At 62.0% G+C, this 53969-nt stretch carries 48 protein-coding genes; 20 read left to right on the plus strand and 28 right to left on the minus strand.

The genetic code is table 11. The features are described 5' to 3' along the window. The 5 genes from ABN482_RS00130 to ABN482_RS00150 form a co-directional block, all read left to right on the plus strand. The coding region (locus ABN482_RS00130) for a hypothetical protein (RefSeq protein WP_349502081.1) at positions 1–218 on the plus strand (218 nt) is incomplete at its 5' end. Then, a complete protein-coding gene (locus ABN482_RS00135; protein ID WP_349502082.1) occupies positions 211–468 on the plus strand; it encodes a hypothetical protein in 258 nt (85 codons plus the stop codon). The genes ABN482_RS00130 and ABN482_RS00135, both read left to right, overlap by 8 nt. A gap of 62 nt (positions 469–530) precedes the next feature. Continuing rightward, positions 531–3296, plus strand: coding sequence for a DUF1963 domain-containing protein (locus ABN482_RS00140; protein WP_349502083.1), 2766 nt, complete (start codon positions 531–533; stop codon positions 3294–3296). A 22-nt stretch (positions 3297–3318) separates the two neighbouring features. Continuing rightward, a complete protein-coding gene (locus ABN482_RS00145) occupies positions 3319–4083 on the plus strand; it encodes a DUF2262 domain-containing protein (protein WP_349502084.1) in 765 nt (254 codons plus the stop codon). A 2-nt stretch (positions 4084–4085) separates the two neighbouring features. Beyond that, positions 4086–4757, plus strand: a complete 672-nt coding sequence (locus ABN482_RS00150) for a hypothetical protein (RefSeq protein WP_349502085.1) — start codon at positions 4086–4088, stop codon at positions 4755–4757. Here the strand turns inward: ABN482_RS00150 and ABN482_RS00155 are convergent. Further along, a complete protein-coding gene (locus tag ABN482_RS00155) occupies positions 4727–6526 on the minus strand; it encodes a SulP family inorganic anion transporter (RefSeq protein ID WP_349502086.1) in 1800 nt (599 codons plus the stop codon). The two genes, ABN482_RS00150 and ABN482_RS00155, sit on opposite strands and share 31 nt — an antisense overlap. A gap of 67 nt (positions 6527–6593) precedes the next feature. Between ABN482_RS00155 and mobA the strand changes: the two genes are divergently transcribed. Both mobA and ABN482_RS00165 read left to right on the plus strand, forming a co-directional pair. Further along, positions 6594–7247 (plus strand): molybdenum cofactor guanylyltransferase MobA, encoded by a 654-nt coding sequence (mobA, locus tag ABN482_RS00160; RefSeq protein WP_349502087.1) that lies wholly within the window; start codon positions 6594–6596, stop codon positions 7245–7247. After that, positions 7244–7714, plus strand: coding sequence for an NUDIX domain-containing protein (locus ABN482_RS00165; RefSeq protein WP_349502088.1), 471 nt, complete (start codon positions 7244–7246; stop codon positions 7712–7714). The genes mobA and ABN482_RS00165 overlap by 4 nt, the downstream gene beginning before the upstream one ends. Positions 7715–7737: 23 nt before the next feature. Here ABN482_RS00165 and ABN482_RS00170 read toward each other — a convergent pair whose 3' ends face one another. From ABN482_RS00170 to moaC, 4 genes are all read right to left on the minus strand, one after another. Continuing rightward, positions 7738–8943, minus strand: coding sequence for a molybdopterin molybdotransferase MoeA (locus ABN482_RS00170; protein WP_349502089.1), 1206 nt, complete (start codon positions 8941–8943; stop codon positions 7738–7740). 94 nt (positions 8944–9037) lie between these two features. Further along, positions 9038–9532 (minus strand): molybdenum cofactor biosynthesis protein MoaE, encoded by a 495-nt coding sequence (locus ABN482_RS00175; RefSeq protein WP_349502090.1) that lies wholly within the window; start codon positions 9530–9532, stop codon positions 9038–9040. Positions 9533–9536: 4 nt separating this feature from the next. Continuing rightward, positions 9537–9794, minus strand: a complete 258-nt coding sequence (locus tag ABN482_RS00180; RefSeq protein WP_143857858.1) for a MoaD/ThiS family protein — start codon at positions 9792–9794, stop codon at positions 9537–9539. Continuing rightward, positions 9775–10269, minus strand: coding sequence for a cyclic pyranopterin monophosphate synthase MoaC (gene moaC / locus ABN482_RS00185; RefSeq protein ID WP_349502091.1), 495 nt, complete (start codon positions 10267–10269; stop codon positions 9775–9777). The genes ABN482_RS00180 and moaC overlap by 20 nt, the downstream gene beginning before the upstream one ends. A 137-nt stretch (positions 10270–10406) precedes the next feature. Here moaC and ABN482_RS00190 point away from each other — a divergent pair, with 137 nt between their 5' ends. Further along, complete coding sequence (locus ABN482_RS00190) at positions 10407–11753, plus strand: MFS transporter (RefSeq protein ID WP_349502092.1); 1347 nt, start codon at positions 10407–10409, stop codon at positions 11751–11753. Here ABN482_RS00190 and ABN482_RS00195 read toward each other — a convergent pair. Then, on the minus strand, positions 11703–12605 hold the full coding sequence (locus tag ABN482_RS00195) for an EamA/RhaT family transporter (RefSeq protein ID WP_349502093.1): 903 nt from the start codon (positions 12603–12605) through the stop codon (positions 11703–11705). The two genes, ABN482_RS00190 and ABN482_RS00195, sit on opposite strands and share 51 nt — an antisense overlap. Continuing rightward, a complete protein-coding gene (gene bioB, locus ABN482_RS00200; protein WP_349502094.1) occupies positions 12587–13609 on the minus strand; it encodes a biotin synthase BioB in 1023 nt (340 codons plus the stop codon). Before bioB ends, ABN482_RS00195 begins: the two co-directional genes overlap by 19 nt. A gap of 353 nt (positions 13610–13962) precedes the next feature. Between bioB and ABN482_RS00205 the strand changes: the two genes are divergently transcribed. The 4 genes from ABN482_RS00205 (at position 13963) to ABN482_RS00220 (ending at position 16811) form a co-directional block, all read left to right on the plus strand. Then, positions 13963–14388, plus strand: a complete 426-nt coding sequence (locus tag ABN482_RS00205) for an OsmC family protein (RefSeq protein WP_349502095.1) — start codon at positions 13963–13965, stop codon at positions 14386–14388. Positions 14389–14550: 162 nt separating this feature from the next. Beyond that, positions 14551–15228, plus strand: a complete 678-nt coding sequence (gene modB, locus ABN482_RS00210; RefSeq protein WP_349502096.1) for a molybdate ABC transporter permease subunit — start codon at positions 14551–14553, stop codon at positions 15226–15228. A gap of 36 nt (positions 15229–15264) precedes the next feature. Continuing rightward, positions 15265–16026, plus strand: a complete 762-nt coding sequence (gene modA / locus ABN482_RS00215) for a molybdate ABC transporter substrate-binding protein (protein ID WP_349502124.1) — start codon at positions 15265–15267, stop codon at positions 16024–16026. Beyond that, positions 16023–16811: an ABC transporter ATP-binding protein gene (locus tag ABN482_RS00220; protein WP_349502097.1), complete on the plus strand. Its 789-nt coding sequence runs from the start codon at positions 16023–16025 to the stop codon at positions 16809–16811. Before modA ends, ABN482_RS00220 begins: the two co-directional genes overlap by 4 nt. Here the strand turns inward: ABN482_RS00220 and ABN482_RS00225 are convergent. From ABN482_RS00225 to uvrA, 4 genes are read right to left on the minus strand one after another with little or no spacing between them, the layout of a single operon-like run. Beyond that, positions 16802–17188 carry a winged helix-turn-helix domain-containing protein gene (locus ABN482_RS00225; RefSeq protein WP_349502098.1) on the minus strand — a complete coding sequence of 129 codons (387 nt, stop codon included), beginning with the start codon at positions 17186–17188 and terminating at the stop codon, positions 16802–16804. The genes ABN482_RS00220 and ABN482_RS00225 overlap by 10 nt on opposite strands. 22 nt (positions 17189–17210) lie before the next feature. Then, positions 17211–17900, minus strand: coding sequence for an aminotransferase class IV (locus ABN482_RS00230; protein ID WP_349502099.1), 690 nt, complete (start codon positions 17898–17900; stop codon positions 17211–17213). Beyond that, the gene (locus ABN482_RS00235) at positions 17852–19042 is read right to left on the minus strand and encodes an aminodeoxychorismate synthase component I (protein ID WP_349502100.1); all 1191 of its coding nucleotides are present in this window, start codon (positions 19040–19042) and stop codon (positions 17852–17854) included. Before ABN482_RS00235 ends, ABN482_RS00230 begins: the two co-directional genes overlap by 49 nt. Continuing rightward, positions 19039–24759 carry an excinuclease ABC subunit UvrA gene (gene uvrA, locus ABN482_RS00240; protein ID WP_349502101.1) on the minus strand — a complete coding sequence of 1907 codons (5721 nt, stop codon included), beginning with the start codon at positions 24757–24759 and terminating at the stop codon, positions 19039–19041. Before uvrA ends, ABN482_RS00235 begins: the two co-directional genes overlap by 4 nt. Before the next feature lie 266 nt (positions 24760–25025). Here uvrA and ABN482_RS00245 point away from each other — a divergent pair, with 266 nt between their 5' ends. Further along, on the plus strand, positions 25026–26585 hold the full coding sequence (locus ABN482_RS00245) for a helicase HerA-like domain-containing protein (protein WP_349502102.1): 1560 nt from the start codon (positions 25026–25028) through the stop codon (positions 26583–26585). Here ABN482_RS00245 and ABN482_RS00250 read toward each other — a convergent pair whose 3' ends face one another. Then, positions 26586–27440 (minus strand): DMT family transporter, encoded by an 855-nt coding sequence (locus tag ABN482_RS00250; RefSeq protein ID WP_349502125.1) that lies wholly within the window; start codon positions 27438–27440, stop codon positions 26586–26588. A 75-nt stretch (positions 27441–27515) separates the two neighbouring features. Between ABN482_RS00250 and ABN482_RS00255 the strand changes: the two genes are divergently transcribed. Both ABN482_RS00255 and ABN482_RS00260 read left to right on the plus strand, forming a co-directional pair. Beyond that, complete coding sequence (locus ABN482_RS00255) at positions 27516–28457, plus strand: DMT family transporter (RefSeq protein WP_349502103.1); 942 nt, start codon at positions 27516–27518, stop codon at positions 28455–28457. Further along, positions 28454–29440 carry a quinone oxidoreductase family protein gene (locus ABN482_RS00260; protein ID WP_349502104.1) on the plus strand — a complete coding sequence of 329 codons (987 nt, stop codon included), beginning with the start codon at positions 28454–28456 and terminating at the stop codon, positions 29438–29440. The genes ABN482_RS00255 and ABN482_RS00260 overlap by 4 nt, the downstream gene beginning before the upstream one ends. A 55-nt stretch (positions 29441–29495) precedes the next feature. Here ABN482_RS00260 and ABN482_RS00265 read toward each other — a convergent pair whose 3' ends face one another. Then, entirely contained in the window at positions 29496–30503 is a 1008-nt protein-coding gene (locus ABN482_RS00265; RefSeq protein ID WP_349502105.1) for a class 1 fructose-bisphosphatase, read from the minus strand. Next, the gene (pepN, locus tag ABN482_RS00270; protein WP_349502106.1) at positions 30500–33271 is read right to left on the minus strand and encodes an aminopeptidase N; all 2772 of its coding nucleotides are present in this window, start codon (positions 33269–33271) and stop codon (positions 30500–30502) included. The genes ABN482_RS00265 and pepN overlap by 4 nt, the downstream gene beginning before the upstream one ends. A 320-nt stretch (positions 33272–33591) precedes the next feature. Here pepN and ABN482_RS00275 point away from each other — a divergent pair, with 320 nt between their 5' ends. Beyond that, positions 33592–34179 carry a DUF4136 domain-containing protein gene (locus ABN482_RS00275; RefSeq protein ID WP_349502107.1) on the plus strand — a complete coding sequence of 196 codons (588 nt, stop codon included), beginning with the start codon at positions 33592–33594 and terminating at the stop codon, positions 34177–34179. Between the two features lie 12 nt (positions 34180–34191). Here the strand turns inward: ABN482_RS00275 and ABN482_RS00280 are convergent, their stop codons facing one another. Continuing rightward, a complete protein-coding gene (locus ABN482_RS00280) occupies positions 34192–34578 on the minus strand; it encodes an H-NS histone family protein (RefSeq protein WP_349502108.1) in 387 nt (128 codons plus the stop codon). Between the two features lie 260 nt (positions 34579–34838). Between ABN482_RS00280 and tldD the strand changes: the two genes are divergently transcribed. Then, the gene (tldD, locus tag ABN482_RS00285; RefSeq protein ID WP_502877204.1) at positions 34839–36293 is read left to right on the plus strand and encodes a metalloprotease TldD; all 1455 of its coding nucleotides are present in this window, start codon (positions 34839–34841) and stop codon (positions 36291–36293) included. A gap of 208 nt (positions 36294–36501) precedes the next feature. On the opposite strand, the gene lysS is transcribed toward tldD, so the two are convergent. From lysS to prfB, 3 genes are all read right to left on the minus strand, one after another. Then, complete coding sequence (lysS, locus tag ABN482_RS00290; RefSeq protein ID WP_349502110.1) at positions 36502–38028, minus strand: lysine--tRNA ligase; 1527 nt, start codon at positions 38026–38028, stop codon at positions 36502–36504. Positions 38029–38085: 57 nt separating this feature from the next. Then, on the minus strand, positions 38086–38895 hold the full coding sequence (locus tag ABN482_RS00295; RefSeq protein ID WP_349502111.1) for an SDR family NAD(P)-dependent oxidoreductase: 810 nt from the start codon (positions 38893–38895) through the stop codon (positions 38086–38088). 1 nt (position 38896) lies between these two features. Continuing rightward, positions 38897–40001, minus strand: a protein-coding gene (gene prfB / locus ABN482_RS00300; RefSeq protein ID WP_349502112.1) for a peptide chain release factor 2 whose coding sequence is annotated in 2 segments (ribosomal slippage) — positions 38897–39919 and positions 39921–40001 — 1104 coding nt in all. Because the reading frame shifts where the segments join, the coding sequence is not laid out codon by codon here. 141 nt (positions 40002–40142) lie between these two features. Here prfB and ABN482_RS00305 point away from each other — a divergent pair. Further along, positions 40143–41087, plus strand: coding sequence for an alpha/beta fold hydrolase (locus tag ABN482_RS00305; RefSeq protein ID WP_349502113.1), 945 nt, complete (start codon positions 40143–40145; stop codon positions 41085–41087). Here the strand turns inward: ABN482_RS00305 and ybeY are convergent. From ybeY to queA, 8 genes are all read right to left on the minus strand, one after another. Next, positions 41075–41599 (minus strand): rRNA maturation RNase YbeY, encoded by a 525-nt coding sequence (gene ybeY / locus ABN482_RS00310; protein ID WP_502877205.1) that lies wholly within the window; start codon positions 41597–41599, stop codon positions 41075–41077. The genes ABN482_RS00305 and ybeY overlap by 13 nt on opposite strands. Then, a complete protein-coding gene (locus tag ABN482_RS00315) occupies positions 41592–42662 on the minus strand; it encodes a PhoH family protein (protein WP_349502114.1) in 1071 nt (356 codons plus the stop codon). Before ABN482_RS00315 ends, ybeY begins: the two co-directional genes overlap by 8 nt. Beyond that, the gene (gene miaB / locus ABN482_RS00320) at positions 42659–44113 is read right to left on the minus strand and encodes a tRNA (N6-isopentenyl adenosine(37)-C2)-methylthiotransferase MiaB (protein ID WP_349502115.1); all 1455 of its coding nucleotides are present in this window, start codon (positions 44111–44113) and stop codon (positions 42659–42661) included. The genes ABN482_RS00315 and miaB overlap by 4 nt, the downstream gene beginning before the upstream one ends. Before the next feature lie 155 nt (positions 44114–44268). Then, the gene (secF, locus tag ABN482_RS00325) at positions 44269–45210 is read right to left on the minus strand and encodes a protein translocase subunit SecF (RefSeq protein ID WP_349502116.1); all 942 of its coding nucleotides are present in this window, start codon (positions 45208–45210) and stop codon (positions 44269–44271) included. 39 nt (positions 45211–45249) lie between these two features. Then, the gene (secD, locus tag ABN482_RS00330) at positions 45250–47115 is read right to left on the minus strand and encodes a protein translocase subunit SecD (protein WP_349502117.1); all 1866 of its coding nucleotides are present in this window, start codon (positions 47113–47115) and stop codon (positions 45250–45252) included. A gap of 12 nt (positions 47116–47127) precedes the next feature. Beyond that, positions 47128–47472: a preprotein translocase subunit YajC gene (gene yajC / locus ABN482_RS00335; protein WP_349502118.1), complete on the minus strand. Its 345-nt coding sequence runs from the start codon at positions 47470–47472 to the stop codon at positions 47128–47130. Between the two features lie 47 nt (positions 47473–47519). After that, positions 47520–48653: a tRNA guanosine(34) transglycosylase Tgt gene (gene tgt, locus ABN482_RS00340; protein WP_109060363.1), complete on the minus strand. Its 1134-nt coding sequence runs from the start codon at positions 48651–48653 to the stop codon at positions 47520–47522. Positions 48654–48706: 53 nt separating this feature from the next. Continuing rightward, on the minus strand, positions 48707–49822 hold the full coding sequence (queA, locus tag ABN482_RS00345) for a tRNA preQ1(34) S-adenosylmethionine ribosyltransferase-isomerase QueA (protein ID WP_502877206.1): 1116 nt from the start codon (positions 49820–49822) through the stop codon (positions 48707–48709). Positions 49823–49855: 33 nt separating this feature from the next. Here queA and dacB point away from each other — a divergent pair, with 33 nt between their 5' ends. Further along, the gene (gene dacB / locus ABN482_RS00350; RefSeq protein ID WP_502877207.1) at positions 49856–51304 is read left to right on the plus strand and encodes a D-alanyl-D-alanine carboxypeptidase/D-alanyl-D-alanine endopeptidase; all 1449 of its coding nucleotides are present in this window, start codon (positions 49856–49858) and stop codon (positions 51302–51304) included. A 3-nt stretch (positions 51305–51307) separates the two neighbouring features. Here the strand turns inward: dacB and ABN482_RS00355 are convergent, their stop codons facing one another. Next, positions 51308–52099: a CPBP family intramembrane glutamic endopeptidase gene (locus ABN482_RS00355; protein ID WP_349502121.1), complete on the minus strand. Its 792-nt coding sequence runs from the start codon at positions 52097–52099 to the stop codon at positions 51308–51310. Positions 52100–52137: 38 nt separating this feature from the next. Continuing rightward, positions 52138–53571: a siroheme synthase CysG gene (cysG, locus tag ABN482_RS00360; protein WP_349502122.1), complete on the minus strand. Its 1434-nt coding sequence runs from the start codon at positions 53569–53571 to the stop codon at positions 52138–52140. 182 nt (positions 53572–53753) lie between these two features. On the opposite strand from cysG, the gene ABN482_RS00365 reads away from it, so the two are divergent. After that, on the plus strand, positions 53754–53969 hold a 216-nt coding region (locus ABN482_RS00365), incomplete at its 3' end, for an ElaB/YgaM/YqjD family protein (RefSeq protein WP_349502123.1).

A 53969-nucleotide genomic window follows, 5' to 3' on the forward strand; every position in this document is an offset into this window, starting at 1 on the left:
CCTTGCTGGAATCTGAGGCAATGGCGGAATACGACCGGGTGCTGACCGAGTCGATGATCGACAACGACAGGCTCAGCCTGACGCACCTGGCGATGGGCTATCGGGGAACCTGGCTCTGGCATCCTGTGCGTGGTGCCCAAAAAGGCTGGCAGTCGATTCTCGGCGGCATCATCGTGCAGACATCCCAGGATGGGCCAGTCAGGAAGCCGCATGCCTGAGCCATGTCGTTCGGATCTCTATGGCACAGGCCTGCAGGAGGCTGACTGGCGCATCCTGAAAGAGGCTGTGCTGGCGGCTGCCTTTGGGGCAGAAACCCCGGTGTTGCCTCCCAGGCTGCAACAGCATCCGGTGGGCGTCTTATTGGCCAGCTATCGGCAGGAGGCCCGGCGGTCTGTGCTGGACAAGGCTGCGCGGCTGCTTACAGGGCAGCAGCAGGAGAGTTGGCTGCTTCTGATGAAAAGTGGCTAGCGCGACTGCCGTGGGTGATGGTGGCGCGTATTTAATGATCAAGAATTGCAGGAAAAATCTCGATGTCGATTATATGTACGGATATTCTGTCCATCGCGTTCCCGGACAGCTTCATATCCAGCGAAGTATATGGACAAGGTGTGCTGGGCCAGTATGCTGCGGATGAGGGCCTGGTGGTCCTGAACATCTACCCGGTCGATCGGCCGCTGCTGCACAGGGTCGAGACCGGACAGATCGAGAATTACCGGATATTTTGCAGCAAGGTCTATGGCAAACTGACCTGGCTCGAAGAAAAGACCCTGGATCTGGATGGACGTGCCGCATTGCTGATGACAGCAGAAGGGGTCTACGGTTACGTCTATCTGTTCGCATTTATCCGGCTCACGGATACCATTTGCCTGTTTGCCGGTGGGTATTGTCCGCAGGATGCACCCCAGGATCATTTGCAGGCCATGGAGGCAGCGGTGCGCAGCCTGCGTATCGTGGCTTCGGAGCCCGGCAGGGTCATGGAACAGCATCTGGCGGCCCTGGAGCAGCAGGCTGCCGAGCAGGAAGAAGCAAAGCAGCAAGAACAGGCATTGCGTGAGCAGTCTGCCAGTGCCGCTGTCGATGAGGCTCAGGTGCCGGTATTCGAGATGCCTGCTGATGGCAAAAGCCTGCTGCTGATCGATGGTGAAGCGTTCGATATTTCGGATCAGTCAAAAACGTCCATTCCGTTGTATGGCAACCAGGGGATGTGTTTTTGTGCCGATATCGTGGCGACGCCTTGCCGCACTCTTGACCTGCCGCCCATTCTGGATCGGGAAGGAGATGGCAACGTCTGCATCAGGTTCGGCGCGAGTGGGATCTATCAGGCATCAGGGGTTCCACAGGGTGAGTTTGTGTTTGAAACGGAAGATGACCGTGACACGACACGCCACGCGACGATCGAGCACGAGGGCTTTCGGCCTTCGCTGAAAATTGCGGGCCGGCTCACGCTGCAGGACGGCTGGCTGGGCTTCAGCGGTTATTTCGACGATGGGTATTACCACTGTCGCCGAAATATCCATCTGTTGTGGAAACTGCCCGAGGCATCGCTGTGCTGGGAGCGCTATCTGTTCAGGTCCATGGAAGAACTGCTTCGCGCGCCGCCCGAGTTGCCGCGCCGGCTGTCGCTGGTCGATCAGCCATCCTCACGGCTCGGCGATGCGCTGTGGCGTTATACCCGGCTCGAGTCGCTGTATATCTCTTATCTTGAGTCTGCCGGGCAGGAGGAGGATGTCGAGGGTATCCCGGAAGGTATTGTCCAACTGACGCAGTTGCAGCGTCTGGAATTCAATACGGCAAGACATTTTCGGGAGATTCCATCCTTTCTCGGACAACTGCGTGACTTGGACGATCTGCGTATCAGTGGCAGTCAGGCTGTGACCGTGCCTGTCGAGGTTCTGACACTCCCCAAGCTCTCATATTGTGCCTTGTGCCGAAACCGGCTGACGAGCCTGCCGGAGGCGTTTTCTCCTGCATTGCGCACACTGGACCTGAGTGGCAACCAGCTTGAGACCGTGCCGGAGGCCTATGCGACTGAGCCTCGGCTGGGCCTGGATCTTGAAAAAAATCCCCTGGTGTTCTTGCACGAGGCGTTTTTTGAAATGCCGAGGCTGAGGATAGAGCCGGACAAGCGGCGTGCGCTCTTTCCCGCGCACTATCCCTTTGATGCGCGAGTGCCGGACCGGCTTGCCTCCGATCTGGCGGGTCGGCTGCCCTTGCTGGCCGAACATTCGCCGTTGCGCAAGCCCTTGCTGGCGGCGTTGCTGCCGAACGAGGCGGTGGCACCACTGGTGCATGCCGTTGCCGGTACCCTGCGCGCCAGCGTCGATTTCTATCATGGTGCGGAAGAGGACTACGCCACGCTGGGCAATCATCGCCTGGGGGGCTTGCCCGACCTGCCCGATGGCATGCCTTATCCCAGCGTCGGTGTATCCGAGGACACACTGCTGGATGATGAGGATTGTTGGCGGGACGACGAAGAGGGCGATGAAGTGTGCATCTTTCCCTGGGATGCAGAAACACAGACCTATCAGGTGCCGCTGGAGTTCATCGCACAGCTCGATTGCCAGGCCCTGGCACCGCTGCAGGACTATTTGCCGCGCACAGGGACGCTGTTCTTTTTCCTGGCGTGTGGCAGCAGCCCGCTGGCGACGCAGGGGCGTGTGTTGTACGTGGAGGATCGTGCCAGCCTGGGCAGCGGCCAGCGTTTTGCAGACCTGGCGTTCAACGAAGAAAAGACCCTGGGCCAAAAGCCTTCCTTCATCCTGCATCCACGCGCCAGCGTGGCGGTGCCGAGTTTCTATGCGCTGGGGGAAAACCCACATCTCGATGTGCAGTTGCGTGCGGGCATGACACCCGAGCAGGAGCAGGATTGGCAGACACTGGCGTCGCGCGGGGAAAACCGGGATGCGTTGCCACGCCTGGGCGGGACGACGTGTTATGCGTGGCAATTGCGGCAGTTGGGTGCCTGGGGACTGCAGCCAGGGAGTCAACCCTCTGGTGCGCAGCGAGACTGGCTGATCGAGAAAGAGATACTGCCGGTCGATTGTGCGTCGGATGCCCTTGTGCCCGAGTATCAGGGTATTGCCAGGGTCAACGGCTGTGGCTTCAGCCAGCATGCGTTGCCCGAATTGCAGGCAGCCCATCGATACGGGGGGGATGCGCAGGATTGGCTGGTGCTGTTTCAGGTGGATCTGGCGGGGCAGTTCCAGTGGGACGATGGCACACTGAACTTCATTATCCACCGTGATGACCTGGCCGCGCGACGTTTTGATCGCGTGTTCATGGTTTGCGACTACTGATGGGCGAAACTGGAAAATCAAGATGACTGAAACAGGTGAAAAAATCACGGGTCTGGTCGGCGCGCTGCTGGCTGGCGCAGGGCGAAGCGGGCGGTCAGAGAACTGCACTCTGGTGTTTTATTTCTGTGCCTGGCGCACGCAGGATGGTCGGTTGTTCCAGGGTAAACAGCGTTGCGAATGGCAAGGGCTGGACGAGACCCAGGCTGCTGCGTGGATGCAGCGGATCACCTCGTGGCAGCAATTGGAGTTGGTCGTGGCGGGCAGGACCGCCACGGGCGCGTTGCTGGTGCAGCAGATCGGTTTTCCTGAGCAGCCGGATGATGACCTGACACGCCTCGGCGAAATCTGGCAACAGCCAGTGGTGTTGGAGACGGCGCTGTTTGGCGGGCTGGAACTGGACCGTGGCCTGGATATGTATGACGGTGTGGCCGATTGGGGCGGCACCGAAATCAGCCTGAGCCTGAGTTGCGAGGATGCTGCCATGCCCGAAAGCGCGCTGGCAACGGCGACGGCCCTGTTCGAGCAGCAGGCGCACTGGCAGCGGCAGATCGTTGCGTGCGCAGTCGAAAAACTATTGCCGCTCAAGAATGAAAACTGGCTTGCAGAGGACCAGTCACCCTTGACCGAAGAGGCGTTTCGCAGCCACCTTGAGGTGCAGAGTATCGTGGCCGAGGATGAGGGGGTATTTACTTTCTACTTTGATGACGGTGACCTGTTCTGGGGGCACGCCATCGTGGTCAGCGGCAGTCTGGCGCAAGGCGCAACCGATGCCGACATCGCGGGCTGAGCATGGTCAGGCGTTATTTCTTTGAGGCTGGGGCGCGTGGTCGCAATCGTCTGAGTGCAACCTGGGACCCTCCTGGCGCTGCGCAGATCGCACTGGCCTTTACTCCGACGTCATTGGCCGTCTTGCTGGAGGCTGCGGTCCGTGAGAACAGCCAGTACAGTCATCATGCAATTACAACCTGGTGTGACCAGTATCTACAGGGTCTGCTGCATGATGAAACAGATGATCTGCTGCTGCCTGTCCAGAAGATTGTCGAGGATATCAGCGTGCAGTGGGATCTTTACCTGCTCAATACCTATACGGTGGATCAACTGTCAGGTATGGCGTTGGCTGACGTAAGGTTGCCGGAGGACTGGTTTCCAGACTGGCTGGGTCAACTGGAGTGCTGGCAGGAAAATGTGCTGGCGCAGTCTGTACAGATCCTGAAGGCACACTATGGCGACCGCTATCGAGCCTATGGCGGTGGTACGGTCGCAGGTGCGACGGCATTCCGGATCCGTGATCTGGTGGCTGTGTTCTCTGTCATCCTGGATGTGGAAACGGGGCCTGTCCTGTATGAGGTGCAGGTGGAGTCCGATCCGCCGGGCGACTATATCCGCGATGTGCGCATCGAGCCCGGGCAGTTGCTGGCGTTGGTGCAGGATTATGAGCGTGCGCCGGCCGACTGGCCTTGAGTCTCGCTGTCACGGCATTCGAAAAAACAGCGTGCCCGGCATCCTGCGCAGATCTGCGGATCCATTCTGTCGTAGATGGCGCGGATGGCGCTGCCCTTGTCGGGGAAGACATGGTCTTCGCCCAGGCGTTCCAGGAAGCCCGTGCGTTGCCACAGTTCAATGACTTGCGGACGGGGCCGATGGAAGTACAGATCACCGCCCATGGCACGCCGCTGGGTCAATTCCCGTTCCCACAGTTCCAGGCCTGAAGCGTCGATGAAGTTCATGCTCTTGGCCATGATCAGCAGGTGCGGCTGGGCGTCCGGCAAGGTGCGCAGGTATTCCAGCCTGCCGGCCACGTGAGGCACGGCGGCAAAGTAGATCGAGCCTTCCATGCGCAGCAACTGGAGTTGCGGGCATTCGGGCAAGGCCCCGTGGGTGGCATCGCTGGCAGGCACCATCTGGCGATCAGGAGACCAGTCGGCAAATACCATGGTGCGCATGGCCGGGCGCGAGGTGCGATACAGATAGCCGGCCAGCGACAGCAGCGTGCCAAGCAGGATTGCCACCTCCATGCGCAGGATCACGGTGGCGGCTGCAGTGATCAGGGCTACCACGAAATCGCCCCGGTGCTGTCGCGCCATTTGTCGCCAGTGCGGCAGGTCGAGCAGATTCCAGGCAACCAGCAACAGCAGGCCGGCAATGGCGGCATAGGCGATGTGTGCCAGCAGCGGGGCGCTGACGGCCACCAGCACGATCAGCAGCAGTGCCGAGCAGACGGCAGCCAGCGGCGTGCGGGCACCGCCCATCAGGTTGGGCATTGAGCGGTTGAGCGAGCCGCACGAGACGTAGCAGGAGAAGAAACTGCCCACGATATTGGACAGGCCCTGGCCGACGAATTCGCGGTCGGCCTGGATGAACTGGCCTGAGCGGGCAGCAACGGCCTGGGCGATGGAGATGGATTGCGCCAGGGTGATGATGGTCAGCGCCAGCGCCAGGCCGACCAGTTCGGGCAATTCGCGCCAGGTTGCGCCCGGCAGGCTGAAGACAGGAATGGGCGTCTGGATCGTGCCCACGGTGGGTATGCCGCCCAGCGTGCCAGTTGCAAAAATACTGTTCAGTGCCCAGGCCAGCAGTGTGCCGCCGGCCAGCCCCAGCAGCATGCCGGGCCAGCGCGGGTGCCAGCGGCGCACCAGCAATGTCAGCAGCAGGGTACAGGTACCGGCGAGCAGGGTACCGACATGCAGGTCCGGCAATTGGCGCAGCAGGCTGTAGAGTGTCTGCAATGCGCCGCGTGCACCGGTGGTGTCGATCTTGAGCCAGTCGCGGCAGGCATAGATGGCAATCATCAGCGCGGCTCCGGTCGTGAAGCCGTGCAGCGCTGCCGGTGAAACGAAGCTGGCCAGCCTGCCCATGCGCAATGCCCCCAGCAACAGTTGCAGCGCACCGACCATCAGTGTCAGCGTGAGCGCCAGCTGGATATAGTGCTGGCTGCCGACCAGGGCCAGCGGTGACAGCATGGCGAACAGTGCCAGCGAACTGGCATTGGTGGGACCTGACATGACATGCCGGCTCGAACCGAAGAGGGCTGCCACGATGCAGGGCACGATGGCGGTGTACAGGCCGTACTGAGGTGGCAAGCCTGCCAGCGTGGCGAAGGCGATCCCTTGTGGCAGCACGAGTACGGCACCCAGCAGGCCTGCCAGCAGGTCGGCTTGCAATGCGCCCGGTTGGCGTACCTGTTCCAGCCAGGGAAACAGGCGCAGCAGACGGGAGGAAGAGACGGGCATGACGGGGCGGCTAGAATGGAAGAAAACGCCATGCTCGATGGCGTCGATGGATATTCTATATTTATATATGCTTATACATGAAATGACTGATGCCGGCACGGCAGGGCAAACCGGTGCCGACGGTGTCCGGCCATTGCTGAGCGGCGTGATCCTGGCCGGGGGTCAGGCACGGCGCATGGGCGGGCAGGACAAAGGCCTTTTGCCCTGGCGTGGCCTGCCCCTGGCCGAGCATGTGGCCCGTCGCTTGCGAGGGCAGGTGGATCAATTGCTGGTGAGTGCCAACCGGCACCCGGTCGAATATGCCGCATGGGGGGAGGTGCTGGCCGATGATCCCGGGCTGGAAGCCTGGTCGGGTCCGCTGGCCGGCGTACTGACCGCATTGCTGGCGGCACGCCATGAGTGGCTGCTGGCCGTGCCGTGCGACACCCCCCGGTTGCCGCATGATCTCGCCATGCGGTTGTGGCAGGGGGCGCAGGCAGCCCAGGCACCACTGGCCGTGGCCAGGGCGGGTGGCAGGCGTCATTCCGTCTGCATGCTGTTGCATCGCAGCCTGGCCCCAGCCCTGCGCAATGGATTGCTGGCCGGTGAACGCAAGGTGGGGATGTGGCAGGACAGTGTCGGTGCGGTCGAGGTCGATTTCGGTGCAGATGATTCGGCGTTCGCCAACATCAATACGCCCGATGAACTGGCGGCAGCCGATGATCCAGATCAGGGAGCATGACGATGGTGAACTATGTCACAGGCTTCATGCTGTCGAACGATGGTCACCGGGTGGTCCTGATCCGCAAGCGCCAGCCCAGTTGGCAGCAGGGGCGGTTGAATGGTGTCGGCGGCAAGATCGAGCCGGGCGAAACGCCGGCCCAGGCCATGGCGCGCGAGTTTCTCGAGGAAACCGGGGTACAGACCGATCCGGCTTCCTGGCAGTTGTTCGTCGAACTGGACGAGTCCGGGCTGGCCTGCGTGTATTTCTTTTTCTGCCGTGACGATGCGGCGGTGATGGCAGCACGTACCATGGAGGCCGAGCCCGTCGAGATCCATGCCGTACAGCCTTTGCCGGACGATGTATTGCACAACCTGCGCTGGCTGATACCGATGGCGCTGGATCCGCAACTGGTGTTCAGCCAGCCTGCCAGGCTGGTGGAGCGGGTGCGTGTCGCACCTGGCCCTGCCGCAGCAGGCAGGGCATGACGCCGACCCGGCTGGGCAGGTGGTCAGGGCTGCAGCCAGTGTGCAAAATCGTAATAGCGCACATACGCTCCATCTCCCGTACCGCTGGCGGGCGGGATCTGGGCCAGCCCTGATGCCCAGGGCAGGGCGCGCAACATGCCTGAGCCTTGGTGCGCGTAGGGATGCAGGGCGGGTCCGCCTTCATCCGGGCGGTATTGCACGCGCAGGAACTCCTCTCGGCTGTCGTTGTAGGGCTGGTTGGCCCGCAACGGATACAGGCCGGTGACCGGAAACAGTGTGGCATTGCCCTGCATGCGGCGCAGCAGCGGCGTGACCAGCACGGTAAAGACAGCAAAGGCCGATACCGGATTGCCGGGCAGGCCGATTACCGGCTTGCCGTCCACGTTGGCGAGCGCCACCGGCTTGCCGGGTTTCATTTTGACTTTCCACAGCTCCAGGCTGCCGCCCAACTTTTCCAGCGTGGGTTTGACCAGATCGCGCTCGCCGACCGATACGCCGCCCACGCTCAGCACCAGGTCACTGTCGCGCAGCAAGGTACGGAATGCATCCGTCAGCGCATCCTCGCGGTCGATGGCGTGCAGCACATGGGAAATCTCGGCGTTCATGCCGGCGGCCAATGCGGCCAGCATGGCTCCGTTGGAGTTGTAGATCTGGCTGGGCTGGCGCGGCTGGCCGGGGGGCACCAGCTCATCGCCGGTCGTCAGGATGCCGATGCGCACGCGGGGAAAGACGGCTGCGTCGGTATAGCCCTGGGATGCCAGCAAGCCGATGTGGGCTGCGTTGAGTACGGTACCGGCTTCGATCAGGACGCTGCCGACGGCGCTGTCCTCACCCTGGCGGCGGATATGCGAACCTGCAACGGGTGCTTCGAGGAATTCGACGCCGGCCTCGGTCTCACGGCAGTACTCCTGCATCATGACGGTATCGGCACCTGCGGGAATCAGGCTGCCGGTGAATAGTCGCGTGGCTTGTCCGGGCTGCAGCGGTGCGGGCTGATGGCCCGCGTAGCAGCGTTCCTGCACCGGCAGGATGCGGCCGGGTACGTAGTCCTGGAGGCGTAATGCATAGCCGTCCATGGCGCTGTTGTCGGCCGGAGGCGCATCCTGTCGCGCCACGATATCCTGTGCCAGGATACGGCCTGCCAGCTCGGCCAGCGGCTGCTGTTCGTGGCGGGAGGGAGCGGGGCCGGCCTCTGACAGGCGGCGTTGGGCTTCTTGAAAATCCAGCATGTCGGTCTCTTGGGTACGAAATCGGAAGGGTTGTTCAGGATGATGTGGCCGTGCCTGGAAGCAATGCCGCTCAGGATCAGGCCGGATGCGGGGATCAGTCTGCTGGTGGCCTGGCTGCGTCCCATTGCTGCGCCTGTACCTGGTCGCTGTCGCGGGCCTCGACCCAGAGGCGTTCGCCGCTGCGCAGGGTTTCACGCTTCCAGAATGGGGCACGGGTTTTGAGTGCGTCCATGATGAACTGGGCTGCCTGGAAGGCATCGCCGCGGTGTGCACTGGCGACACCTGCGAACACGATCTGGTCGCCCCGTGCCAGCTCGCCGACCCGGTGCACGATGTGGCTGGCCTGGACTGCCCAGCGTTGTGAGGCCTCGTCGGCGATTGCCCGCAACTCGCGTTCGCACATACCGGGATAATGCTCCAGGTACAGCGAGTCAGTATCCTGGCCGGGCGCGAAGTCGCGTACCAGGCCGCTAAAGCAGACAATGGCACCGGCCTGTCCTGCGCAACTGCGGCGCAACTCGTCGTACAGTGCGCCGTAATCGAAATCGTGGGTCTGCACGGCAATGACGCAGGTTGGCAGTTCGGGCATGGGGTCAGCCTCCAGTCACAGGGTCGAACAGTGCAACCTCATCGCCTGCCTTGATGGCCTGGTCGTGGCGGACATGGTACTGGTTGACGGCCAGCTTGAGTCGATCGGTGGGAGCCAGTCCAGGATAGCGCTGCTGGAGCTGGGCGAGCAATTGTGTGCCGGTGATCGGATTGCCATCGGCCAGCGACCAGGATTCACTGCGCGTGCCGGTCAGTTCGGCCACCCTGGCAAAGTAGAGGATATCAATCGTTGCGCCATTCACCGCTCTTACCTCCGGATTTGTAGACGAGACGCACGGCATCGATGCGGATGCCCTTGTCTGCGGCCTTGCACATGTCGTAGATGGTGAGGGCGGCCACGCTGCAGGCGGTCATGGCTTCCATCTCGACGCCGGTCTTGTAGTCACTGCGGCAGGTGGAACTGATATCGATGGCACAGCCGGCATCGTCGAGAGAGAAATCGACGCCCACGAAACTCAGGGGCAGCGAGTGGCACAGCGGGATCAGTTCGGCGCAGCGCTTGGCGGCCAGGATGCCGGCCACGCGCGCGGTGTTGAGCACTTCGCCCTTGCCCTTGGCATGCCCCGTGACCAGGCCGTATGCTGCGGCATTGAGCGTGACCCGTGCACGGGCAATGGCGGTGCGCGTCGTGGCGACCTTGTCGCCGACGTCGACCATGCGGATCTGGCCGGACTCATCCAGGTGGCTCAAAGTGGGTTCGGAAACGGGTATGGTCATGTTGCCGTCCGGTATGGGAACGTAAAGTGTTGGAAAGATGTCTGTCAATATCGTATCGAACAGCCTTATATAGATATGATAGTCGATAGTCGCCGCCGGGCATGTTGCCCGGATGGCCCCTTCTTTGCGCCAGGCCTATGATTTCAACACTGCGATCCTTCTCCGCGCTCTATCTCGCCACGTTGCTGATGCTGATCGGCACAGGCCTGTTCAATACCTATATGGCGTTGCGCCTGACGGCCGAGTCTGTCAGCCAGTTGTGGGTGGGGGCCCTGATCGCGGCCTATTACCTTGGCCTGGTGGGCGGCGCACGGATCGGGCACCGGATTCTGATCAAAGTGGGGCACATCCGTGCCTATGCAGCCTGTGCTGCACTGACCACGGTCATGGTGCTGGCCCAGACTCTGGTGGACAACCTGACGCTGTGGCTCGGGTTCCGGTTGATCGTGGGCATGGCCATGGTGACCCAGTTCATGGTGCTGGAAAGCTGGCTCAACGAGCAGACCGAAAACCACCTGCGTGGACGTGTGTTCTCCTTCTACATGCTGGTGTCCGGCCTGGGTACCGTGCTGGGGCAACTGGTGCTCACGGTCTATCCGGTCCTGGACCTGCGCATGCTGACGATGGTGGCGATCTGTCATGCGCTGTGCCTCATGCCGATCGCACTCACGGCCCGCATGCACCCGGCCACGCCGGTGCCGGCACCGCTGGAGATCATGTTCTTCCTCAAGCGCGTGCCGCTGTCGTTGACGGCCCTGTTCCTGGCAGGCAACCTGACGGGAGCCTTCTATGGCCTGGCACCGGTCTTTGCGGTCAAGCAGGGACTGGATACGGCCGAAGTCGCCATCTTCGTGGCCGCCGCCGTGATGGCGGGGCTGTGCGCACAGTGGCCCATCGGCTGGCTGTCGGACCGGATCAACCGGGTCTGGCTGATCCGCCTCAATGCCATCGTGCTGGCAGCGGTTGTCGTGCCGATGTGGGGCCTGCTGGACCTGCCTTTCTGGCTGATGGTGGGGCTGTCCTGTGTCGTGGGCATTCTGCTGTTCACGCTCTATCCCCTGGGCGCGGCCTTTGCCAATGACCATGTCGAGGCAGACCGCCGCGTCAGCCTGAGCGCCGTGCTGTTGATGGTATACGGTATCGGTGCCTGCCTGGGTCCGCTGGTCACGGGGGCGCTCATGGACATGGCAGGTCCCGGCATGTTCTTCGTTTTCTTCTCGGTATGCGCGGCCTTGCTGGCATGGCGCATGCGGCCCGAGCATGTGTCGGGCGAGCACCAGGTCGATGAGGCCCCCGTACAGTTCGTGCCGATGCCGGTCAGCGGACAGGCTTCTCCGGCCGCCGCTGCCCTGGATCCGCGCATCGACGCCGAGCAGGCCGCTACCACCATGAGCCTTGATGACATGGAAGAAGCCATGAAGCGGGCCGAGGCTTCAGCGGGGCAGCAGCAACAGGATGGCGGGCAGGGTCAGAGCCAGCCCTGACAGGTGCCGTCGCTCCAGCCTTTCCCTGAAAATGCCGGCACCGATCAGTACGCCAAGCGCCACGACCCCGATGTTCATGGCCGAGAAGACCAGTGCGGGATGGTCACGAAACGTCTGGTGTGCCCGGATATAGAAAAAGATATTGCCGAAATTGAGACTGCCCAACAGCAGGCCGGCCAGGGCGTGTCGCTGCCAGTGGTGCGGACCGCGTATCGCTGTCGGCACATGCCGTCTGGCAGTCCATAGCCGGCGGCACAGCAGGTAAAGCGCCATGACGATGCCTGTCAGCATGAAGCAGGCCAGCAGGATGCTGGAGAAGGCGGCACCGGTACGCGACATCTGCTTGAACAGGATATCGATCAGTCCGTAGCCGAGCCAGACCGTAAAGAGTAATAAGCCAGCCGTACGCGGTGAGGGCTGGGTGCCTGTGGGGGCGTGATGCTGGGGCGCACGCCCCGACAGCAGGTACAGCGCCAACAATGCCAGTCCGATACCGGCCAGGGCTTGCCCTGATGCGGGCTGGCCGAACAGGGTAAAAGCGGCGATCAGCGGCAGGGCCAGCGAGATACGCTGCGCGGCATCGCTGCGTGCAATCCCTGCATGCCGCACGCAGGCGGCCATGGCCAGGAAAATGCCGGGCAGCAACAGTCCCAGCGACGCCAGGATGAAGCCGTTTTTCGCGAGCAGCGTGTAGGGCAACCACTCTGGCTGCAGTGTCAGCAGGCTCCATGCGATGGCCGTCACGTAGTTCAGCGCGATGACGATCGGCAAATCAATGCGCCACGTACGTGCCAGTTTCAGCAGGACGGATACGGCGACGCTGAGGGTGATGCTCAGGACGAGATAGAACATGCGCATTCTCCTGCATGCTGGTGTGCGGCTGGCTGGGGCGTAGCGTGCAGGCCCAGTCTTGCAAAGAGAGCCTGGTCGGCATCGAAGGCCGGATTGCCGGTGGTCAGCAGGTGGTCGCCATAGAAAATCGAATTGGCACCGGCCATGAAGCAAAGCGCCTGCGCTGCGTCGCCCAGTTCCTGACGTCCTGCCGACAGCCTGATCATGGCGCGTGGCATGGCCAGCCGTGCCACGGCAATGGTGCGGATGAATTCGAACGGATCAAGTGGATCGACATGCGCCAGTGGTGTGCCTTCGATCCGCACCAGGTTGTTGATGGGAACCGATTCGGGGGGCGGATCGAGCTGGGCCAACTGGGCGATCAGGCTGGCACGGTGTGCGCGTGTTTCTCCCATGCCGACGATGCCGCCGCAGCAGACCTTGATGCCGGCGTCGCGTACGCGGTCAAGGGTATCCAGGCGATCCTGATAGGTGCGGGTGGTGATGACACTGCCGTAGTACTCAGGCGCAGTATCGAGATTGTGGTTGTAGTAATCAAGGCCGGCCTCGCGCAGTTGCTGGGCCTGGCCTTCGCGCAGCATGCCCAGCGTGACACAGGTTTCCAGACCGAGATTCCTGACTGCGCCGATCATCTCGGCAATGGCATCGAGCTGGTGTGGCTTGGGGCTGCGCCAGGCTGCGCCCATGCAAAAGCGCTGGGCTCCGGCATCACGGGCGGTGCGTGCTGCGGCCAGCACTTCGTCGAGCGGCATCAGCTTTTCGCGTTCCAGGTCTGTCTGGTGGCGTGCCGATTGCGAGCAATAGCCGCAATCTTCCGAACAGCCTCCGGTCTTGATGGACAGAAGGCTCGATAACTGGATGGCATTGGGGTCGAAATGGGTACGATGTACCGTGTTTGCCTGGTGCAGCAGATCCAGGAAAGGCAGTTCGAACAGATCGATCAACTGTGTGGTGAGCGATGAGTTGGGTTGAGTTTTGTTGATAAAAGAGACTTTATTTTCCATCTTTATGCCTTGAATTGTCCGTATCGTGCTGGTTTTCATTATTTGTTCTATTTTTGGAAAATATAGACTTTTATTTGTTGATTCTTCAATGCTTTGTTTTGATCTTGTTTTTGTTTAAAAATTATAGTTTTTAATGGTTTTTAGTTGTTTTTGATGGGGTTTTGGTATCCATGCGACTTAACGTGACGGCAAAATTTGCTTCATGACAGTCTGGATAATTTGAAACCATTTGTGAGTTTCGCGGTGGGGGCAGGTGATCTTCATGTGCAATAGCTCGGCTGGCAATCGATCAGTCGCCGGTGCATGCATCATGATGCCCCGGCAAGTTTCTGGCATGGCAAAGGAGAACAGGCATGAAAAAATTCGCAACCGCCGTCTGGCAAGGCAATCTGAAGGCAGGCAAGGGCTCGATTTCAACAGAGAGCGGCGCACTGGCCGATGCTCCCTATGGATTCAACACGCGCTTCGAGGGCGAACCCGGCACCAACCCCGAAGAGCTGATCGGTGCGGCCCATGCCGGCTGCTTCTCGATGGCGCTGTCCAACATCCTGGGTGAAAGCGGCCTGGTGGCCGACAGGATCCAGACCCGCGCCGATGTCACACTGGAACGGCTCGAACCTGGATTTACCATTACCGCCGTGCACCTGACGCTGGAAGCGCGCATTCCTGGTGCCAGCGAGGAAGCTTTCCAGACTGCCGCTGCCAAGGCCAAGGAAAACTGCCCGATCTCGCGCCTGCTCAACGCCGCCATTACCCTGGATGCCCGGCTCGAGCAGTAAAGGGCTGTTCACGCTGAAAAATGCCTCGCACAGGCCAGGCACGCAGAGGCAGTCATGAGCATGGAGCCGCGATACCTGTCAGTTTGATCTGACGCACGGTACGCGGCGCTTTTCGCGGGTTTCTGTTTGTTATTTTCCAGATTGCGCTATATCCTTCAGGATATGACGAATTTGATTGATCTGGATTGGTTTCCGCTGGCGCTGTCCCTCAAGGTAGCAGGTCTGGCGACCGTATTGGCACTGGTCGTGGGCATCGCGCTGGGCTGGGTGTTTGCACGTCGCCGCTTTCCTGGTAGCGGTATCCTTGAAGCGACCTGTATGCTGCCCCTGGTGTTGCCTCCCACGGTGATCGGCTATGCCATTCTGGTGGCGGCAGGGCGACGCAGCGCGCTCGGGCAGTGGCTCGACGAACATCTCGATTATTCCATCATTTTCAGCTGGCATGGTGCCGTGGTGGCATCGGCCGTAGTGGCGCTGCCTCTGGTGCTCAAGTCGGCCAGCAGCGCCTTTGCCGGCATCGACCGTACCCTGGAGGCGGCCGCCAGCACGCTGGGCCAGTCACGCTGGTCCGTATTCGTGCGCGTGACGCTGCCGCTGGCATGGCCGGGCATCCTGGCCGGCACCTTGCTGGCCTTTGCGCGTGCGATGGGAGAGTTCGGCGCCTCGCTGATGGTGGCCGGCTCGATTCCTGGCAAGACCCAGACATTGTCGATGGCAATCTACGATGCCGTCCAGGCCGGTCACGAGGACACGGCCATGGTGCTGGTCCTGGTGACGTCATTGATTTCCGTCGCCATTCTGGTGGTATCCAACCGTATTTTCGCACCGCGCGTCCGTTAGTACGGCGCGACCTTCTATCCAAGGAGCTTGAACATGATGAAACCTTCCCGCCGTCTTGCCCTGTGCGTGTCCCTGTCGGCTGCGCTGCTGGTGCCGCTGGCCTCCCAGGCTGCGCAACTGACTGTGTCGGCTGCCGCCAGCCTGACCAATGCCTTCAATGAAATCGGTCCCTTGTTCGAGAAGGCGACACCGGACACGACCGTGCAGTTCAACTTTGCAGCGTCCGGTACGCTGTTGCAGCAGATTACCCAGGGTGCGCCGGTCGATGTGTTTGCCAGCGCCGATCAGGCCACGATGGACCGGGCCGAAACCGCCAAGCTGATCGTCGACGCAAGCCGTCGCAACTTCGTCAGCAACAGTCTGGTGCTGATCGAGCCGATCGACAGCAAGATCAAGCTGGACAGCCTCGACGACCTCAAGGAGGCGGCCGTCAAGCGCCTGGCAATCGGCAAGGTCGAAACGGTTCCCGTCGGACGCTATACCCAGCAGGTACTGCGGGGTGCTGGCCTGTGGGATGCCCTGGCCTCGAAGATGATCCCGGCCGATAGCGTGCGCCAGGTACTCGATTACGTGGGCCGTGGCGAAGTCGATGCTGGCTTCGTCTATGCCACCGATGCTGCTGTCATGGCCGACAAGGTCAAGGTCGTGCTTACGCCGCAGGGTCATGCTCCTGTGCTGTATCCGATCGCCGTGATCGAGGCCAGCACCAACAAGGATGGTGCTCAGGCTTTCATCGACTTCCTGACCACCGAACCTGCGCAGGCTGTGCTGGCCCGCTACGGTTTCGGCAAGCCGTGATTGACGTTGATATCAGTCTGACCGTCTCGGACCGGACGCGGCGCTTCGACCTGTCGGCGCGCTTTTCGACCGAGGCGGGCTTTGCCGCACTGTACGGCCCTTCGGGGTCGGGCAAATCGCTGACGCTGCAGGCCATTGCCGGCCTGTTGCAGCCTACCAAGGGATTCATCCGCATCGGCGGCACGACGCTGTTCGACAGCGAGTCGGGCATCGATCTGGCTCCGCCCGCACGTCGGATCGGCTACCTGTTCCAGAACTATGCGCTGTTTCCGCACCTTTCCGTCGAGGATAATGTCGGGTTCGGGCTGACGTCCTGGCGACAGGGGCTGTCAACCGAAGGCCGTGAACGGGTGCAGGCACTGCTGGCCCGTTTTGGTCTGGATCACCTGGCACGCAGCCGTCCGGCAACCCTGTCGGGCGGGCAGCAGCAGCGTGTGGCGCTGGCGCGGGCTCTGGCCTGCGAGCCTGACATCCTGTTGCTTGACGAGCCGTTTGCGGCACTCAATCCCTTGCTGCGCGGCGAGTTGCGCGAGGAGCTGGCGCAGGTGCAGCGACAGTGGGATATCCCGGTGCTGATGATTACGCATGATATCGAGGATGTACTGCACCTGGCTCAGGTCACTTTTGTCTACGAGCATGGTCAGATTGTGCGTGAAATCGACATGCTTGATGGTACTGAGCAGGCGCATGTCCGCGAACAGCTGGGCGTGCCGGCCGTAGCGGAAGAGTCTGATCCGCTGCGCCGTACCTTGCGACGACTGCTGCAGTTCGGGCGTCAGGCCTGATCGGGGGCCAGCAGGTCGATCAGCGCCTGCAGGTCCTTGGCGGCCGCCTTGTGTGCAATTTCTTCGATGGTTCTATAGTGGCGGATAACGGCCTGTCCTGTTTCGGTCAGGCGGGCACCGCCGCCATGCGTGCCACCGGTCGAGGTCTCGACGACGGGCTCGCGCAGAGCGCGGTTGATTTCATCGATGAGCAGCCAGGCCCGCCGGTAGGACATATCCATGGCGCGGGCTGCTGCCGAGATCGAGCCAATTTGCTGGATATGCTCAAGCAATTCGATTTTGCCGGGGCCAAGCGCGATCAGTGACCGGTGGCGGATACGCATGCGGAACTGGACGCTGGGACGCTCGGAGGAATCGGATGTGTCGACGCTGGACATGAGGCAGGAATCGTAGAGGAGTTCAGAGCGGATGCTCGACCGGATCGGGCTGATCCAGCTTGACGTCGAACCATCCATGCAGGGCATTTGACAGTCGCAGCGCCTTGGCATCGACCAGCGCGCTCCGGGGGAGTACCCGCTCGCGCACCAGGCCGGCTTCCAGCAGGATGCCGCGCTGGATGCCGGGCAATACGCCGCAGATCTGCGGAGGGGTATACCACTGACCATCGAGCAGCAGGTAAAGGTTGCTGCGGCTCCCTTCGCAGAGTTCATTTTTCTGGTTGAGAAAGACCAGATCGAAATAGGTGGGATGCTGCTGCAGCCATGACTGCGCCTGATCGTACAGTGGACGACGGGTGGTCTTGTGGCGCAGCCAGATATTGCCGGCATCCAGCCGAGGTCGGGCAATGCCGATCTTCTGGGCGGGGCGGCCCGGATTGTAGTCGAGTGCCTGCACCGTGATATTGAAGCCGCCGTGCGCCTGAAGCAGCAGCCGCAGTCGGTGGTGCTCGCCCTGGGCGCCTTCGGCTGCCTTGACCAGGGCCTGCTCGATGGCATGTACCGGGCAGACATATTCCAGATACTGGGCGGAGCGGTGCAGACGGTGCAGGTGACGGTGCAGCAAGGGTATCTTGCCCTGTTCGTCGCTGCGCAGCGTTTCGATCAGTTGGGGAGGCGCGTCGCGTTGAGTATGCGAGCTTTCCAGAGACATTCTTCCCACTCCTGTTCCGGGATAGAGTCATGGACGATACCGCCGCCCACGTGATATCGGCCATGATTGCGTTCGTGTAAGACCAGGGTCCGGATGGCGACGTTGAGCGAAAAGTCGCCGTTGGGCGCCAGCCAGCCGATGCTGCCACAGTATAGACCGCGTGGCTCGGGTTCGAGTTGGCGGATGTGCTGCATGGCGGCGATTTTTGGCGCGCCGGTAATCGAACCACACGGGAACAGGGCTGTCAACAGGGAGTATAGGGGGACGGGGGGGAGTTCGGCCTCGATGGTCGAGGTCAGGGTCCAGACGCTGGGATAGGCTTCCAGCTCGAAAAGACGCGGCACCTGTACCGTGCCAGGCACGGCCAGCCGTCCCATGTCGTTGCGCAGCAGGTCCACGATCATCAGGTTTTCGGCCCTGTTCTTGGTGCTGTCGAGCAGGGCCTGTCCAAGTGCCTGGTCGCTGGCCGGATCGGGGTGGCGTGGTGCCGTGCCCTTCATGGGCCGGCAGGTCAGGCGATGGCCCCGGCGCTGCATGAACAGTTCGGGTGAAAATGACAGCACGCTGCGACCCTGATCTTCGATATAGGCGGCATGAGCACAGGGATGGTCGTGTGCAATCCGGCGGTAGAGCGCCTCGGGAGTACCTGCGGTCTCGATATCCATGCCGAAGGTGTAATTGATCTGGTAAACCTCGCCGGCACGGATCAGGTCACGGATCCGCTCGATACGCGACAGATAGTCGGAACGCGCCAGGCGGGGCCGGGCTGCGGTGATGCCTGCGTGGACCGTTGAGGGCAACCAGGGCGCAGTGGTGCGAGCCTGTTCGAACACCAGGGCGGTCAGGCGTGGCTGCTGCGTGCCGGCGGGGAACTGGCTGGCGGGTGCTTGTGATGCCTGTACGGGAACAGCCGCAGGCGCAGGCAGGCGGGAGATGGGGGATTGCAGCGCGCGTGGCTCCAGCCATTCTCCCAGCTCATAGGTCATCAGCAGGGCGATCCAGCGGCCTGCTGCCTGGTGCTGCCCGATGGCGGCCAGTGCCGGCAGCAGTGCCTCGGGCTGGCAGGCGGTGATACGGTCCACCGGCTGCTCCAGCACCAGCGCTTCTCCAGCCCAGCGGTCTTCGAAACGGCAGAGGCTCATGCCCGATCCTGCGTGTGCTGCGCCGGTTGCTGGGCGATGAACTGGCGCAGGGCCTCGCCGGTATGCGAGCGGGCATGAGCTGCCTCGACCTTGGCCGGCATGCCCTCGATGACCAGCCGGCCACCGCCGCTGCCGCCTTCGGGTCCCATGTCGAGCAGCCAGTCGGCCTGGGCGATCACGTCCAGGTTGTGCTCGATCACGACGACAGTGTTGCCTGCCTCGACCAGCCGGTGCAGCACGCTGATCAGCTTGTCGACATCGGCCATCGACAGGCCGACCGTGGGCTCATCCAGTACGTACAGGGTATGTGGCAGGCGCGAGGCGCGGCCGGTCTTGATGACGCCTTCGGTCAGGCGCGCCTTGGTCAGCTCGGTGACCAGCTTGATGCGCTGGGCCTCGCCGCCCGACAGCGTGGGCGAAGGCTGGCCCAGTGTCAGGTAGCCCAGGCCGACATCCTGCATCAGTTGCAGCGGGCGCTGGATGCGCGGGTGGGCCGAGAAGTATTCGACCGCCTCGTCCACTTCCATCTTGAGGATGTCGCCTGCGCTCTTGCCACGCAGCCGGACCGACAACGTATCGCTGTTGAAGCGCGCACCGTTGCAGGCTTCGCATTCGACCTTGACGTCGGGCAGGAAGCTCATCTCGATGGTACGCATGCCCTGGCCCTCGCAGACCGGGCAGCGGCCTGCGCCCGTGTTGAAGCTGAAACGTGAGGCGGTCCAGCCGCGCATGCGTGCATCCCGGGCTTCGGCGAACAGCTTGCGGACGTCGTCCCAGAAGCCGATATAGGTGGCGGGGCAGGAGCGTGGTGTCTTGCCGATGGGGGTCTGGTCGACCTCGAGTACGCGGTCGATGGCTTCCCAGCCGTCGATGCCGGCGCAATGCAGCCAGCGGGGCGCGACCTTGTCGTGCTCCCTGGCATACTGGTTGTCTGCCACGGCCCGTCTCAGGTTGGTCTGCAGCACGTCGCGGGCCAGCGTCGACTTGCCCGAGCCGGAAACGCCGGTGACTACGGTCAGGCGGTTGAGCGGAAAATGGGCCGTGACATTGTGCAGGTTGTGGCGCCCGGCAGCCCGTACGGTCAGGCGTGGGGTGTCGGCCTGGACCGGGCGACGCGGCTGCAGGTCATGCTGCAGCGGATGCGCCAGATAGCGGCCGGTGACCGAGTCAGGATTGTCCATGATGTCCTGCACGGTGCCTTGTGCCACTACGCGGCCGCCGCGCGAACCGGCCCCCGGGCCGATATCAATGACGTGCCCGGCCCGGCGGATGGTGTCGTCGTCGTGCTCGACGACGACCAGGGTGTTGCCCTGACCCTCCAGGCGTGACAGGGCATCGAGCAGGATACGGTTGTCACGGGGATGCAGGCCGATGGTCGGTTCATCGAGGATGTAGCAGACTCCCTGCATGTTGGAACCCAGTTGGGCTGCCAGGCGGATGCGCTGTGCCTCGCCACCGGAGAGCGTCGGTGCAGCCCGGTCCAGTGTCAGGTAGCCCAGGCCGACCTCCTGCATGAAACCAAGGCGGCTGCGGATTTCGGCCAGGATGTCGCGGGCGATGTCGGCTTCACGGCCGCGCAGGACCAGTCCGGTAAAGAACGTATGCGCTTCGTTGACCGACCAGCGGCTGATGTCGGCAATCGAGCGCGCATGCCAGCGTACTGCCAGTGCATTGCGATTCAGGCGCTGCCCCTGGCAGACTGGGCAGGTTTCCGGTTCGTGGGCATCGTCCTGTTCGTTGTCGGTCGTTTCGCGCCAGGTGCTTTCCTCTCCAGTCTGCTCGGCATCGAAACCGCTCAGGCGCAGGCCTGTGCCAAAGCAGGCGGGGCACCAGCCATGCTTGGAGTTGTAGGAGAACATGCGCGGATCCAGTTCCGGAAAACTGATGCCGGTGACCGGGCAGGTACGGCTGGTGGACAGTGCCAGGCTATCCAGCTCGGCATCCAGCGATTCATGCAGCCGCTCCAGGGGCCAGACGATGCGCAACATGCCTTTGCCATGCTCCAGTGCGTCGGCAATGGCCTGACGCAGGAAGGCTTCATTGTCAGGCGTGATGACGACATCGGCAATCGGCAGCTCGATAGTGTGCTCGCGGTACCGATCCAGGCGTGGCCAGGGCTGTACGGCTACGAAGCGACCATCGACCCTCAGGTGGGTGTGGCCCCGCCGTTCGGCCCACTTGGCCAGATCGGTGTAGTAACCCTTGCGGGCCGTGACCAGGGGTGCCAGCAGACCGATGTGCTGTCCCTTGAACTGCTGCATGATGCGCGCCAGGATCTGCTCGGGTGTCTGGGCTTCGACCGGCAGACCGCTGTCGGGGCTGTATTGCGTGCCCAGCTTGACGAACAGCAGCCGCAGGAAATGGTGAATCTCGGTCATGGTGGCGACTGTGGACTTGACCCCGCCCCGGCTGGTGCGCTGGGCAATCGCCACCGTGGGAGGAATGCCGGTGATCGAATCGACATCGGGCTTGCCGGCCGGCTGCACGATGGAGCGGGCATAGGCGTTGAGCGATTCCAGATAGCGGCGCTGGCCTTCGTTGAACAGAATGTCGAATGCCAGCGTGGATTTGCCCGATCCGGACACACCGGTGATCACGGTGAAGGTATCGCGGGGAATGGCCACGCTCAAGTTCTTGAGATTGTGCTCGCGGGCGTGATGGATTTCGATGGCGGGCGTCGGTGTGGCCGGTGTGAGCGCGTAGGTGGCCGCCGGCTCGGCCAACTGGCCGGGCTGCATCTGGTATTCGCGCAGGGCCTGGCCGGTATGCGAGTCCGGATGGGCCATGATGTCGTCGGGCGTGCCGCAGGCGATCAGTTCGCCGCCATCTTCGCCGCCTTCGGGGCCGAGGTCGATGATCCAGTCGGCCGCGCGGATGACATCCAGGTTGTGCTCGATGATCAGCAGGGTATGGCCGGCTGCCAGCAGCTTGCGCAGGGCACGCATCAGGCGTGCCACGTCTTCGAAGTGCAGGCCGGTGGTGGGTTCGTCGAACAGGAACAGGCTGGCCTTCTTGGCGACCTGCGCGATCGAGATGCCGCTGCGGGCAGCTTCGGCCAGGTGTCCGGCCAGCTTGAGTCGCTGGGCCTCACCGCCAGACAGCGTGGGCACCGGCTGGCCCAGTTTGACGTATTCCAGGCCGACATCGGCCAGTGGTGCCAGGCCGCGTTGCACATCGTGCAGTCCCTTGAAGAAGTCGAGCGCTTCGCTGACCGTCATGTCCAGCACCTGGTCGATGGAGGCGGTGCGGCCCAGGTGCGAGACGGTCACCTCGCGGACTTCGGGACGGAAGCGGCTGCCATCGCAGTCAGGGCAGCGGATATAGACGTCGGACAGGAACTGCATCTCGACGTGCTCGAAGCCGGTGCCGCCGCAGCTCGGGCAACGGCCGTCGCCGCTGTTGAAACTGAACATGCCGGCGGTATAGCCGCGTTCGCGTGACAGCGGTGCCTGTGCAAACAGCTTGCGGATGGCATCGTAGGCACCGACGTAGCTGGCCGGATTGGAGCGTGCTGTCTTGCCGATGGGCGTCTGGTCGACCATGACCACATCGTGCAGCCACTCGTCGCCCAGGATGCGGTCGTGATCGCCCGGGGCTTCGGTCGGCTTGCCGCGTTTCTTGAGCAGGGCGGGATAGAGCACGTCCTGGATCAGGGTGGATTTGCCCGAGCCGGATACGCCGGTGACGCACACCAGCCGGCCCAGCGGAATACTGACGGAGATATTGCGAAGATTGTGGGCGCGTGCACCTTCGAGCAGCAGTCGGGGCGTATTGTCCAGAACCGGCATGGGGTGGGGGGCCTCAATGGTGCGCCGCCCGCTCAGGTAGTCGCCGGTCAGTGTCGGGGCCTGCGAGAGTGCCTGGGGCGTGCCATCGAACATGATGCGGCCTCCGCGTTCGCCGGGGCCGGGGCCGATGTCGAGTACCCGGTCGGCAGCGGTCATGACCAGCGGATCGTGTTCGACCACCACCAGGGTATTGCCGGCATTGCGCAGCCGGTGCATGACCTGCACGATGCGGTGCATGTCACGCGGATGCAGGCCGATGGATGGCTCATCCAGTACGAACAGGGTGTTGACCAGCGAGGTGCCCAGCGCCGTGGTGAGGTTGATGCGCTGCACTTCGCCGCCAGACAGGGTGCGGCTCTGGCGGTCCAGCGTGAGGTAGCCCAGCCCCACATCGCACAGGAAACGCAGCCGCGAACGAATCTCGTCGAGCAGCATGTCGTTGGCAGCATCGGGCAGCAGGTCGAGCGTCATGCCGTCGAACAGATCACGCACGCGCCGGATCGGCATGCACATCAGTGCGTGGATGTCGATGCCGGGGGCATCGCCGATGCGCCACAGCAGCGCTTCCGGCTTGAGGCGGGAACCATGGCAGGTCGGGCAGGGGGTGTAGCTGCGGTATTTCGACAGCAGTACCCGCACATGCATCTTGTAGGCGCGGCTTTCGAGCCAGTCGAAAAAGCGCTGTACGCCATACCACTGCGTTTTCCAGGCCTGATTGCCGCCTTTCCAGTCTGGTGTGCCGTCGAGCACCCAGCGTCGGTGTTCGGGCGACAGGTTTTTCCAGGGAACCGACAGCGGCACGCCGGCCTTGCGGGCGTACTTTTCGAGATCGTCCTGGCATTCGCGGTAGCTGGGTGTCTGCCAGGGCTTGACTGCGCCTTCCAGCAGGGTTTTGCTCTCGTCGGGGATGACCAGTCCATGGTCGATGCCGATCACCCGGCCGAAACCCCGGCAGGTTTCGCAGGCTCCCAGCGGCGAATTGAAGGAGAACATGCTGGGCAGGGGATCGGCATAATCGATGTCACAGTCGGCGCAATGCAGCCGGCTGCTGAACTTCCAGACTTGCTGGTCGCCGCCTTCGGGGGCCAGTGCGTGGACGGCCAGATGCCCCTGGCCCTGATCGAGTGCCGTGTCGAGCGCTTCCATGATGCGCTCGGGTTCGGCCGAGCCGAGACGGAAGCGGTCCTGGACGACATTCAGTGTGCGCTGGGGAATGACAGCCTGGGCCTGGTCCGATTTTTTGCGACCTTTCCCGGGCGAGCTGGTGGTGGCTGCCGTGCTGGCAGGCGTAACGGCTGCGGCGCGGTCTGTGCTGTCCGGCGTGCCGGATGGTGTCGCGGGTGTGTCGATGCCGTCCTGTTGGGCAGAGGCCGGGTTGCTTTCATGCACCCGCGTATAGCCCTGGGCATCGAGGTAGCCCCGGATTTCTTCTTCGGTGAAGTTGGCCGGCACCTTGATCGGGAACGTAATGACCAGGCGTGGGTCGCCCTGTGCCGGAGCGTGTTCGGACAGGAAGGCCAGGATACTGTCGGGATTGTCGCGCCTGATCTTCTTGCCACAGCAGCGGCAATAAAGATGAGCGGCGCGGGCGTACAGCAGCTTGAAGTGGTCGTTGAGCTCGGTCATCGTGCCAACCGTGCTGCGCGAGTTGCGCACCGGATTGGTCTGGTCGATGGCGATGGCAGGCAGGATGCCTTCGATCCTGTCCACCTGGGGTTTGTCCATCCGGTCGAGAAATTGCCGGGCGTAGGGCGAGAAAGTTTCGACGTAGCGGCGTTGACCTTCGGCGTAGAGCGTATCGAAGGCCAGGGAGCTTTTGCCGGAGCCCGAGACGCCGGTAATCACGGTCAGTTCACCGGCGGAAAAGCTGACATCCAGGTTTTTGAGGTTGTTCTGGCGTGCGCCGAAGATGCGGATCTGGGAGCTCATGTAGGCGGAATGCGGGAGAGTGGACGGCCGGACGCGGCAAGTGGATATGCCGGGGCGGTCTGGGAAACGCTATCGTAAACCAGATTACTGTCTAAATACACAGTTCTGCTGCCGGTATGGTTTGTCTGTCGCTTCAGGCAAGTTACAAGGATCAAAAAGCGCACCCCTGTGGTCTACAGGCGCGATGACCTCTCGGGTAAACTGAGCCGCAATCCTGCCCAGCCGGAAAACCCGTTCTCTCACGCCTCACGTTGCGGAGCACTGCCATGTCCGATCCCCTGATGATTTCCCGCAATGCCCAGTCCGCCCAATACCTGCTGCCGGGCATGGCCAACCGTCATGGCTGCATTACCGGCGCGACCGGTACCGGCAAGACCGTGACCCTGCAGGTCATGGCGGAAGCTTTCTCACGGCTTGGTGTGCCGGTCTTCATGGCGGACATCAAGGGTGACCTGACCGGGATTTCGCAGCCGGGCACCGCTTCGCCCAAGCTGCAGGAGCGTCTGGAGCGCCTTGGCCTGTCCGTGCCCGACTGGGCGGGCATGCCGACCGTACTGTGGGATGTGTTCGGCAAGCAGGGACATCCCGTGCGTGCCACGATTTCCGATATGGGCCCCTTGCTGTTGGCTCGTATCATGAATCTGAACGACACCCAGGAAGGGGTGCTCAACCTGACCTTCAAAGTGGCAGACGACAACGGCCTGTTGCTGCTGGATCTCAAGGACCTGCGCGCCATGTTGCAGTTCGTGGCCGACAATGCGGCGGATATACGGACCCGTTACGGCAATGTGTCGGCTGCCTCGATCGGTGCGATCCAGCGCGGGCTGCTGCAGATCGAGACCCAGGGAGGCGAGCAGTTCTTTGGTGAACCGATGCTCGACATCCACGACCTGCTGCAGACCGACGGCAATGGGCGTGGCGTGGTCAATATCCTGGCGGCCGATCAGCTCATGCAGTCGCCCAAGCTCTATAGCACGTTCCTGCTGTGGCTGCTGTCCGATCTTTACGAGCATCTTCCAGAAGTGGGCGATGCCGACAAGCCCAAACTGGTGTTCTTCTTCGATGAGGCGCATCTCCTGTTCAAGGATGCCCCGGCCGCACTGCTCGAGAAGATCGAGCAGGTGGTACGCCTGATCCGTTCCAAGGGCGTCGGGGTGTATTTCGTCACGCAGAATCCACTTGATATTCCCGACAGCGTACTGGGCCAGCTTGGCAATCGCGTGCAACACGCCCTGCGTGCATTCACACCGCGCGACCAGAAGGCCGTGCGCACGGCTGCGGATACCATGCGTCCCAATCCCGGCCTGGATGTGGCGGCCGCGATTACCGAACTGGGGGTAGGCGAGGCGCTGGTCTCCATGCTGGATGAAAAAGGACGGCCCCAGCCGACCGAGCGGGCCTGGATCGTGGCACCCGGTGGTCGCATTGGCCCGGCAACCGAGGCCGAACGTACGGCCTTGCGGCAGCAATCGGTGCTGGCTGGCGTCTACGAGCAGGCGGTGGATCGTGAATCGGCCTATGAAATGCTGCAGGCACGCATGCAAGCGTCTGGTGGAAAGGCGGCAGGTGCGCCGGCGACAGCGTCGACCGGTCAGGATACTGACGGCGGCGGCAGGGCATCACAGGGCGCAGTTGCGCAGGAAGACGATGGCCTGATGGGCCATCTCAATGATTTCCTGTTCGGCTCGACCGGGCCGCGTGGCGGCAAGCGCGACGGGCTGGTGCAGAGCGTCGCCAAGAGTACGGCTCGTTCCGTGGCCAACCGTATCATCGGGCAGGTCACACGCGGTATTCTGGGGTCATTGACGGGTGGGCGTCGCCGCTGATCAGCCGCTTTTGCGCCGGCTCGAGATGACCGATGCCGCAATGATCAGCAAGGCACCGATCATCATCCGGGCGCTCGGTTGCTGCGCAAAGAGTGCCCAGGCAAAGGCAATTGCGTAGACCGGCTCCAGCGCAATCACCAGGCCGGCCGTGCGGGCATTGAGCCGGGCCAGGCTCGACACGAACAGAAAATGCGACAGCCCGGTGCAGAATACACCCAGCAGGGCCAGCCAGAACCAGTCGGAAGGCGAGACCGCGCCGATGGCACCGAGCGAGAACGGCAGTGCGCACAGGGCGACGGCGATGTTTTGCCAGAAAGAGACTTGCAACGGATCGATGCCGCGTGCCGCGTAGCGGTTGCTGATGGCCAGCAGTGCAAACGACAGGCCGGACAGCAGCCCCCAGACCAGTCCGATGGTGCCTTCGTCGGCAAAGTCGAAGGAAGGCGTGACCAGGACCAGTCCAAGGCTGACCAGTCCGAGCAGCAGCCATTCCAGCAGGCCGATGCGTTCCTTGAAGAACAAGGCCTCGCACAGTGTGATGAAGGCCGGGAAGCTGGCAAAGCCAAGCGTGGCCACGGCAATCCCGCCAACCTTGACCGAGACGAAGAAAGTGACCCAGTGCACGGCCAGCAGGGCACCCGAGCCAAGCAGCGTCAGATAGCGGCGGCGATTCATCTCGCGCAGGATGGGGCGGCCTTGCAGGCGTGCCATCAGGCCCAGCGATGCCACGGCAAAGAGCGCGCGCCCCAGGGTGATGACGACGGCACCGGCCTGGATGACTTCGCCGAAGACGCCGGTCAGGCCGAACAGCACTGCGGCGACATGGATGTAGGCGAGGGCTCGCTGATGGGTGATGGGTGAATCGCTCTGCACGAATTAATCCTCTAGAATGAGCGGCTATTCTACCTTTGCAGATTACCGGGTGGGGGCATGTCCAATCGCACCATCGGCTTCCTGCTGGCGGCGCTGGGCTCGGTGCTGTTTGCAGGCAAGGCCATTGCAGTCAAATTCACCTACCGCTACGGTATCGATCCAGTTACGCTGATCGCCTTTCGCATGCTTTTTGCACTGCCGTTTTTCGCTGTCATCGCCTGGCACGAAACTCGCCGTGCCCGCCGCAATGGCGTGCCACCGCTGACACGGCAGGAAAAACTGCGCATCGTGCTGCTGGGGCTGATCGGTTATTACCTGTCGAGCTTTCTGGATTTCATTGGCCTGCAATATATCAGTGCCGGCCTGGAGCGAGCCATCCTGTTCCTGTCCCCGACCTTCGTGCTGCTGATGACGGCCTTCTGGCTCAAGCGGCCGATTGCGCGTGCACAGTGGGTCGCGATGGCCCTGGCCTATGCGGGGGTCCTGCTGGTGTTCGTGCAGGATATCCGCTTCGGGGGCGAGCAGGTCATGCTGGGATCGCTCTGCGTGCTGGGGGCTGCATTCAGCTATGCCTGCTACCTGATCGGTGCGGGCGAGCTGATCAAGCGCGTCGGTTCCACGCGACTGGTTGCCTATGCCATGTGTACGTCATGCGTGGTGGTGCTGTTGCAGTTCTTCATCGTGCATGATGTTGGCGTTCTGCTGGCGCAGCCTGCCGGCGTCTATGGCTGGTCGCTGATTCATGCCACGCTCAATACCGTGCTGCCGGTGTTCATGATCATGTGGTCGGTCGAACGCATCGGTGCCGCCATGTCGGCCCAACTGGGCATGCTGGGGCCGATTTCACTGCTGTTCATGGCGGCGTGGTGGCTGGATGAACCGCTGACCCTGTGGCATCTGGGGGGGACGGTTCTGGTTATCATGGGCACGTATGTGCTGACGCGTGTGCGCACGCCATCCCCCGATACGAATACAACTTCTGTAAGGAGCAAGATATGAGTCAGACAGCCAAGGCCATCCTGATCCGCCGCCATGGCGGCCCGGAAGTGCTTGAATGGACCGATGTCCAGGTGCCGGCCCCCGGTCCCGACGAGGTGACGGTGCGCCAGCATGCCGCCGGTCTCAACTTTATCGACATCTATTTCCGTGACGGCCTCTACCAGCATCCGCTGCCGCATGGGCTGGGCTTCGAGGGGGCGGGTGTGGTCGAGGCGGTGGGCAGCACTGTGACCCATCTCAAGCCAGGTGATCGGGTAGCCTATGGCCAGAGCCCGCTGGGCGGTTATGCCGAGCTGCGCAACGTGCCGGCGCACCAGTTGGTCAAGCTGCCCGAGGACATTTCCTTCGAGCAGGCCGCCGCGATGATGCTCAAGGGCCTGACGGTGCAGTACCTGCTGCGCCAGACCTACCGGGTGCAGGAAGGAGAAACCATTCTGTTCCATGCTGCTGCCGGAGGCGTGGGCCTGTTTGCCTGCCAGTGGGCGCGGGCACTGGGCGTGAAACTGATCGGTACCGTTTCCAGTCCCGAAAAAGCGGCACTGGCGCGTGCCCACGGGGCCTGGGAAACCATCGACTATTCGCGCGAAAACGTCGCCCAGCGCGTGCTGGAACTGACCGAAGGCAAGAAAGTGCCGGTTGTCTATGACGGCGTAGGCCAGGCGACCTGGGAAGCGTCACTCGATTCGCTCAAGCCGCGTGGATTGCTGGTCAGTTTCGGCAATGCTTCGGGTGCCGTGACCGGGGTCAATCTGGGCGTGCTGGCGCAGAAGGGTTCCCTGTACGTGACCCGTCCTACATTGGGTACGTATGTGGCAGAGCCAGGTGCGCTGGATGCCGCCGCAACCGAATTGTTCGATCTGGTACAGAACGGCCGGATCGACGTCCAGATCGGCCAGCGCTATCCGCTGGCCCAGGCGGCCGCGGCCCAGACGGCGCTGGCCGCGCGCCAGACGACCGGAGCCACCATTTTCACGATGGCGTAATGCCTGGCTGAACGGTTGAGACGGGGCGTGCCGCTATTGGCCACGCCCCGTTTTTTTACTGCTGGTGGTATTCGGCGATGCGGGCAATTTCGTTCTTCGAGCCCAGCATCACGCTGACGCGCTGGTGCAGTGCCTCGGGCTGGATGTCCAGGATGCGTTGCGTACCGTTGATGGAAGCACCGCCGGCCTGCTCGATCAGCATGCTCATCGGATTGGCTTCGTACATCAGGCGCAGCTTGCCGGCCTTCTCGGGTTCACGGGCATCCCAGGGGTACATGAAGACGCCGCCGCGATTCATGATGCGATGCACGTCCGACACCATCGAGGCGATCCAGCGCATGTTGTAGTTCTTGCCGAGCGGCCCGTCCTGGCCAGCCAGGCAGTCCTCGATGTAGCTGCGCATCTCGGGAGCCCAGTGGCGCATGTTGGACATGTTGATGGCAAATTCCTTGGTGTCTTCCGGGATGCGGATGTTTTCGCCCGTCAGGCACCAGGCACCCATTTCCCGATCCAGCGTGAAGCTGGCCACGCCATTGCCCGTGGTGAGCACCAGCATGGTCTGTGGGCCGTAGATGGCATAGCCGGCGGCAACCTGGCGGCTGCCGGGCTGCAGGAAATCGGCTTCTTCGATATCGCGTCCCCCGGCTCCGGCCGGGGCCTTCAGAACCGAAAAAATCGTACCGATCGAGACGTTGACATCAATGTTCGAGGAGCCATCGAGCGGATCGAACAGCAGCAGGTATTCGCCCTTGGGATAGCGATTGGGAATGCGGTGGATGGTGGTCATCTCTTCCGACGCCATACCCGCCAGGTGGCCGCCCCACTCATTGGCTTCGAGCAGGATGTCGTTGGACAGCACATCAAGCTTTTTCTGGATCTCGCCCTGTACATTTTCGCTGCCCAGACTGCCGAGCACGCCCTCCAGCGCACCTTTGCCGACAGCGTGGCCGATGGACTTGCAGGCGCGGGCCACAATTTCCAGCAGCAGACGCAGTTCGGGATCGATGGACTGGTGCTCGCGCTGTTGCTCGACCAGATAATGGGTCAGGGTCTTGTACTTCATTTGGCCTCCAGTGCGCCGAGATTCAGGGATTTTTGGATGATTTCCGACGTGTTGCGCGAGAGCGTTGGCTCGGCGGCGATCAGCTCGAGGGCGGCCAGCATCTTCTCGCGCAGTTCCGGGGCGTGTAGCGACCAGCGATCGAACACGCGCGCCAGGCGAGCGGCAATTTCGGGATTGACCGGGTCCAGCAGCAGCATCTGCTCGGCCCAGAAGGCATAGCCGGCACCATCTTCGAGATGGAAGTTGAGTGCGTTGTTCATGCAGAACTGGAAGACCAGTGCCCGTACCCGGTTGGGGGTCAGCAGCGTGAACGCCGGGTGCTGGGTCAGCTTGCGTACCAGGGCGACTGTGCTGTTGCAACTGGCGGCCTGTACGGCGAACCATTTGTCGACCACCAGCGGGTCGTGGTGCCAGCGGGTATAGAAGTCTCCCAGTGCATTCTGGGCGATGATGGTATCCGCATCATTGACCAGGCACGCCAGGGCGGCCAGCGAGTCTGTCATGTTGCCGGCCTTCTGGAACTGCTGTTGGGCCAGGCTCAGTCCATCCTGCTTGCGGGGGGCGCAGAGGTAGCTCAGCGCCAGGTTCTTGAGGGAACGCCGTCCTGCCGACAGGGGATCGGGCGAATAAGTGCCGGGCGTCATGTTTTCGTGATAGGTCTGCAGCCACAGGCTACCCAACTGGCGGCCGAGTTCGGCGCGCACGGCCAGCCGGGCCGCTGCCAGCCGGCCTGGGTGCATGGGACGCATGCGCTCGAGCAGGGTTTTTTCGAGCGGCAGGGCCAGTGCGCGGGCACGATAGGCCGGATCCAGTGTCGGGGTGTGCAGCAGTGTGGCCCAGACGCGAACCAGCGATGCACTCAGCGTGACCGGCTCGTCCAGGTCCATGTCGCGGGCATGGCGCAGAATCTCACGCGCCGCCAGTTCCTGGCCGGCTTCCCAGCGTGCAAAGGCATCCGGATCGTGTTCGGAGAGCAGGGCAAGATCTTCGTCGGTCCAGTTGTATTCCACGATAACGGGTGCCGAGAAATCGCGCAGCAGCGAGGGGACGGGGCGTTGCGCGATACCGTCGAAATGCCATTGCGCCTGCTCCTCACGCAGTTCGAGCAGCACGGTGTCGGACTGCTTGCCATTCAGGGTCAGCGGCAGCGGGGTGCCATCAGGAGCCAGCAGGCCCAGGGCGAACGGGATGTGGAAGGGACGCTTGACGTAATCTGCACCGCGTTGCGTTTCGAGACCGACCTTGTTGCAGTGCTGTTGCAGGGTAATGGTGCAACGTTGCGAGGAACTGTCATGCGTCAGGGTGACCTTGACGCGCGGCGTCCCGGCCTGGGCATACCAGCGTCGGAAAACCGAAAAATCCAGGCCAGGATGCTGGCGGGCGTAGACGGCTTCCATGGTGTCGACGAAGTCATCGCAGGTGACGGCCTGGCCGTCGAAGCGGGCGAAGTAATCATCCATGCCTTGCCGGAAACCCGCCTCGCCCAGCAGCCGATGCTGCATGCGGATGACCTCGGCCCCTTTTTCATAGACGGTGGCCGTGTAGAAGTTGCCGATTTCCTGGTAGCTTTCGGGGCGGATGGGGTGTGCCATCGGGCCGGCGTCTTCGGGAAACTGTGCGGCGCGCAGGGCAATGACATCGTCGATGCGCTTGACTGCGCGTGCGCTGACCTGTGCGGCGCGCAACTGGGCCAGTGCAGCAGACGAGCCGGCAGCAGCATCTTCCTCGCGACGTTGCAGCGCCTCGGCCATCATGTCGGCCGTGAATTCCTGGTCGCGGAAAACGGTCAGGCCTTCCTTCAGGCTGAGCTGGAACCAGTCGCGGCAGGTGACACGGTTGCCGGTCCAGTTGTGGAAGTATTCGTGGCCGATGACCGATTCGATGGCTTCGTAGTTGGCATCCGTGGCCGACTCGGGATGTGCCAGGACATAGGCTGCATTGAAAATGTTGAGGCCCTTGTTTTCCATGGCCCCCATGTTGAAATCGCGTGTGGCGACCACCATGAAGCGATCCAGGTCGAGTTCCAGCCCAAAGCGTTGCTCATCCCAGCGCAGGGCGCGCTCGAGAGAGTCCAGCGCCCATTCGGTCTGCGCCTCGGAACCAGGATCGCTGTAGACCTGCAACAGTACTTCCCGTCCTGAGGCGGTGCTGGTCGTTTTCTGGCGGCAGGCGAAGCGCCCTGCAACCAGGGCAAAAAGGTAGCTGGGCTTGGGGAAGGGGTCTTCCCAGACGGTTTCATGGCGGCCGTCGATCAGATCGGTACTGCCCACCAGATTGCCATTGGACAGCAGTACCGGGTAGGTGTTTTTGTCAGCCCGCAAGGTGACTTGGTAACGTGACATGACATCCGGACGGTCGGGGAACCATGTCATGCGACGGAAGCCTTCGGCTTCGCATTGCGTGAACAGGGATTCACCCGACACATACAGCCCCATGAGCTTGGTGTTGGCGTCGGGACGACACCGGCTGTCGATGGTCAGTGTGCAGCTATCCGGCAGGCCGGCGATCGACAGCGTGCGCTCGTTGAGTCGATAGCGGGCTGCTTCCAGGGGCTGGCCGTCGAGTTCAAGGCCCAGCAGTTCGATATCCTCGCCATCCAGGACCAGCAGGGTGTTGGCTGGTGTGCCCGGTACGCGCTGCAGGCGCAGCGTACTGCGGATGCGTGTGCCGGAAGGATCGAGATCGAATGCCAACTGGACGGTTTCGATACGGAACGGGTAGGGGCGGTAATCGCTGCGATGGATCGTGACGGCTGAATCGGTCTGCATGGTTATCCTGCCAGTACAGTAGGGCCGGCGTGATGCCGGTGCGGGTGAAATTCCGGATGCTATCGCCGGGGGAATCGGATTGATCTCGTTGCGAAGGCAGAATGATAGCCGTTCCTCGAGCCTGCGATATTGTAGTGGTTTGGCGCAGGACGGGACTGGCTGAACAGGAAACTTTCCGTGACCATGGCGGTCTTATGCACATGGTGTGGCAATGTCCTGTGGACAGTTGTGGCATGATCGCCGCAAAGTCCGGTCTTGCTGGACTTTCCCTTTTGGATGGAGCGTGAATGATGGAATGGATCAATCGGTGGTTTGGCCCCATGCGCAGTCTGCTGCTGGTGGCAGGTGCACTGGCCCTGGCCGGATGTGCCTCGACGCTGTCGGCCCGTGTCACGACGTTTGAACAATGGCCATCCGGGGTGGAGGGACAGACCTGGCAGTTTGCAACTGGTGAGGGCAACGGCCTGGAGGTCCAGGCCTATCAGGATATGGTGCGGGCGGCGATCGGTGCGACGGGGCTGGTCGAGGCCCGTGATGTGCCGGGACGTTTCGTGGTGGCGCTTGATTACGGTGCGGAAAGCCAGCCGCGTACGGTACGTCAGCCGATGCCTGACCCATTTTTATATGGTGGTTTCTATGGCCCCCGCTACTGGGGCTGGGGATACGGCCCGTGGGGCTATGGCCCTGACTGGGTGCCGGTAGAGGTGATTGCACAGCGCAACTACCTGACGGTCAGCATTCGCGACCGTTCACATGCAGATGAAGAGGTCTATCGATCGACGGCGGTGATCTGGTCCCAGGACGAAGCTCTGGCCAGTGTGATGCCGTATATGGTGAGTGCGGTATTTGACGGTTTTCCCGGTAACAATGGCCAGGTCAGAACCATTGAATACCGGGAACCCAGGTGACACAGAGTAGAATTATTTCTGGATCAGGAAGCTGTCGCGCTGCTTGCCTTCTGCTTCGGCAGCGGTGATCCAGCGCGGTGCCTTGCCGCGGCCAGTCCAGGTGTCGCCGGTTTCAGGATGGCGGTACTTGGGCTCGACGGTGCGCTTGACGCGGGGAGCTGCCGTCTTTTTGGCGCTGGTGCTGGTGCTGTCGGCGCTCTTGACTGCGCTGCGGCGGGCCGCTTTTTCGAATGCGGGGGCCAGTTCTTCCTGGGTAATGCCGTATTCGGAAATGGTACGGATAATTGATTGGACGATCGGCTTGCGTTGTTTCTGCAGGAGCACGTCGGCCTGTTTCTGCAGTTTCTGGATTTCCCGTTCAATACGGGCCTGCTGAACTGCGTAGTCGCTTCGAGCCATTTTTTAATTTTCCTTAATACTTGCCTGGGAGGTGGGGGCGAAATGCCCTTGATTTCAGCGTAGATTGTTATGGTATTCCGCCAGCATGACGGAAGCTAGATTATATACGTATAAATATGCGGTTTAGTATTCGCTAAAATCCGATAAATTGAAAAAAATTATGGCAGGAGCAGTGCGCAATAGAGCTTGTCTGTAAGCTCGATTGCCTGTTTTCCTGCTGAAATCCGATACAACATCCTTACTCTGCCAATTTGCGACGAATGAATATTGCTGAAAATTCCCTGACTATTGCCAAGTCCCTGTTGCTGGATCCCTGGGGGCTTTCCGAAAACGATATGGCTCGTGCCTTGGCGGAAATCTTCACCCGCCGGGTCGATTATGCAGATCTGTATTTTCAATATACGCGCAGCGAGAGCTGGAGCCTGGAAGAGGGTATCGTCAAAACGGGCAGCTTTGCCATTGACCAGGGTGTCGGGGTACGAGCCCTCAGCGGCGATCGCACGGCATTTGCCTATTCGGAAACGCTGGACCCCGAAGCGCTGCTGTCGGCTGCCAGGGCGGTCAAGGGGATCGGGGGCAGGGGCCATGGCAGGGTACGAATTGCGCCGGCAGATGACAACGCCGTTCAACGTGTCCTGTATCCCGCCCTTGATCCCTTGGCATCCTTGCCGGCACCCGACAAGGTTGCCTTGCTGGAGCGGGTCGAGCGCATGGCACGACAGAGCGATCCACGTGTCATTCAGGTCATGGCCAGCCTGGGGGCAGAGTACGATGTGATCATGGTGGCAGGCAGCGATGGACGTCTGGCGGCTGATGTGCGACCGCTTGTGCGCCTGTCCCTGACGGTTATCCTGGAGTCTCAGGGGCGTCGTGAAATCGGTACTGCAGGTGGCGGTGGACGTACCGACCTTGCATATTTCACCGATGACATCCTGCGTGGCTACGTGGAGCGGGCCGTCCACGAGGCGGGGGTCAATCTCGAGGCACGTCCGGCACCGGCTGGCGAAATGACCGTCGTGCTCGGCTCGGGCTGGCCGGGCATCCTGCTGCACGAGGCTGTCGGGCACGGCCTTGAGGGTGATTTCAATCGCAAGGGGTCCAGTATATTTTCCGGCCAGATCGGTCAGCGGGTGGCATCGCCTGGCGTCACGGTGGTCGATGATGGCACGCTCGAGGGCCGGCGTGGCTCGCTCAATATCGATGACGAAGGCCATGCCACGCAGCGCACGGTCCTTATCGAGGATGGCATCCTCAAGGGCTACATGCAGGACAGCCTCAATGCGCGTCTCATGAAAACGGCACCGACAGGCAATGGCCGGCGCGAGTCGTTTGCACACCTGCCGATGCCGCGCATGACCAATACCTATATGCTGGCCGGACAGCATGACCCGGCTGAAATCATCGCCTCCGTGCGTGATGGCCTTTATGCCGTCAATTTCGGTGGCGGACAGGTGGATATCACCAGTGGCAAGTTCGTGTTTTCAGCCTCGGAGGCCTATCGCATCGAAAATGGCCGGATTACCTATCCGGTCAAAGGAGCGACCTTGATTGGCAACGGACCGGATGCGATGAACCGGATCAGCATGATTGGGCATGATATGCAGCTTGATTCGGGAGTGGGGACCTGCGGCAAGGAGGGGCAGAGCGTACCGGTGGGAGTCGGCATGCCGACCGTACGCATGGAGGGCCTGACGGTGGGAGGGACAAATGCCTGATCGGATTATTCGATCGCTGTGATCTGATATTTTTATTTTGTGAAATAAATCGCTGTTCTTATTAACTGAACGCAAGGTTGCGTTAATCATTACATCGTTTGTTTGAATATTCGGATTGTGCAAAGGTATTTGCATAAATGAGAAATCCCCTGCTCATCGATCAGTGAACAGGGGATTTTTTTGGATATTTTTAGTACTCGTACTATTTTCAGTCTTCGCGGCGCAGATGCGGAAACAGGATCACGTCGCGGATACTGGGACTGTCGGTCAGCAGCATAACCAGGCGATCAATGCCGATACCGCAGCCGCCAGTCGGTGGCATGCCGTATTCCAGTGCACGGATATAGTCGGCATCGAAATACATGGCTTCTTCATCGCCGGCATCCTTGGCCTCGACCTGCTTGCGGAACCGCTCTGCCTGGTCTTCGGGGTCATTCAGCTCCGAGAAGCCGTTGGCGATCTCGCGACCTGTGATGAACAGTTCGAAACGCTCCGTAATGCCCGGCTGCGTGTCCGAGGCACGTGCCAGTGGCGAGACTTCGACCGGATAGTCGATGATGAACGTCGGGTGCCACAGTTGCGATTCTGCCGTTTCTTCGAACAGGGCCAGTTGCAGCGCACCCTTGCCGGCGCGGGCCAGTTGCGGGCCGTTGACGTCTGCGCCACGCTTCTTGAGTTCGGTGCGCAGGAAGGCTTCGTCGTCGAGCTGGGCCGCCGTGAAGGACGGCTCGTACTTGAGAATCGCCTCGACGATAGTCAGGCGATCGAACGGCAGGGAAAGATCCAGCGTGCGCTCCTGGTAGGTCAGTGTGGCGGTGCCGGAGGCGTCGATGGCTGCCTGGCGGATCAGGGATTCGGTGAAATCCATCAGCCAACGATAGTCTGCGTACGCGGCGTAGAACTCCATCATGGTGAATTCAGGATTGTGCCGGGGGCTGACGCCTTCGTTGCGGAAGTTGCGATTGACTTCGAAGACCCGCTCAAAGCCCCCGACGATCAGTCGCTTCAGATACAGCTCGGGCGCAATGCGCAGGAACATTTCCATGTCCAGCGCATTGTGGTGTGTGATAAATGGCTTGGCAGCCGCTCCGCCAGGGATGGGGTGCAGCATGGGGGTCTCGACCTCAAGGAAGCCATGGTCGATCATGTGACGGCGAATGCTGCTGATGGCATTGCTGCGTGCGCGGAATGTTTGGCGCGTGGCATCGGTCATGACCAGGTCGACATAGCGTTGTCGATAGCGCAGCTCCTGGTCGGCTACACCGTGAAACTTGTCGGGCAGGGGACGTAGCGACTTGCTCAGCAGGCGGATGGCGCTGGCGTGGATCGACAATTCGCCTTTCTTGGTCTTGAAGACTGTACCTTCGATGCCCAGGATATCGCCGATATCCCATTGCTTGAATGCGGCATAGGATTCCTCACCCAGCGCATTGCGATCCAGGTAGATCTGGATGCGACCGCTGCCATCCTGCAAGGTGGCGAAGCTGGCCTTGCCCATGATGCGCTTGAGCATCATGCGGCCGGCAACGCGGGCCGGTGTCTGCTGCGCTTCAAGGGTTTCCGCTTCGACTTCGTCGTAGCGGGCGTGCAGGTCGGCGGCGTGATCGGCCGGGACGAAATCGTTGGGATAGGGATTGCCGGCTTCGCGCAGTTTGCCCAGTTTGGCGCGGCGTTCGGCGATCAGGCGGTTCTCGTCCAGGGCAATGCTATCGGAAGGGGAGGCAGCTTGGGTCATGGTATTCGAAGGAATGCGTAAGAGTGCAAAAGAAAAATAGCCTGCAGGCCATGCGGCTCAGTCGTAGTTGCGGATGTCGTCGATTTCGGTCTGGCCGAAATCGGCACGCGCCAGATAGGCCAGGATGCGTCTGGCGACATGCTCGGGAGCACTGAGCTGGCCATCGGCGTGCAGCGCCTGGAAACGCCCCAGCGCAGGAAAGGCGGCCGGATCGGCTGCGCGGATCTCGCCCTGCATGCCGGTATCGACCACGCCGGGTGCCAGCGCCACGACACGCGCGCCCTGTACGCCCAATGCCGCCTGCTCCTGCTTGAGGACACGGGTGTACATGTCGAGCGCTGCCTTGGTGGTGCAGTAGGTGGCCCAGCCCGCCATGGGGTTGCGTCCGGCACCCGATGAAATGTTGAGCACGCAGCGATCCTGGCTGCGTCCGGTGCTGGCTTGCAGGAAGGCGGCCGTCAGCGCCATGGGCGCGACGATATTGAGCTGCATGGCCTGGCTGGCCAGGTGGATCGCTTCTGCCTGCAAGGCCTCGGCCGCCACGATGGGGGCGACCGTGCCGGCATTGTTGATCAGCAGCATCCGCTCGGCCCTGGCCGGCAGGGCTGCGATCATTTCATCGCAGAGCCGCTGGAGTTGCGCGGGATCGGAGAGGTCGCCGGTCAACTGGTGCAACCGGGCACCTGTGCCGCGGGCCTGCGCAGCCAGGGCAGGGCTTTCCTGGCGGGCAATGGCGATGACACAGGCGGCTGGTCCCAGCAACTGGTGCGCCAGGGCTGCGCCCAGGCCACGCGATGTGCCCGTGACCACGGCCAGTGTGTCGCAATGTTGTCCGGAGGCTGTTTGTGCCGTGTCGGTCGGGCGCATCTCAGACACCCTGCTTCAGGCTGGCCTGGATGAAGGGGTCGAGATCGCCATCCAGGACTTTCTGAGTGTTGGAGATTTCGACGTTGGTACGCAGATCCTTGATGCGGCTCTGGTCGAGTACGTAGGAACGGATCTGGTGGCCCCAGCCCACATCGGTCTTGCTGTCTTCCAATTTCTGCTGCTCGGCCATGCGGTTGCGCATTTCCTGCTCGTACAGGCGGGATTTCAGCATTTGCATGGCTTCGGCGCGGTTGCGATGCTGTGAGCGGTCGTTCTGGCACTGCACCACGATGCCGCTGGGCGTGTGCGTGATCCGGACGGCCGAATCGGTCTTGTTGATGTGCTGGCCGCCCGCACCGCTGGCACGGTAGGTATCGATGCGCAGGTCGGCCGGATTGATCTCGATTTCGAACGAGTCGTCGATCTCGGGATAGACGAAGACGCTGGCGAACGAGGTGTGGCGCCCGCCAGACGAGTCGAACGGGCTCTTGCGCACCAGGCGATGCACGCCGGTTTCGGTACGCAGAAAGCCGAAGGCATGGTCGCCCTCGATCTTGATCGTGGCCGACTTGATGCCGGCGATATCGCCTTCGGACTCTTCCAGGATCTGCGCTGCGAAACCCTTGCGCTCGGCGTACTTGAGGTACTGGCGCAGCAGCATGGAAGCCCAGTCCTGGGCCTCTGTGCCGCCAGCGCCGGCCTGGATGTCCAGGAAGCAGTTGAGCGGATCGGCCGGGTTGTTGAACATGCGGCGGAACTCCAGCCCCTCGAGCAGTTCACGATAGCCCTCGGCATCCTGCTCGATGGCTTCGAGCGTGGCATCGTCGCTGTCGGCCTTGGCCATGTCGAAGAGTTCGAGACTATCGGTAATGCCCTGGCCCAGGGTGGTCAGGGTCAGCACGATATCTTCGAGGGCCTTTTTCTCGCGGCCCAGGTCCTGGGCGTGCTTGGGATCGTTCCAGACGTTGGGATCCTCGAGTTCGGCGTTGACTACATCCAGGCGTTCAGACTTGGCATCGTAGTCAAAGATACCTCCGAAGAATGCCCGCCCGCTCGGCGTAGTCGTTGAGGCGGGATTCGATCTGGTTCTGGCGTTCTGCTTCCATCAAAATTATCCTGTGGCGCGCGATCCCGGTACATGCCGTACTGGTTCACGCTAATATTGTGCGAATGGGATTCGAATTCGATTTTAACGCGTCGGGTGGGCGGCATGTCCGCACGACGGTGTATTTACAGGGAGTCCACTCATGTCCGACACGACCGAACCCCGGCTGCAGGCGGTTCTGTGTTCCAGCCCCGGCGGGCTGCATCGCATGGCCTACTGGGAGTGGGGGGCACCCGACAATGATCGTGTCCTGCTGTGCGCACACGGCCTGACCCGCACCGGCCGGGATTTCGATACCCTGGCTCGCCGACTGGCGCAGCGCTACCGCGTGGTGTGTCCCGATGTGGTCGGGCGCGGGCGCTCGGACTGGCTGGCGAACGCATCATTTTATACGGTTCCGCAATATGTTGGAGATATGCTGACTTTGCTGGCCCGTATCCAGCCGCGCGAACTCCATTGGGTAGGTACCTCCATGGGGGGGCTGATCGGCCTGGGGCTGGCGGGCGCGCGTGCCTCGCAGGCCCGATTGGTCCGGCCGGAACCCAATGGGGCGTGGTCTCCCATGTCTGCTGAACTGGGCCAACTACGCTTTGCCAGCATGACGCTCAATGATGTCGGGCCGCATCTGGAGGCCGGTGCCCTGGCACGGATCACCGAATACCTGGCGCAGCCGCTGGTGTTTCCCTCTTTCGAGCTGGCCGTGGCGTATGTCCGTCAGGTGTCGGCGTCATTCGGACCGCACAGCGAGGCGCAATGGCAGGAATTGACGCGCCATGTCTTTGTGCAGACGGCGGCAGGCTGGGTCAAGCACTATGATCCGGGCATTGCGCTGGCTGTCAACCTTGATGGTGCTGCACTGGCCATGGGCGAGCAGATCCTGTGGCAGGCATATGCGTCGCTCGAATGTCCGGTGCTGATCTGCCGGGGTAACGAGTCAGACCTGTTCGCACGGCGCACTGCCTATGAAATGCTGGAGCGGCAGGATCGTGCGCAACTGGCAGAGTTCGAAGGCGTGGGCCATGCGCCCACGTTCATGCAGGCAGAGCAACTGGCCGTGCTGGAGGATTTCCTGGCTCAGGCTGTGTAAGGGTCGGCGATGCCCATGCCTGCCAGGATGCGGGTTTCGATCGCTTCCATGGCCTCGGCCTCATCGGGTTCGATGTGGTCGAAGCCCAGCGCATGCAGCACTCCGTGTATGGTCAGGTGTGCTGCATGGTGCTGCCACGGCTTGCCCTGTTCGACCGCTTCACGGTCCAGGACCGGTACGCACAGCACGATATCGCCGGCTGCAACACCATCGGGATCGATGCCATACTCGAAGGTGAGCACATTGGTTGCGTAGTCTCGCTGGCGGTAGTCGCGATTCAGGGCCTGGCCTTCCTCGGCATCGACCAGCCGCAGAGTCAGCACGACTTCATTGGCCGGCAGCAGATCGTGGTGGTGCAGGTCGCGCAGGGCTGCCTCGGCCCAGCGGCGCAGCCTCCCGCGCGGCAAGCGTGTTTCGGGCATGCCATATTGCACGGAAAAATGCAGGGCCGGTGCGGTATCGGCAGGCTGTGCCGTGCCGTGGGCACTTGCCGAAGGGCGACGATCAGTCATGACGCTGTCTGCCTTCCTGCCGGTTGTCGCGCAGCGTTTGTTGTTCGGCCTGATCATAGGCATCGACGATGCGTGCTACCAGCGGATGGCGAACCACATCCTGGCTGGTGAAGGTCGTGGTGGCGATTCCCTGCACGTTGGCCAGCACGCGGGCCGCATGTGCCAGACCGCTCTGCTGGCCCTTGGGCAGATCGATCTGCGAGGGGTCGCCGGTAATGACGGCCTTGCTGCCGAAGCCGATCCGGGTCAGGAACATTTTCATCTGCTCCGGCGTGGTGTTCTGGGCCTCGTCCAGAATTACGAACGCATGGTTGAGCGTGCGGCCGCGCATGTATGCCAGCGGTGCGATTTCGATGGTCTGTTTCTCAAACAGTCGCTGCACTTTTTCGATGCCCATCAGATCGTACAGAGCATCGTAGAGTGGGCGCAGATAAGGGTCGACTTTCTGCGCCAGATCGCCCGGCAGGAAGCCCAGCCGCTCGCCTGCCTCGACGGCTGGCCGGGTCAGGATCAGCCGGTGTACGCTTTCACGTTCCAGCGCATCAATGGCGCAGGCCACGGCGAGCCATGTCTTGCCCGTGCCGGCAGGGCCTACGCCAAAGGTGATGTCGTGATCCAGGATGTTCTGCAGATATTCGCGCTGGCGTGGTGTGCGGGGTCGCAGGTCGCTCTTGCGGGTACGCAGCACGATGGGGCTGTCCATGGCTATGCTGCTGCCGGCTGTGTCAGGCGCACTGTCATTGCCTGCGGGCTCGGGTATGCTGTCCTGAGGTCGTCCGGCACCCATTTCGACCAGTCCCAACTGGATGTCGTCGACCGACAGGGGGCCGTGCACTGCGCGTTCGTGAAAGACGCGCACGGCCTGGCCGGCCTGTGCGGCGCGCTCGCCATCAAGGGTAATGCGGCTGCCGCGTCGGCTCAGGCGCACGCCCCAGCCGTCAGCCAGCTGGCGCAGGTTTTCATCCAGTGGGCCACAGAGATTGGACAACTGTTGATTGTCACCATCGAGCAGGATCACGACGGGCAGGCGGGAGCCACCGGCATGGCGGGAGGATGTATTCATGCGTGCTCTTCCTCCAGGCGGACACGTCCGCGCAGGGTGTTGGTGGTGACGGCGGTAATATCGATATCGACCATCTGGCCGATCAGACGCTGCGGGGCAGGGAAATTGACCGAGCGGTTGTTCTCGGTCTTGCCTGTCAGTTCATTCGGATCACGACGCGATGGCCCTTCGACCAATACACGCTGTACGCTGCCAACCATGGATTGGCTGATGCCCAGGGCATATTCGTTGATGTGGGCCTGCAGCCGTTGCAACCGCTTGAGCTTGACGTCCTGCGGCGTGTCATCGACCAGATCCGCCGCCGGCGTGCCAGGACGGCGCGAGTAGACAAACGAGAAAGACTGGTCGAAGCCGACGTCTTCGATCAGTTTCATGGTTTTCTCGAAATCATCCTCGGTTTCTCCGGGGAACCCCACAATGAAGTCAGATGACAGCGACAGGTCGGGGCGCACGGCATGCAGCTTGCGGACGATGGATTTGAATTCGAGCGTGGTGTAGCCGCGCTTCATGGCTGCCAGGATGCGGTCGCTGCCTGCCTGTACAGGCAGGTGCAGAAACGATACCAGCTTGGGCAGCTTGCCGTAGGCAGCGATCAGCCGCGGCGTCATTTCCTTGGGGTGGGACGTGGTGTAGCGAATCCGTTCCAGCCCGGGAATTTCGTGGAGGTATTCGAGCAGCATGGCGAAATCGGCGATCTCGCCGCTGTCGCCCATGCTGCCGCGATAGGCGTTGACGTTCTGCCCCAGCAGCGTGACCTCGCGCACACCCTGGTCGGCCAGATCGGCGACCTCGAGCAGCACATCATCGAACGGACGCGACACTTCGGCCCCGCGCGTGTAGGGCACCACACAGAAGCTGCAATACTTGCTGCATCCCTCCATGATCGAGACGAACGCCGATGGGCCTTCGACACGCGGAGGCGGCATGGCATCGAATTTCTCGATTTCGGGAAAACTGATGTCTACCTGCGAACGTCCTTGCTCGCGGCGACGTGCGATCAGTTCGGGCAGGCGGTGCAGGGTCTGGGGGCCGAACACTACATCGACATAAGGTGCTCGCTTGACGATAGCCTCGCCTTCCTGGCTGGCGACACAGCCGCCCACGCCGATGATGAGCTCCGGATTCTTGCGCTTCAGGTCGCGCACACGGCCCAGGTCGGAGAAGACTTTCTCCTGGGCCTTTTCGCGCACCGAACAGGTATTGAACAGGATGATGTCGGCATCTTCTGGCGTCTGGGTCAGTTCCAGACCCTGGTCGGCATGCAGGACGTCGGCCATCTTGTCCGAGTCATACTCGTTCATCTGGCAGCCGAAGGTACGGATGTAGAGCTTGCGTGCCGGTCGTGGCGAGCCGTCTGACGGCTCGGGGATGGCCAGCGCTGACAGCGGATCGGCCTGGGTGGGGGCTGGAGCGGGCGTGATGCCGGCGCGACGGAGGGCAGTTTCTTTCATGGCAGTGCCGTAGCGGGTGAATATCCCGGGGGCGGGGATCGTGTGGTTCAAAAAAGTGCCGGACGCATCCCGCAAGGCGAGGCGTCCGGTGGATGGGCGAAAAGGCCGGATGGCCCTTCGTCCGGGGCTGCGCGCGAGGCTCGGCGCAGCCTTGTTCAGTTCATCAGTTCAGCTGCAGGGTCTTCGTCTTTCTTGACCGGCTTGACCAGATCCTCGCGTGTCACGCCCAGCCACATGGCAATGGCCGCTGCAACGAAGACCGAGGAATAGATACCGAACCAGATGCCGATGGTCAGGGCCATCGCGAAATAGTGCAGTGTCGGGCCGCCGAAGAAGAAGATCGACAGCACGACCATCTGGGTCGAGCCGTGGGTGATGATGGTACGCGAGATCGTCTGGGTGATCGAGCTGTCGATCACTTCGGAGACTTCCATCTTGCGTTGCTTGCGGAAGTTTTCGCGGATCCGGTCCATGATGACCACGGATTCGTTGACCGAGTAACCCAGCACGGCCAGCACGCCAGCCAGTACGGCCAGTGAGAACTCCCACTGGAAGAAGGCGAAGAAGCCCAGGATGATGACCACGTCGTGAAGGTTGGCCACGACACCCGCTACCGCGAATTTCCATTCGAAGCGGAAACCGAGGTAGACCATGATGCCGACGGCCACGAACAGCAGCGCCAGCAGGCCGTTGTAGACCAGTTCCTGACCGACCTGAGGGCCGACGAATTCGACGCGGCGCAGCTCGACGCCATTGTCGATCGTGCGCAGGGCATCCATAACCTTCTCGCTCTGGGTCGCGGTGGTCTGCCCCTCGCCCAGCGGCAGTCGGATCATGACGTCGCGCGAGGTACCGAAGTTCTGCACCTGGAAATCGGTGTAGCCCAGGCTGGATACCGCCGAACGCACCTGATCAAGCTGGGCCGTCTGGGGGTAGTTGACCTCCATGATCGTGCCGCCGGTGAATTCGATCGACAGATTGAAGCCACGCAGCACGATGAAAACCACGGCGGCGACAAAGGTAATCAGGCTGATCAGGTTCAGGATCAGCGCATGACGCATGAACGGGATGGTGCGATGTATGCGAAACAGTTCCATGGTATTGGCTCGTAATGTGTTCGGTCGGCAGGGCCGGCGTCAGTCCTTGGGTTTCCAGACCTGGCCGATCGAGATCTTCTGCAGCTTCTTGCGGCTGCCATACCAGAGGTTGACGAGTGCACGCACGGCAACGATGGCCGAGAACATCGAGGTCAGCACCCCAAGCACGTGTACGACGGCGAATCCGCGGATGGGGCCCGAACCGAACGCCAGCAGCGCAACGCCGACGATCAGGGTCGTGAGGTTGGAGTCGAGAATCGTGCCCCAGGCCCTTTCGAAGCCAAGGTTGATGGCCTGTTGCGGAGAGGCTCCGCCACGCAGTTCTTCGCGGATCCGTTCGTTGATCAGCACGTTGGAGTCAATTGCCATCCCCAGGGCCAGCGCCAGTGCGGCAATCCCGGGCAGGGTCAAGGTAGCTTGCAGCAGGGACAGCAGTGCGAGCAGCAGCAGGACATTGAGCGCCAGACCAAGGGTCGAGAAAATCCCGAACAATGCATAGTAAAGGATCAGGAAAATGGCAATGGCGATGAAGCCGTACAGCGTGGCATTGAAGCCCTGGGCAATGTTGTCGGCCCCCAGGCTCGGGCCGATGGTGCGTTCCTCGATGATTTCCATCGGTGCAGCCAGCGAGCCGGCACGCAGCAGCAGCGCTACATCGGCGGCTTCTTCGGCGGTCATGCTGCCGGAGATCTGCACGCGGCCACCGGGGATCTCGCCACGAATGACCGGGGCGGTCACGACTTCGCCCTTGCCCTTTTCGAACAGCAGGATGGCCATGCGCTTGTTGACGTTGTCGCGGGTCACGTCGCGGAAAATGCGCGAACCGTTGGCGTCGAGCGTGAGGTGAACAGCAGCCTGCTGGGTCTGTGAGTCGCGGCCAGGCTGGGCATCCTGCAGGTTTTCGCCGGTCAGGATGATCTGGCGGCGTACCAGCAATGGGCGTCCATCACGGTCGTCGTAGCGTTCCAGACCAAATGGCACGCGGCCCGAGGCCAGTGCGCTCTGGGCGCTGGGGCTGTCGTCGACCAGGCGGATCTCGAGGGTGGCGGTACGGCCGAGAATTTCCTTGGCGCGGGCCACGTCCTGTACACCGGGCAACTGGACCACGATGCGGTCGGCTCCCTGTTGCTGGATCACGGGCTCGGAAACGCCCAATTCATTGATCCGGTTGTGCAGGGTGGTGATGTTCTGGCGCAGGGCATTGTCCTGGGTGGCCCGCAGGGTAGCGGGCGTCAGGATGCCACGCAGTTGCGGGTTGCTGCCGTCAATTTCGGTGAATTGCAGGTCAGCCAGGTCAGTGCGCAGCTTGGCCAGGCCAAGGTCGCGTGCCTCGGCAGACGGGAATGTAGCGATGATGCTGTCGCCGGCGCGTTCGACGCCGGTCACTTCGATGCGGGCATCACGCAGAATGGTGCGGGCATCGGTGGCCAGGCGCTCGTAGCGCTTGAGCATGGCGTCCTGCATGTCGACCTGCAGCAGGAAGTGCACGCCGCCGCGCAGATCCAGACCCAGGTACATGGGATGGGCACCGATGGCACTGAGCCATGCGGGCGAAGCCGACAGCAGGTTCAGCGCCACGGTATAGGACGGATCGGACGGATTCGGATTGAGGGTACGTTCGATCAGGTCACGCGCCTGCAATTGCAGGTCGGTGTTGGCAAAACGGACGCGGACAGTACCCACGGGGCCGTTTTGCTCGAATTGTCCGCCGGTATGTTCGATACCGGCCTGATCCAGCGTGGCGAGCACGCGTTCGAGCATGGCGCCGTCGATGCGGACGACGCTTTTCGCGCTCGACACCTGAACGGCAGGCGATTCGCCATACAGGTTGGGGAGGGTGTAGAGCAGACCGATGACAACCGCCACAACGACGGTGAGGTATTTCCAGATCGGGTAGCGGTTCATCGTGGTATGACCTTACAGCGTTTTGATGGTTCCCTTGGGCAGCAGCGTGCCGACAGCACTCTTCTGGACCAGGATTTCGACGGGCTTGTCGGTGTGCTCGGCGATATCGATGGTCAGATAGGCGTCGCCCACCTTGGTGATCTTGCCGACGATGCCGCCAGCGGTGACGACTTCGTCACCCTTGCCCAGGGCTGCGATCATGTTGCGCTGTTCTTTCTGGCGCTTCATCTGCGGACGGATCATCAGGAAATAGAGGATCACGAACATCAGGATGATCGGCAGCATGCCGATCAGCGCGTTGCCTTCGGCCGGGGCGGCCTGGGCCAGGACCAGGCCGAGAGTGTCGGGAGTAATCATGTGTGCTCCTTGGTTGTGAAATTTTGATAACCGGTAATTGTAGCGGTTCAGACGCCGCGTGCGCGGTCGGCGGCAAATTGTTTGCGCCAGGCCTCGAATGTACCTGCAGAAATGGCCTCGCGCATTTCGCGCATGATGGTCAGGTAGAAGTGCAGATTGTGCAGCGTGTTGAGCCGTGCCCCGGTGATTTCGTTGGCACGTTGCAGATGGTGCAGGTAGGCCCGGCTGAAATGGCTGCAGGTATGGCAACTGCAGCTTTCATCCAGCGGCTGGGTGTCGTCGCGATAGCGGGCATTGCGGATCTTGACATCGCCAAAACGGGTGAACAGCCAGCCATTGCGGGCGTTGCGGCTGGGCATCACGCAGTCGAACATGTCGACGCCGCTGGCCACGCCATCGACCAGGTCTTCCGGCGTGCCTACACCCATCAGGTAGCGTGGCCGGTCGGCCGGCAGGCGCGGCGTAGTGTGCGCGAGGATGCGCAGCATATCTTCCTTGGGTTCGCCCACCGACAGGCCGCCGATGGCATAGCCGTGGAAACCGATGTCGGTCAGGCCGGCCAGGGACTCATCGCGCAGTGTCTCGTACATGCCGCCCTGGACAATCCCGAACAGGGCATTGGGGTTCTCGAGGCGGTCGAATTCGTCGCGCGAACGGCGGGCCCAGCGCAGCGACATGCGCATCGACTGGGCTGCTTCGTCGAGCGTGGCGGGGCGATCCTTGATCTTGTAGGGAGTGCATTCGTCGAACACCATGGCAATGTCCGAGTTCAGCGAACGCTGGATGCGCATGGATTCTTCCGGTGTCAGGAACAGCCGGGCACCATCGATGGGCGAGGCAAAACGGACACCTTCTTCCGTGATCTTGCGCATCCCCTGCAGGCTGAAGACCTGGAAGCCGCCCGAGTCGGTCAGCAGGGGCTTGTTCCATTGCATGAATCCATGCAGCCCGCCGTGCTTGTCCATGACTTCGGTGCCGGGACGCAGCCAGAGGTGAAAGGTATTGCCCAGCACGATCTGGGCACCGATCTCGTGCAGTTCGTGCGGCAGCATGGCCTTGACGCTGCCATAGGTGCCGACAGGCATGAAAATGGGCGTCTCGACCACGCCGTGGTTGAGCGTCATGCGGCCGCGGCGGGCCTTGCCATCAGTGGCTTCCAGGGTAAAGTTCAGTCCGGTCATGTGGCGATATCGTGAGTTGTGTTCCAGTGCGGAATCGTATGGCAGCATGTCTTTCAGACGCTGGCGGGCGGTTCGATGAACATGGCATCACCGTAGCTGAAAAAGCGGTAGCGCGCGGCCACGGCATGCGCATAGGCACGACGGATCGGCTTCATGCCGGCCAGGGCCGAAACCAGCATCAGCAGGGTGGACTGTGGCAGGTGGAAGTTGGTGATCAGGGCATCGACGGCGCGGAAGCGGTAGCCCGGTGTGATGAACAGTCGGGTGTCGCCCTGCCGGGTCGCGCCGGCGGCATCCTCTGCCGCCTGGGCGGCCGCTGCCTCCAGGGCCCGCACGCTGGTGGTGCCGACGGCGATGACGCGTCCGCCTGCCGCCCGGGTGCGGGCGCATTGCGCGAGTACCTCGGCCGGTACGACGAAGCGCTCGGCATGCATGACATGATCGCGCAGGTTGTCGACGCGAACGGGCTGGAACGTCCCGGCACCGACGTGCAGCGTCACGAATGCCCGGGCGATGCCCTGGTGGTCGAGCTGGGCCAGCATGGCTTCGTCGAAGTGCAGCCCGGCAGTCGGTGCGGCGACTGCGCCGGGCTGTGCGGCATAGACGGTCTGGTAGCGCTGGTCATCGACCTCATCGGCCGCATGCGTGATGTAGGGCGGCAAGGGCAAGGCTCCATGCTGCTCAAGCAACGTCAGGGGATCTTCCGGAAACTGCAGCTCGAAGAGCTCTCCCTGGCGGCCGATGACTTCGGCATCGAATGCCTCGGCAAGATGTAACGACATGCCGGGGCCCGGTGATTTGCTGGCACGGACATGACACAATGCGCGGAACCCGTCGAGAATGCGCTCGACCAGCACTTCGACCTTGCCGCCCGAGGCCTTGTGGCCGAGCAGGCGTGCCTTGATTACGCGCGTATTGTTGAAGACCAGCAGGTCGCCGCTGCGCAGCAGGTTGGGCAGGTTGACGAATTGCCGGTCATGCAGCCGGCTTTCTGCATCCAGGTGCAGGAGGCGGCTGCCGCGACGGCTGGCCGCTGGGGTCTGGGCGATCAGCTCGGCGGGCAGATCGTAGTTAAAATCCGAAAGTTGGAAATCGGCGGTCACGTGACTGGCTGAATGCGGGTTGAGTGTGGGATCCGCGCCTGCAGTTGCAGCGCGGAAAGGCAGCATTATCGCAAAACCGGACGGAAGCGGTGGATGGGTATGTATCGTAAGGCTAGCAGGTCCGGCGCAGTCCGGTCGTTTTGTGCGCTGGCGGCCGGCGCGCTGTTCTGCATGGCGACAGCCGGCGCGTGGGCGCAGGCGCTGCCCGACAGCGTCAACCAGGCCTGGGCCAAGTCGGGGTTGCCGGAAGCGGCCAGGTCGCTGTATGTGCAGGAAATCGGCCAGCCGCCATTGTGGCAGATCAGCATCGATACGCCCCGCAATCCGGCGTCGGTCATGAAGCTGGTCACGACCTGGGCGGCGCTGTCCGAACTCGGTCCCAGCTATACCTGGCGCACCGAGATGCTGGCCGATCCGGGAGCCCTGCCCGATGCCCAGGGGCGTCTCAATGGCCCCCTCTACATCCGGGCCAGTGGCGATCCCATGCTGCGTTTCCAGGATTTCTGGAATCTGTTGCGCGAATTGCGCCTGCGCGGCGTCAAGCAGCTTGGCGATATCGTCGTGGATCGCAGCGTGTTCGGTGCGGTGTCGATCGATCCCGGCGCATTCGATGGCTCCGCCGATCGGGCCTACAACGCCAGTCCGGATGCATTCATGGTGGGGTTTGGGGCCACCCGGCTGTTGTTTCTGCCGGACCCGGTGGCACGCAAATGGACGCCGGTCATGGATCCACCGCTCAATGGCGTACGCTTCGAGGGCGAGGTCACCTGGAGTGATGCGCGCTGTCCCGGTGCGCCGGTGGTGTCGACTACCCCGGTCATCACGCCTGATGGTGTTCGCATCCGGTTGGCCGGCACGGTGGCAGGTTCATGCGGTGAGTTCAGTTTCTACCGTCTGGCACAATCCCAGCCGGAGCAGACCGAGCAGGTACTGCGCTATCTCTGGCGCGAACTGGGTGGAGAGCTGCGCGGCCGGATTCGCAACGGCACGGTGCCGGTCGATGCGGTGCTGTTGGCAGCGCACGAATCCCCCCCGCTGATCGAGGCGATCAGCCTGATCAACAAGTTCAGCAATAACGTGGCTGCGCGCAATCTGCTGCTGACGCTGGGTGCCGAATCCGGGCAACGGCCCGCGCAGGTTGCGACGGCAGCCCAGACTGCTGCCAACGTCCTGGCACGGCAGGGTATCGATGTCGCGGGCCTCAATATCGATAATGGTGCAGGCCTGGCGCGCCGGGCCAGTGTTTCTGCGACCACGCTGGGACACATGCTGGAAGCGGCCTGGCTGTCGCCGCGCATGCCGGAGTATGTGTCGTCGATGGCGATCCTGGGGCTGGATGGAACTGTTCGCCGACGCCTGCGGGATCGCGATACACAGGGCATGGCGCATCTCAAGACGGGCTCATTGCGCGATGTCCGTGCCATTGCCGGCTACGTGACCAGCGCCAGTGGCAAGCGCTATATCGTGGTGAGTATGATCAATCACGACAATGCCATTGCCGGTCGCGCCTATGAGGACTCACTGATCGACTGGCTGATCAGGCAGTAATGATCAGCCTCGGTGTACCAGCATGGGGTAGCTGAACAGCCCATAGTGCACCAGGTTGACGATAAAGTGTACCGCCACGCTGGCGGCCAGTCCGCCACGCCGGTAGGCGATACCATAGCCCAGCCCGGCTACGCCTGCCAGCAGTATCCAGGGCCAGCCGCCTGCGGCATGCGCCAGTCCGAACAGCAAGGCCGATGCGGGCAGGGCACAGCGGGCGGCGACATCCCCCATGCGGGTCAGCCCGCCTTGTATGTAGCCTCTGAACAGGGCCTCTTCGGTCAGGCAGGTCAGCAGCAGGTTGCTGGCGATCCAGAGTGTCGCTGCCGGCCCCAGTCCAGGGGCCCAGTCTATCCAGCCCGCACTCCACGCCGCTCCCAGGCACACGACAAGGGTGATACTGGTGACAGCAGGGACTGATGCGGCGGCCTGTCGCAATGAGTATGGGCCGACAATCCACGGGCATGCCAGCAGCAGCCAGAGGCCGATCAGGGGCTTGTCGAGGTTGAGATACAGCGAGTAAGGGACGGTGTCGGGAGCGTTGCGGACATGCTGCAACATGGCGGCGTTGCCGAAGCCTGGCAGCAGGTGCAGGGCCAGGCCAACGGTCACGGCAATGAACAGGAGATGCCCTGCGACCTGCAGGTCTTGCCGGCCGTTCTTGCGAACGGCCACGGCAGCCATCAGCAACAGCCCAAGCCAGGGCAGGGCGAGCGCATCAAGGTGTCCGAAGAACAGCGCCAGGCCATAGCCTGCCAGTCCCATGATCAATAGCAGGTGCCAGGCGCTTCTGTCCATGGATATCGCCCGGGTGCCAACAGGGACGTGTGTCCGGCTCAGGCCTGTTCCGGCGGGCGTGCTGCAGGCGTGGCGGTGCTATCCAGCAACTGACCATACCAGTGCAGTTCTTCACCCAGTTGTGCCACATCACCAACGATCAGAAGCGCTGGTGCAACGATAGTGTGCTGGCGGGCCAGCACCGGCATGGTATCCAGCGTGCCGATCAGCGTGCGTTGGTGAGGCATGCTGCCATGTTCGATCAGGGCACAGGGCGTGGTTGCATCGTATCCATGGTCTTGCAGCCTGCTCCGGATCAGGTCGAGCTGGCTGACGCCCATGTAGAACACCAGCGTCTGGCTGGAGCGCGACAGGGCGGCCCAGTCGGGTTCGGCAGTGCTGCCCTTGGTGTGTGCCGTGATCAGATGGACCGACTGTGCATGCTCGCGGTGTGTCAGTGGAATCCCGCTGTAGGCTGCACAGGCCAGCGCAGCCGTGATTCCCGGAATGACGCAGTAAGGTATGTCGTGCGCCCTGAGGTGTTGCAGTTCTTCGCCGCCACGACCAAAGATGAAGGCATCGCCACCTTTGAGACGGACGACGTGCAGCCCCTGTTGTGCATACTCGATCATCTGTTCGTGGATATGCAACTGGGTCTGCCGGTGATTTTCGCCAGGATGCTTGCCGACATCGACGCGATGTGCATCGCGTCGTGCCATGGCCAGTATATCGGTGCTGACCAGCCGGTCATACAGAATCACGTCTGCTTCATTCAGTGCACGCAGTGCCTTGAGTGTGAGCAACCCTGGATCGCCGGGGCCTGCTCCCACCAGACTGACCTTGCCTTTGGGAGCAAATGCATCGGGTTCTGCCAGCGCTTGCTGCAATGCGGCCTCGGCCTCTTCCGGGCGAGACTGGCGCACCAGACTGGCGATGGGGCTGTCGAGTAGCCAACTGTAGAAGGTACGGCGGGGGCCCAGTTGCGGATAGGCCTGGCGGATGGCGTTGCGATGACGTTGCAGCAGTCGGGCCAGCGCACCCAGAGAATGATCGAACAGGGTTTCGATCTGTTCGCGCAACCGGCGCGCCAGCATGGGGGCAATACCGGCCGAGGAAATGGCGATCTGCACGGGCGATCGGTCAATCACGGCAGGTACCTGAAAGCCGGACAGACCGGCGTTGTCCACGACATTGACCCATATCCGGCGGGCCTCGCCGAGCGTAGCGATGCGCTGGTTCAGTTCGCCGTCGTCGGTGGCGGCAATCACCAGCCAGGCATCATCCAGCCAGTCGGCTGCGAAGGAGCCATCAAGATGTCGTATCCGCCCCTCGTCACGCCATGCTGTCAGCACGGGGGTCAGGTCTGGGGCACCAATCGATAGTCTGGCACCCGCCGAAAGCAGCATTTCTGCCTTGCGTTCTGCCACTTCACCACCACCGACCACCAGAACGGCCCGGTCTTTCAGATCTAGGAAAACGGGATACAGATTCATGCTGGCGATATGGCTGAAAAAGACAGATGCGAAAAGTCCGAGATTATGTCATCTGGTGCGCTGCTTCAGGACTTTTTATTTCTTTTCGCAATATGCTTAACCTTTATATGCTGGAAGTAGACATTTTGGCCTGGCCTGCTATGATGAAATCTTCTCATTGGCACAATCCACAGGAGATAAACATGGCTACTCGCAAGACTGCAACCGAAACCACGGATCCCAAGGACACCCTGATCGAAAGCGTGCGTACCAGCCTCGATGAGGCCGAAAAGCTCCTGAAAGAGGCAGCTTCCAGCACCGGAGACAAGGCCTCTGAGTTGCGCGAAAAGGCGCTCAATTCTCTCAAGAGCACGCGGCTCACGCTGCAGGATGCCCAGGAAGAAGTGCTGGCCCGCGGC

The sequence above is a fragment of the Corticimicrobacter sp. genome (assembly GCF_040137905.1).
Taxonomy (GTDB): domain Bacteria; phylum Pseudomonadota; class Gammaproteobacteria; order Burkholderiales; family Burkholderiaceae_B; genus Corticimicrobacter.

What these genes read in the sequence shown, in the direction of transcription:
- cysG (WP_349502122.1), bottom strand. Translation starts at nt 53,571, where the DNA reads ATGAATCTGTATCCCGTTTTCCTAGATCTGAAAGACCGGGCCGTTCTG.
- tgt (WP_109060363.1), bottom strand. Translation starts at nt 48,653, where the DNA reads ATGACCGGACTGAACTTTACCCTGGAAGCCACTGATGGCAAGGCCCGC.
- secF (WP_349502116.1), bottom strand. Translation starts at nt 45,210, where the DNA reads ATGGAACTGTTTCGCATACATCGCACCATCCCGTTCATGCGTCATGCG.
- mobA (WP_349502087.1), top strand. Translation starts at nt 6,594, where the DNA reads ATGCTTATACATGAAATGACTGATGCCGGCACGGCAGGGCAAACCGGT.
- ABN482_RS00225 (WP_349502098.1), bottom strand. Translation starts at nt 17,188, where the DNA reads ATGTCCAGCGTCGACACATCCGATTCCTCCGAGCGTCCCAGCGTCCAG.
- tldD (WP_502877204.1), top strand. Translation starts at nt 34,839, where the DNA reads ATGAATATTGCTGAAAATTCCCTGACTATTGCCAAGTCCCTGTTGCTG.
- modB (WP_349502096.1), top strand. Translation starts at nt 14,551, where the DNA reads ATGACGAATTTGATTGATCTGGATTGGTTTCCGCTGGCGCTGTCCCTC.
- ABN482_RS00175 (WP_349502090.1), bottom strand. Translation starts at nt 9,532, where the DNA reads ATGCCCGAACTGCCAACCTGCGTCATTGCCGTGCAGACCCACGATTTC.
- uvrA (WP_349502101.1), bottom strand. Translation starts at nt 24,759, where the DNA reads ATGAGCTCCCAGATCCGCATCTTCGGCGCACGCCAGAACAACCTCAAA.
- lysS (WP_349502110.1), bottom strand. Translation starts at nt 38,028, where the DNA reads ATGACCCAAGCTGCCTCCCCTTCCGATAGCATTGCCCTGGACGAGAAC.
- ABN482_RS00275 (WP_349502107.1), top strand. Translation starts at nt 33,592, where the DNA reads ATGCGCAGTCTGCTGCTGGTGGCAGGTGCACTGGCCCTGGCCGGATGT.
- yajC (WP_349502118.1), bottom strand. Translation starts at nt 47,472, where the DNA reads ATGATTACTCCCGACACTCTCGGCCTGGTCCTGGCCCAGGCCGCCCCG.
- ABN482_RS00195 (WP_349502093.1), bottom strand. Translation starts at nt 12,605, where the DNA reads ATGTTCTATCTCGTCCTGAGCATCACCCTCAGCGTCGCCGTATCCGTC.
- ABN482_RS00315 (WP_349502114.1), bottom strand. Translation starts at nt 42,662, where the DNA reads ATGAATACATCCTCCCGCCATGCCGGTGGCTCCCGCCTGCCCGTCGTG.
- ABN482_RS00190 (WP_349502092.1), top strand. Translation starts at nt 10,407, where the DNA reads ATGATTTCAACACTGCGATCCTTCTCCGCGCTCTATCTCGCCACGTTG.
- bioB (WP_349502094.1), bottom strand. Translation starts at nt 13,609, where the DNA reads ATGGAAAATAAAGTCTCTTTTATCAACAAAACTCAACCCAACTCATCG.
- pepN (WP_349502106.1), bottom strand. Translation starts at nt 33,271, where the DNA reads ATGCAGACCGATTCAGCCGTCACGATCCATCGCAGCGATTACCGCCCC.
- ABN482_RS00230 (WP_349502099.1), bottom strand. Translation starts at nt 17,900, where the DNA reads ATGTCTCTGGAAAGCTCGCATACTCAACGCGACGCGCCTCCCCAACTG.
- ABN482_RS00165 (WP_349502088.1), top strand. Translation starts at nt 7,244, where the DNA reads ATGACGATGGTGAACTATGTCACAGGCTTCATGCTGTCGAACGATGGT.
- secD (WP_349502117.1), bottom strand. Translation starts at nt 47,115, where the DNA reads ATGAACCGCTACCCGATCTGGAAATACCTCACCGTCGTTGTGGCGGTT.
- ABN482_RS00295 (WP_349502111.1), bottom strand. Translation starts at nt 38,895, where the DNA reads ATGCGCCCGACCGACACGGCACAAACAGCCTCCGGACAACATTGCGAC.
- miaB (WP_349502115.1), bottom strand. Translation starts at nt 44,113, where the DNA reads ATGAAAGAAACTGCCCTCCGTCGCGCCGGCATCACGCCCGCTCCAGCC.
- dacB (WP_502877207.1), top strand. Translation starts at nt 49,856, where the DNA reads ATGTATCGTAAGGCTAGCAGGTCCGGCGCAGTCCGGTCGTTTTGTGCG.
- ABN482_RS00245 (WP_349502102.1), top strand. Translation starts at nt 25,026, where the DNA reads ATGTCCGATCCCCTGATGATTTCCCGCAATGCCCAGTCCGCCCAATAC.
- moaC (WP_349502091.1), bottom strand. Translation starts at nt 10,269, where the DNA reads ATGACCATACCCGTTTCCGAACCCACTTTGAGCCACCTGGATGAGTCC.
- modA (WP_349502124.1), top strand. Translation starts at nt 15,265, where the DNA reads ATGAAACCTTCCCGCCGTCTTGCCCTGTGCGTGTCCCTGTCGGCTGCG.
- ABN482_RS00205 (WP_349502095.1), top strand. Translation starts at nt 13,963, where the DNA reads ATGAAAAAATTCGCAACCGCCGTCTGGCAAGGCAATCTGAAGGCAGGC.
- ABN482_RS00280 (WP_349502108.1), bottom strand. Translation starts at nt 34,578, where the DNA reads ATGGCTCGAAGCGACTACGCAGTTCAGCAGGCCCGTATTGAACGGGAA.
- ABN482_RS00260 (WP_349502104.1), top strand. Translation starts at nt 28,454, where the DNA reads ATGAGTCAGACAGCCAAGGCCATCCTGATCCGCCGCCATGGCGGCCCG.
- ybeY (WP_502877205.1), bottom strand. Translation starts at nt 41,599, where the DNA reads ATGACTGATCGTCGCCCTTCGGCAAGTGCCCACGGCACGGCACAGCCT.
- ABN482_RS00140 (WP_349502083.1), top strand. Translation starts at nt 531, where the DNA reads ATGTCGATTATATGTACGGATATTCTGTCCATCGCGTTCCCGGACAGC.
- ABN482_RS00305 (WP_349502113.1), top strand. Translation starts at nt 40,143, where the DNA reads ATGTCCGACACGACCGAACCCCGGCTGCAGGCGGTTCTGTGTTCCAGC.
- ABN482_RS00255 (WP_349502103.1), top strand. Translation starts at nt 27,516, where the DNA reads ATGTCCAATCGCACCATCGGCTTCCTGCTGGCGGCGCTGGGCTCGGTG.
- ABN482_RS00135 (WP_349502082.1), top strand. Translation starts at nt 211, where the DNA reads ATGCCTGAGCCATGTCGTTCGGATCTCTATGGCACAGGCCTGCAGGAG.
- ABN482_RS00265 (WP_349502105.1), bottom strand. Translation starts at nt 30,503, where the DNA reads ATGAAGTACAAGACCCTGACCCATTATCTGGTCGAGCAACAGCGCGAG.
- ABN482_RS00145 (WP_349502084.1), top strand. Translation starts at nt 3,319, where the DNA reads ATGACTGAAACAGGTGAAAAAATCACGGGTCTGGTCGGCGCGCTGCTG.
- ABN482_RS00155 (WP_349502086.1), bottom strand. Translation starts at nt 6,526, where the DNA reads ATGCCCGTCTCTTCCTCCCGTCTGCTGCGCCTGTTTCCCTGGCTGGAA.
- ABN482_RS00355 (WP_349502121.1), bottom strand. Translation starts at nt 52,099, where the DNA reads ATGGACAGAAGCGCCTGGCACCTGCTATTGATCATGGGACTGGCAGGC.
- ABN482_RS00170 (WP_349502089.1), bottom strand. Translation starts at nt 8,943, where the DNA reads ATGCTGGATTTTCAAGAAGCCCAACGCCGCCTGTCAGAGGCCGGCCCC.
- ABN482_RS00150 (WP_349502085.1), top strand. Translation starts at nt 4,086, where the DNA reads ATGGTCAGGCGTTATTTCTTTGAGGCTGGGGCGCGTGGTCGCAATCGT.
- ABN482_RS00235 (WP_349502100.1), bottom strand. Translation starts at nt 19,042, where the DNA reads ATGAGCCTCTGCCGTTTCGAAGACCGCTGGGCTGGAGAAGCGCTGGTG.
- queA (WP_502877206.1), bottom strand. Translation starts at nt 49,822, where the DNA reads ATGCTGCCTTTCCGCGCTGCAACTGCAGGCGCGGATCCCACACTCAAC.